The following is a 57,671-nucleotide window of genomic DNA, read 5'->3' as shown; positions in this document are numbered from 1 at the left end:
GTAATAATTATTATTGCAGTGCAGACGGAATATTATTTAATAAAGATCAAACAGCATTAATAAAATTTCCTCCTGCTAAAATTGTTCAAGAATATATAGTTCCAAATAATGTAATTAATATTGAACAATACGCTTTCCACAATTGTGAAAGTATTACTCAAATAACAATTCAAGAATATGTTTCTAAAATAGAAGATTACTGTTTTTCTGGTTGTTACAATCTAGAAAATATAATTGTAACAAATAATAATAAAAATTTCACATCATTATCAGGAGTTTTATATAATAAAGAATGTACTAAAATAATCCGATATCCAATAGCAAAAATTCAAACACATTATAAAATAAACGATAATGTTGTACATATTGAAAAAGGCGCTTTTGCAAATTGCGCTAATCTACTATATATAGTATTTCCTGAAAATTTAATTAATATAGGGGACTTTTCTTTTGCATCTTGTTGTAATTTATTAGAAATATCCATACCTGAAACTGTAACAATTATAGGTTCGTGGGCGTTTGTTAACTGTTATAATCTTAATAACTTAATTATACCCGAAAATATAACTAGTATAGGACAAAATGCATTTATTTATTGTGACGGTTTAACTAAATTAACATTAATCAACCCTAATTGTGAAATTTTTGACGCTAAGGATACAATTTCAGAAACAACCGCCATCTACGGCTATGAAAACTCAACGGCTCAGACTTATGCTGAAAAGTACAACAGAAACTTCGTTTCTTTAGGAGAATATACTGAAACACTAATCGGCGATATTTCCGGCAACGGCGAGATAGATCTCTATGACGCTATAGAGATAGCCAAAGCTATTATGGGTATGAGAACATTTACCGAAGAGGAAAAACTGATTGCCGATTTTAATAAAGACGGCACAGTCGACCTTTATGACGCGATAGAAATTGCAAGGACGCTGCTTCCAAAATAAACGCTTGACTCCCGCGCTAAAAATGCACGGGAGTTTTAATATAAATCAATTGGTTATAAGCTTAGTTCCGTCGTTATCAATATGAAATTCATGAACCTGCCACCCGCTCAGTCCGGCGTTATCAAGTGAGAATTTCATCTTACCGGAAAAGTATTTGTTATTTTCGTCCACAATAGCTACTATAGTAGGACCCGCACCGCTTATGTACGAGCCGTAAGCGCCGTGATTATAGGCAATATCAAAAACTTCCCTTGCATTAGGAATAAGCTCCATTCTATAGGGCTGATGAAGCTTGTCATGCACCGCAGTACGCAGATTTTCAAACTTTCCGGTAAGAAGAGACGCTGAAAACAGAGCCGCTCTTGAAAGATTGTATACGGCGTCCTTATGCGAAACCTCAGAAGGCAGACAAGCTCTCGCTTTCTCAGTTTTTAATTCAAAATCCGGTATTATAGCTGCAAATTTCAATTTAGTATAAACCTCTTGTTTTACCCAATGAACCTTTTTACCGTCAAAAACCGCGGTTACTATACCACCAAGTAAGGCCGGCGCTGTATTATCCGGATGGCCCTCGATCTGTGCGGCAAGATCTACAAGATCGTCGGTTGACAGAGGATTTCCGAGCAGCATATTTGCACCGACAATTCCAGCCACTATACATGCTGAACTGGAGCCTAATCCTCTTGCCATAGGGATATTATTTGTCTGACGTATTTTAAGTCCCTTTAAATTTTTACCGCATATATTAAAAAGATCCTTCGCAGATATGTAAATAAGATTATTCTCGTCTGTTGGAATATTTATATCGTCTGAAGAGGAAATTTCTATTCTGTCCGATTCCTCCATCTCAACATAATTATAATAAGTAAGAGCAAGCCCTAAAGCGTCAAAACCTGCGCCCAGATTTGCCGAAGTTGCGGGAATTTGTATTTTTATCATATATGTTCTCCATTCTGACGTTTTTGTCATTTAAAAATTTTCTTTCTTAAATTATATCATATTTTAAATGAAGATTCTATAAGGGATATTTCTTTATTTTCATTTATGATATTTTTGTTAAAATCGTATCAATTCGTATTAATATGTTGAAAAAAATGCTAAAATATACAAAAGTAGTAATTTTATAAAAAAGTTGTTGACTTTTTAATCAGAGTTTGATATAATATTAAAGTACTCAATGCGAGTGTGCTGGAATAGGCAGACAGGCACGTTTGAGGGGCGTGTGTCATTGGCGTACGGGTTCAAGTCCCGTCACTCGCACCAATTATACCTCAGCTTTATGCTGGGGTATTTTGATTATGGAAAGATGGCTGAGCTGGTCTAAGGCGCACGACTGGAACTCGTGTATACGTTGATAGCGTATCGAGGGTTCGAATCCCTCTCTTTCCGCCATATAGCGCTGACAAAATAGATGAAAGCGCCAAAAAGCCCGTAGCTACGGGCTTTTTTGATATCCAAACGGCGAAAAAAAGAAGTTAAAAACCATAGATGAAAAAAGCCGAAAAACACCGGCTGAAAGGATCCGAACTCACGACATTTATATATTTTGAAAGTTACAGGCGTGTTTAAGACTTTGTTTCTTAAATACGTCTTTTTTCATATGTAAAATAATGCACAGACTTTTAAAAGCCGTTTTGTCTAATATCATAATTAAAGTGATCAAGTAAGAAATTATCTTTCGATCAAATTAAATATTGGCTTCATAACATCCTGTCCCTGATTTCTGAAGAAAATAAATCGCTGCTTATTAAAACTTTTGTAGATGAAATTGTTTATTTTAACAACGATTAATCACAAGAGGTTCGAGTTAATGGAAGTTCTGGTCACAAGACTTTTTTATGATCTCGGAATTGGCGCTTCCGATTTTTCCGTATTATGAATTGAATAACATTTCTCACTGATTTTCTTAACGTGACTGCGGTCTTTGAGTATCTGCATAATGTTCCATGATTTAATTGTAACATAAACCGCTGTATCATTTTCAGGACAGTGGAAAGCTTTTCGGAAAAACTTTTGGCTTGGTTGCTTTTTCGGGTAGGAAGTGGTATAATGAGGAAGATACGATTAGGCGATTAATCAGAGTTTCTGCTTTTGCAGAAATAGAAAGTCAGATTACGATATATGGTGAAAAAGGCTCTTATGCTAAAGGATAACAAGCAACTATCGCTTTCGTTGAATATAAAAAAATAGATAATAATATAATGAAATTAAATTACATCTGATTGCATTGGAGAAAGAACAAATGGACAAGATTAGCATCTCACCTGAATGGGTTTTCAGCCCTCAGCCTATGTACATAATCGGAACAAAGAACGAAGATGGTACTCCGAATTTTTGCATTATTACTTGGCTCGGCTTTTCATTTGACAACTGTCCTCACCTTATGATGACAGTTGGCGGATCTAAATTAACAAAGACAAACATAATTCGGGAAAAGAAATTTTCAGCAAATCTGATTACAGAAGATAATCTTTGGCTTGCCGATTATTTTGGAAATACTAACGGCGAAGACGGATTGAAAAATTCTGTTCAGTATAGGTATCAACAAGGTAAGCTTATTGATGTTCCAATAATTGACGAGTGCCATTGGGCGTATGAGTGTAAAGTTACAAGAATAATTGAACTTTCCGGAGCACACTTATTTTTAGCAGAAATCAAGAACATACAGATAGACAAAGAATACGAAAACATGGATATGAAAAAGATTGATTTAACAAAAATCCGTCCTGCCGTTTATGCGCCATATAATTATTTCTCAATCGGAGATAAGCTTGGCGAAATGGGCGATTGGAAGCAAAAGCTATCAGCAGGAAACAAGTGATTTTTTGTTCGCGCTCCATTTCGTATAGTATAAAACTGCCGCTGTGTTTTTAATAACACGACGGCAGTTTTGCTTATTGGGCGTTTTTCATTTTCAGCAGTATTGCCGATTTTCAAAGGGTCTGGAAATATCCCCGCAAGCAAAGTTTGCGAATTAGGATAGATTCCTAATTCGTAAAACGTGCGTTTGTGACAACTCCGATTTTTTCTGAAAAATCTGGAGTGTAGCCACGAGGGCTATGATTAAGTCCCATTGTGCAGAAACCAAGCAATAGATTTATGATTTTGTGTTTTTATGGCATTTTATACAGCTACACTAAAATAACCTGTTGCAGTCTGTTTATCAAGAACAGTGCAGCAGGTTATTTTCATTTAATTGGATTTTTCCAAGCAAATCGCAATCGCCGCTTGTTTTTAAGCAAGCAATCAAGCACAGCTTGATTTTATGAGCTATGCTTATCTTGAATTCAACTTCAAATTGTGATATAATAACCCCCACATTCTATTCCATACTGAAATATCCAACAATAATCTGATTTATCCCATAGAATCGAGGTTTTCGGAGGTCAAAAATCAAAGAGTGCCTAAAATACGAGGTCTTAAAAAATGCTTGATTTTTTCTTTTTGGTAGAACTTTGGTAGAATTTTCGGTAACAATTTATACAATATATAATATAATGTGGAATAAAAATTTCTTGAAAAGTACCGTAAAATCAAGGAAAACAAAACTTGAATCAAGCGAAAAAATAACACTGAAAACATAATACTGAGAACTTACTGTTTCAACCTGTTTTGTATTGATTTTTGTAGTTCTCTATAAACAAAAAAAATTAAATATTGTGGTAAATCCTGCTGCTAACAAAAAGGTTTTACAATTATTTAGCGTTTCTGATTTTTCAATCAGAAACGCTTTTTTGTTGCCTAAAATCAAAGAGGAGGTCATACCATGCCCGAAAATAAAACTATTTATCCGAACGACAATCAACTGTCGCTTGAAGCTAACGGACTTCTGTCCACGATGCTGAACATACCCGAAAGCGACTATCACACAGCAGAAGAACTCTGCACGTTCTCGGAGTGCGATTCGCTGAAAACTATCAAGGCTGCTCTTGCTGAACTCAAAGACAGTAAATATATCATCTGTGTTGACGGCAAATACGCTGTCAACAAGCTGAGAATCCCGTCTATGAAATTTGTCTGAGGTGAAGAAAATGGCAAAGAAAATCGAAAAAACACAGCCGTCAAGCGTTTGCAGGGTAAATAAAAATTCCAATTATACTGTGATGAGCAATTTTCACCTGCGTTCAAAAACGCTGAGTTTGAAAGCTGTCGGTCTGCTGAGCAAAGTGCTTTCTCTTACAGACGAATGGGACTATTCCGTTGCAGGACTTGCCTCGATATGCAAAGAGGGCGAATCTGCGATAAAATCTGCTCTCGCTGAACTTAAAGCCCGTGGTTATCTGACTGTCACCAAACTCAAACCAAATCAAACGAAAAGCGGTCGTATCGAGTATGTTTATGATTTTTATGAATATTCGGCAAAAGATGACCCGAACTCTCCCGAATACGATGACGGCAATGGTGATAAAAATGGAGATTCAACAACCAATGTTGAAAGCTCCAAAAAAATTGATTTTCAAGCAGTAGAAAAACAAGGCATAGAAAATCTACCTCTTGAAATTCTACCTGTAGAAATTCAACCGACAGAAAATCAAGGGCAATTAAATAACAATAATAAAATACTAAAAAATCAAATACTGATGAATCAAATATCTATCAATCAATCTTCCGCTGAAACCGCTGTTGAGCCTGTTGAAAGTCCAAAAGAGATTGATGGATTGATTGACGATTACCTGCAAGAGCAGAAAGTCTATACCCAAATCGTGAAAGAAAACATCGACTACGAGAACTATGCAGAATGGATAAACGAATTTGTCACGGACGGCTCTATGTCAATTCAGGAACTTGATGAGATTGTCGCAATTATCGTTCGTGCTGTCTGCTCACGCAAAAAGAAAGATATTATCTGCGGACAGGAATTTCCTCACGAAGTCATAAAATCAGCATTGCTGAGGGCTGACAGGGATTGCATTGAGAACACTCTTGACACGATGAAGAAAACAGATGATATTCGCAATGTCGAAAAATATTTCATAAGCACGCTGTTCAATGAGGTCAACAATCATAATTTCAGAAGCAACAATGAAAGCCGCTGGGCAGAATATGCGGTCAAGCGTGATTTTGGCTATTAAACGGCGAAGGGAGGTGATTTCATGGCAAAAACAATTGTAACACTTGACAGAAAGCTGGTCAACTACGATAATATCGTCTCCATTTCGGTTGAGTATGGCACATATTCGGACGATAACGGCGAGGAAAATGATGCTTACGGGCTGATTGCATTTGATGTTGCAAATTCGATGCACGTTCTCGGTGTGTTTGGCAGCAGAGCAAGGGCTGCCGAAGCCGAAAACAAGCTGAAAAAATGGCTTGAATGCGAGACTTTTGGGGTTTATGACTTTGATACCGAGGGAGATGATTAACAATGCCGTCTGATTTTGAGCGTGGTACGAAAAAGACCATTGACATTTCCGTAAAAGCAGAGAAAATCACATCGGATGTTCTCAAATCGGCTATGCAGGAGTTTTTGAATGGCAGGACTGAGAAAAAAGGCAGAATGTCATTTTCACAGCTTGAAAATAAGTCAGGCGGCAAACTTGACAGCATTGAAGTGAGCGATAAAAATATCGGTGATTTTCTCAGTACCGCAAGGAAGTATCACATTGATTTCGCTCTTAAAAAGGACAAGTCTACAAATCCGCCTACATACCACGTTTTCTTTTCAGCAGGCAAAACTGACGACTTCAAAAAGGCTTTTTCGGAGTATGCCGATAAGGTACAGGGCAAAATTATGAGTCGTGGTGAAATAAGCCGTGAACAGCTGAAAAAGCAGGCTCGCAAAATCAAGAGCAAACCGCACAGACAGCAGAAACAGCGTGAAAAGTCAAAGGAGAATATGCGATGAAATACTTAAAAATCGAGCCAAAAGCACGTTCCGATTACACTTTTGAGAGGTGAAAAAATGCAGATTAACAGCAAAAAAATCAAGAAAATGATTCTTTCCAATCTGCCTTACGCCATTTTCGCTTATGCAGGAAATAAACTTGCGTTTGCCTACAGAATTGCAGAGGGTGAGGGATTTCATGAGAAACTCCTGCCCTTTCTGAACGAAATCGGCACATCATTTGCACAGGTTCTCCCCAGTTTCAACCCGATTGATATTTTTGTGGGAATTGCGATAGCAGCGGTGATGAAGTTGATTCTGTACATCAAGTCCAAAAACAAGAAAAAATTTCGTCAAGGCGAGGAATACGGCTCTGCGGTGTGGGGAGCTGAAAAGGATATTGAGCCGTATATGGACAATTCCGACTTTTCCAATAACGTCATTCTCACACAGACCGAAAGTCTGACAATGGGTAAACCGTCAAGTCCGAAATTTGCAAGAAACAAAAATATCTTGATTATCGGCGGTTCAGGTTCGGGTAAGACAAGATTTTTTGTAAAGCCGAATTTAATGCAGATGCATAGTTCCTACGTTGTCACTGACCCGAAAGGAACGGTGCTTGTAGAATGCGGAAAAATGCTTGCAAGAGGCAGACCGCTGAAAGATGAAAACGGGAAAGCAATTGTCAAAAGGGGCGAAAAAGGAGAGATTGTTCCCGTCTATGAACCCTACAAAATTAAGGTTTTCAACACTATTGATTTTGCAAAATCCATGCATTACAACCCGTTTGCATACATAAGTGAGAAAAACAGAGAGAAAGATATTCTGAAATTCGTAGAAGTACTGATAAAAAATACTTCGTCAAGTCAACAGCCAAGCGGTGATGACTTTTGGGTAAAGGCTGAAAAACTGCTGTATACCGCATATATCGCTATGATTTTCACTCTTTCCCCTGCGGAAGAACGAAATTTTGAAACGCTTATTGATATGATAAACTGCTCTGAATGCCGTGAGGAAGATGAGGAGTTTAAAAATGCTGTTGACATTCAGTTTGAGTGTTTGGATAACTGGCTGAACAAGGTCGAAATCCCCACAGATGACGAAGATTACGAGGATTATCTCTTTATGAACGAGTTTCCTCCATCCGACGAGCAAAGGCGTATCGGCGCTTTTGCCATAAAACAATTCAAGGCATATAAGTTGGCAGCAGGCAAGACGGCAAAATCTATTCTGATTTCCTGTTCCACACGCTTAGCGCCTTTTGCAATAGATGAGGTTTTGGAGATTACAAGTTATGATGAGCTGCACCTTGACAAACTCGGTGACGAGTTATCGGCGCTGTTCGTAATCATCTCCGATACCGATGCCACTTTTAATTTTTTGGTGGCGATTATGTATTCCCAGATGTTCAATCTGCTCTGCACCAAAGCTGACAACAGCAAGGGCGGCAGACTGAAATATCACGTCCGCTGTCTGCTCGATGAGTTCGCCAATATCGGCGAAATTCCGCAGTTTGACAAACTGATAGCGACAATCCGTTCCCGTGAAATTTCAGCAAGCATTATCCTGCAAGCAAAGTCGCAGCTAAAAGCGATTTACAAGGACAATGCCGACACCATCGAAGGAAACTGCGATACTATGCTGTTTCTCGGTGGAAAGGAAAAGACCACGCTGAAAGAAATTTCTGAAAGTTTGGGTAAGGAAACTATCGACAGCTTTAACACTTCAACCAATCGTGGACAAAGTGAAAGCTACGGTATGAACTATCAGAAACTCGGCAAGGAACTCAAATCACAGGACGAACTGGCGGTCATGGATGGCGGAAAATGTATCTTACAGCTTCGGGGAGTGCGCCCGTTCTTCTCGGATAAGTTTGATATTACACGTCACAAAAACTATCATCTTCTGCTGGACGATAATCCCAAAAACGAGTTTGACATCGAAAAATATGTTAGTGAGAAAAAGAGGATGCGTTTCAAACCGTCAAAACGGGATACTTTCACAGAATATGAAGCAGATGTGACAGAAAATTCGGCTGAATAACGCCGACAGTGAAGAATCCGAAAAAAAAGAAATAATCGGGTGAAGCTGAAACACTGATTTTATTTGATTTAAGGAGTTTTTAAAATGGAAAACACAAAGATTTCTGCTGTTTCCGCAGCAAAGACAACAAAGCACGGCTGGCTCACAAAGGGCAGCAAACTCGCAAAAAAGGCAATTATGTCCCTTACAATTTTCGGCTGTATGGCTTCCATGTGTGCAACGCAGGCGTTCGCCGCTACAGGAGATGTGGACACAAGCTCGTTTATCACAACGGCTTGCACAGTGTTGAAATCCGTTATCTGCCTTATCGGTGCAGGTGTCGGAGTTTGGGGCGTTGTCAATCTGCTTGAGGGTTACGGTAACGATAACCCCGGTGCGAAATCGCAGGGTATGAAACAGCTTATGTCTGGTCTTGGACTGATTCTCCTTGCTATCGTCCTTGTTCCCGTACTCCAGAATATGATGACAGGTGCGGTCTAATCGCATAACCTGACATATCAGGCGGATTGCTTTGGGTGGGAGGTTTGTGGGAAGTAATCTGCACTTTAATAGCAAGGGAGTGAGTACAAATGGGAGTAATCAGCGATGCAATTGACGCTTTGGAGAATTGGTGCTGTAACTTATTCAAGGACGGAATCAAGTCCCAGTTTGATGGTATTTCGGACTTACTGACGGATACGTTTGCACAGACAACTGGAAATGATGGACTTGTCGGTACATATCTAACTGCGCATCCTGCAAATTTTACCGGCAACACGGCAGGAACAGGCACGCACATCTGGAACACAATTGAAACGCTGTGCAATAACGTGGTTGTCCCCATAGGCGGCTTTATTCTGACGATAATTCTGCTGAATGACCTGATTCAGACGGTCATTCGGGGCAACAATTTTAAGGACTTTGACGATTCGATTTTCATAAAATGGATAATCAAAGCGGTATGCGGTGTAATTCTTGTGTCGAATGTGTTTTACATCGCAAGCGGACTGTTTTCATTCGGCACAAATGTATGTTCAAACGGCTTATCTACGCTGTTTGGTACAGGCGACTATTTATCAGCGGCGCTTGCCTTAAACAAATCGGCGCTGAGCGGTTTAAGCCTTGGAGAACTAATGACAGTGTGGTTTATTTCACTTATCGTTCATCTCGGAATTATGATTATGATTGTGGCTATTGTAATTACTTTGGCTTCACGAATAATTGAAATATTTATGTATTTGAGCATTGCTCCGATTCCTATGGCAACCATGATGGATGGCGGCGAATGGTCGGGTATCGGCAAGAACTGGATTAAGCAATTACTTGCACTTTCATTTCAGGGATTTTTTATCATTGTCGCGCTGGGAATTTTCAAAACGCTTTTTGCGAATATGATTGCAACTCTGAACTCAGGCGGCGATGGCGTTATCATGCAAATGGCGATGCTTTTAGGTTATACGGCGGCGCTTATTTTCACAGTTCTGAGAACGAGTGCGATAAGCAAATCGGTTTTCTCGGCGCACTAAGGAGGGAGCTATGGCGCATTATGTATCTATCCCGAAAGACTTAAACGACATCAAAGAAAAGTTCATTATGGGATTCACAAAAAGACAGGTAATCTGTTTCGGAATCGGTCTTGCCATCGGTGTGCCTGTATTTTTCGTAACACGCAGTTTTATTGGCATGACAGGAGCAATTTTCGCTATGGGTGCTTGTGCTGCTCCTGCGATACTCTGCGGACTGTACCGTAAAAATGGCGTATTCCTCGAAAAACAGGCAAAATTCATGAAAGAATATTTCACAAGACCGAGAAAACGGTATTACAAAACAACCAATATTTTCGAGTGCATTGAAAGGCACATCGAATTGGGTAAAATCAAGAAAAAGCTGAGAGATGCCGAGAAGTAACAGGCTCTCGGCTCTCCAACATAAAGATTGGAGGTTATTAGAGTGGGCTTTAGAAAGAGAAATGCCAAGTCAAGTGGTAAAAAATCAAATGCGAAAATTATCATGGGCAAGCCTGCAAAACAGCTTACAAAAGATGAAAAGAAAATTTTATCTGCTCGTATGGCAGAGATAAAGAGAGAAAACAGCGGTAAATCTACGGTACAGAATACGATTCCTTATCAGGTGATGTATCGTGACGGAGTTTGTCAGGTGTCCGGGAATTTCTTTTCTCTGACGGTGCAGTTTTTTGATGCGAATTACAGCATTGCGGAGTTTGACGAGCAGAACAATATTTTCTCGAAATACTGCGATGTTATCAATCTTTTCGATAACACAATTAAATTTCAGCTTACCTTTGAAAATCAAAATCGTTCTAAAGATAAGCTGATAAAAACGGTTCAGATTCCGCAGCAGGATGACGATTTCAACGATATTCGCTCGGAATATTCCAAAATGCTGACGGACAAACTGCTGAAAGGCTCTAACGGTCAATCGGCACGAAAATTTCTCACGTTCGGCATTGAAGCAGCGTCTTACAAAGCGGCACGAGCGAAACTAATGTCAATCAAAAACGACGTAATCAAGGGATTTAAGGCTTTCGGCGTTGAAGCGGAAGTCCTTGACGGTACGGCAAGATTGGAGGCTTTATACTATGCTTTGAATCCCTATGGCAATCAGAATTTCGTCTTTGATTGGGACAGTATGCTCCGTGCCGGAATGGATACAAAGGACTTTATCTGTCCGAAGTCATTCAAATTTAATAAACAGAATTTTGAAATCGGCAATGCTTATGGTGCGGTCTATGGATTAAATATCCTTGCAGGTGAGCTGCCCGATGAGATATTAAGAGATTTTCTTGAAATGCAGAATCTGTTCTGTGTGAATATTCACGTCGAACCTTTGGACCAGATTGATGCTTTGAAATTCGTCAAGAAAAAGCTGACAAACGTAAATCAAATGAAAGTCGATGAGCAGAAAAAGGCTTCACAGGCAGGCTATGACCCCGATATTCTTCCTCCGCAAATCAAGATGTATATTGACGATATTGAGAAATTGCTCGGTGACTTGAACAGCAAGAATGAGCGGCTTTTTCACATTTCGATTTCAATCAGAAGCTACGCAAAATCGAAAAAAGACTTGAAACTTCAAGCAGAAGCACTGAAAAGAATTTGCCAGAAAAACAACTGCACCATGTTCCCTTACGACTACCGTCAGGAACAGACTTTAGTATCGACTTTGACGCTGTGTTACAACGAAATTCCCGTATCAAGAGAAATGCACACAAGCGGTATTGCAATTTTCGTGCCGTTCACTACAAAGGAGCTTTTTCAGGACGGACAGGCTGCATATTACGGAGTAAACACGCTTTCGGGCAATATGATTCGTGCGAACAGGTCAAGGCTTAAAAATCCAAATGGCTTGATTTTAGGAACTCCGGGAAGTGGTAAAAGTTTCAGCGTTAAGCGTGAGATTTTGGACTGCTTTCTGACTACAACGGACGATATTATTATCTGTGACCCGGAGGGAGAATATTTTACGCTTGTGCAGACTCTCAAAGGACAGCTTATCCGTATCGCAAGCAACTCTGAGCAGCACATCAACCCTATGGATATTGCTATTGACGAGTATCTGTTGAAAAATCCTATGGAGGTTATCGCTGATAAATCCGACTTTCTGATTTCCCTTTGTGAAATCGTTGTGGGCGGTCGTTACGGTCTGAGTTCCGAAGAACGTTCTGTAATTGATAAATGCGTACAGCGTATTTACAAGGAATTTATTGAAAATTCCCCGACAGCAGACAAAATGCCTTTGCTTTCGAATTTGCAGAATGAACTGAAAAAAGAGGGCGATGTTGCTCTGAGAGTTTCCAATTCTCTTGAAATGTTTGTAAACGGCTCGCAGAATCTGTTCAATCATCACACAAATATTGACCTGACAAACCGCTTGATTTGCTTCGATATTAAGGAACTCGGCAATCAGCTGAAAAAAGTCGGTATGCTTATCGTTCAGGATACGGTGTGGAATCGTGTGTCCGCTAACCGTGAACAGAAAAAAATCACTCGTTACTACATTGACGAATTTCACCTGCTTCTGAAAGAGGAACAGACTGCAAAATATTCCGCTGAAATCTGGAAACGTTTCAGAAAATGGGGCGGAGTTCCTACAGGTATCACGCAGAATGTCAAGGATTTATTGCAGTCGCAGGAAGTAGAAAATATCTTCGATAATTCGGACTTTATCTATATGCTGAATCAGGCAAGCGGTGACAGAGATATTCTTGCTGAAAAACTGCACATCTCAAAAGAACAAATGGAGTACGTCACAAACAGCGGTCCGGGCGAGGGACTTATCCGTTATGATAAGGTGCTGCTGCCGTTTACCGATATATTCCCCACAAACACGGAGATGTATAAATTGATGACGACGAGGCCTACGGAAAGTGCGTAAAACGGGCGAAAAGGAGGAGTTATGAGCAAATTTATAAAAAGGCAAAACAACCTCCGAAAAGCGCAGGCACGATTTGAAAAAGTGAGCCGTCGCAGTAAGCAGTTTCAGCTGAGTTTTGAAAGACGGCAGAATGAAAACGGCAAGTTCAGAACTCACGTAAGTATCAAGCACGGCGAAAAAGAGTATCACGGCAATAATCGTGGATTATTTCATAAGGCTGTCAATTCACGGTTTCGTATCAAGGGTGATGTTCCATCGGTAACAAAAACGATAAACAGTTTTCAGCCGAAAACTTTCAAAGGCAAGACTTTCAAAAAGTCTGCACAGGCGGTAAATTTTGCAATTCATGATGTTACACAGACTGCCATTGATGTAACTCTTGCAAGTGAAACAATCGGCTTGAAATCGGCAGATGCGGCAAGGCGTGAAGTTGTAAATAATCTCAGACAAAAATATTCCCGTGAAGCTGTTGACGATTATCACAGAGGTACGCTTGAAACACTTCGCATCGGTGCTGATGCGGTTAAAGGTACAAGGAATCATTTCAAGCAGAAAAAGCAGTACAAGCTCGAAAAAGCTAAATTTAAGCTGAAAAAAGCGGAATATGCAGTTTTCAAAGAAGATACCTTTAAGCCGAAAATTCAGAAAAATAACGCTGATTTGAAATCCGCTAAAGCTGACATTAAACATCATAAGCAGAATTACAGGCAAGGCAGTAAATCTAATATTCAAAAGGCTTTCAGGATACTGCGTACTCAGAAATTTAAGCAGACAAAGCGTGAAAATAAATTTGAATGTAAAAAACTGACTGTAGAAAAGAATTTCAAAAGCAAAGAACTGAAAAATCAGCGGAAAATCAAACATGATTCCAAAACCGGATTTCTTGTTCTGAAACCTGTGAAATACACGGAAAACCGCATGAAAGCGTCTGCTTGGCAAAAGGCGGTCAATGAAGATGCGGACAACGATATGATGCACGTTGTGGATTCTGCGAAACGCAGAATTGTCGAGCCTGCGGTGCAGAAAATCTCCAAAAACGAACGTTTACAAAGGCAGCAGAAAAAGCGTGAAAGCCTTTCCGACAGACAGAAAAGGTCTAATCAGAAGCTGAATCGTCAGGAAAATCGGCTGAAAGAAAAAAGCAGCAAACCTCCGAAAAAGCGTAAAAAACCGAAACATCAGAAATCTTTTTCGAAGAAATTCAAAGATTTTGCAAAGACTGTCGGGAAGTTTATCAACAATGTTTATGAGAAAGAAGTTAAGAAATTTTTCGCCTGTATTGCTTTCCCTATCATAATTATTCTTCTTGTGTTTGTATTTATTGTCATGATTTTCAGTTCCATATTATCGGGCGGCGGATTCACGCTCGGAACTTACGCTGCACAGGATTATGACCTGAGTGAAGCCGAAAAATACTACACAAAACTCGCTTGGGACTTAAACGAAAAAGTTATCCGATGTGGCGGTGACGATTGGAAAAAGGCTCTGAAAGACTTGGGTGTAAACACATCGGGTTACAAGGACAAGCCCGACGAATACATTTGGGGAAATTCAGTGCATTTCAATTATGATGCGGTTTACGATTTTGATGTGTATAAATTATGGGCGTTTCTTTGTGCTTATTACTACGATTTCAGTGCGGAAAACGGCGATATAAAATACTGGCAATTCAAAAGCGGTACAGAAGATTTGCTTGACGAGATTTTTAATGCAGAGTACCAATTTGAGCATTTCTATGACAATACGTCAAGGTGGGAGGAATTGCCGGACTACGTTTATTTCGGAGGCGTAAGTGCCGAAACAGGTACATATTACCGCTGTGAAACGGCGGCTTACATCTATGACGGGCAGCCTTACAGATACCGATTCAAACCAACGGCATATACTGCTGAATTATCGCAGTATTTCGACAGCGAAGGATATGTTTGTATTGACTCAGATTACAGGGTTCTGAATCCGAATGATAACTACGAGCTGACGGGATACATGGTCATGGACCATCGCTATTTTTCGGGAACAAAAGAGCCGTTTTACTACATCGACGAATCCTCAAACACCTTCTTTTTCATGCACAGCGGCGAACGTTATGACAGAAGTTTTTGGGGCTGGAACGGCATAGATGCATGGTTTTTGGTTTCTCCAACTGATACGGCAATTTGGAATTACAACATTACCGACGCTTGTATGTACGGATATTATCAGAAATATAAGTGGAAAAACGACTGCCGACTTTATTACAACGTCAAGCAGAAAAAGACATTTGATGAAGTAATAACCGAAAAGCTGAGTTCTATGTCATATTCCGATGAGCGTGTACAATATTACAATCTTCTTGTCGGTACGGACAGTGGAACGATGTACGGCAATCATCAGACTTTGCAGAGCCTGACGGGAACAAGTATTCACGAAAGTATCGTTACAAACGGCTTCGGTTGGGATATGCAGGAGTGGAATATTCGGCATTGCAGCATTGACGATTTGCATGAAGCGGTAGATATTGCGGTTACAAGCGGAGGTAATATTTTTGCTCCTTTCGACTGTAAAATTGATTCTTATGACAGCGATACAAAGACCGTTATTCTGTGGAAAAACGATGTGCAGTATTGGTACGACGGCACAGGCGGAACAAAGCGTGATACCGAAGTCACAATCAAAAATGTCACGCTGAAAGGCTGTGAAAAGGGCGATACCATAAGCGAGGGAGAAGTTTTTGCAGCGGCTTCATCAACATATATTCACATCAAAATTGAAATTGATACTGACGGTATGGGTTGGGACTTCATTGACCCAAGACTTGTGCTTTATTAATGAGGGAAAATTATGGCTGTAAACGATAAGAAAATTGCAAAGCTGCTTGAACGTGCGGAATCACTTGACAAGCGTATCAGGGAAGATACTGCGGAACGCAAGCAATTTTAGCGGAGATTGACCGTCTGAGTTACGCAAATCTCAAGACGGAACTCGCCAAGAACGATATGACAACGGACGATTATGTGCAGTTTATTAAGATGAAAAAGAAGATGAATGACATGAATCTTACTGCCCAAGACATCGAAAAAATGCTTGACGGCATAATCGAAAATACGGAGGGAACTGACGATGAAAAGAAAATTTTTTAGCGCTGTGCTTTCAGCTGCCGTGTTTGCAATTGCAAGCGTTGGAATTACCGCTTCTGCGGAAGAAGTTATGACAGATAAAAGTGTGCAGGTGCAGGAAGTTGTAACTGAAATTCCTGCTTCGGAAAGCGCTGCTGAACTGGTGAATGATACACTGGAAGAACAGGCTTCATCAGAGTCTACAGAAGAAACTACAATCGACTTCTTTGCCGATGATTACTACGATACGAACGGTAATGCTACTTTGATTCAGGAGGAAAATATTATCTATAATTCGGAGGAAATGCAGTTTATTGCTGTCACCACAAAGGACGGTCATGTCTTTTACGTGCTGATAAATTATTCTGCTGAAAACGGCGAGAATAATGTGTATTTTCTCAACAAAGTTGACGATTACGACTTGTATGCGCTGCTCTATGCAGGTGAAGAAGATGAGGACGGAAACACTGCGATTACTCCTGAACAGGCGGCGCAGGCTGCGGAAAATGCCAACAGCAGAATAAAGCCGCAGAATGATTCTGAAAAGGCAAATGAAGCGGCAGAATTTACTGACAGCGAGGAGCAATCTGCCGAGGAAACTCCTGCAAAAAGCAGTTCCATGAACATGACTTCCATTTATCTTGTAATCGTTGTGATTGCTCTCGCTGCGGTCGGATTTGTAGGATTCAAATTCCTCAAAAAGCCAAAGAAAAATGTTGTGCCGGAGACTGATGAGGAAGAAGAAATCAATTTTTATGACGATGATGAAATCAATGAAGATGAAGAATAACGGAGGTAATTTTTATGAACAGGGTTGCAAAAATCAGTATTATTTCAGGTGCGGTTGCAGGAACTATCGGCTCGGCGGCTTTGGCAGTTAAGCACATCAAACGCAAGGCTCACAGGGACGGTTTCAACACTGCTGTTGAGATTCAGCTCGATGCAGCTGACCGCTTTATCAATGTTGTAAATGCGGAGGTTGACAAAATTATCAGCCGATACAACAATCTTGTGGACGAGTATAACCGACTTGCAGAAGATTACTGTAATCTGCTTGATGATTATAACGAGTAAGATTAACTGAAAGGATAACGGACAATGAGAAAAAGAGAATTTGTCGGTGTCACAATTATCGGGGCTATGATTTGTTTTATTTGCTTTATTTTTGGCAGGAAAAAGGGATTTTTGAAAGGATACATAGATGCTGACAACATGATGTTTAATGAAGGTTTTAAGCCTCTTTGACGGCATTTCCTGCGGAAGATTGGCGCTTGAACGTGCTAATCTTCCGGTAGAAAAATATGATGCCTTTGAAATCGACAGGTACGCTATTGCCGTGTCACAGAACAATTACCCCGATATTGTTCAGCACGGTGATGTATTTAATGGCATTTTAAACAGTTCAAAGGTTATGATTTATTGCTCGGAGGTTCTCCGTGTACCTACTGGAGCGTGGCGAAAAAAGAACGTGAAACTACTGCTGACGGCGAGGGATTCCGTTTGTTTATGGAATATGTGAGAGCGTTGGAGGCGTCGGAGTGCCGATACTTCCTTTACGAGAATAACTTTTCCATACATCAGAATATCAAGGATGAAATCTCCGAAAAGCTCGGTGTACAGCCGATTATGATTAACTCGGCTTTGCTATCGGCACAGAATCGAAAACGCTGTTACTGGACGAATATTCCGAATGTTTCACAACCGCAAGATAAGGGAATTTTGCTTGCGGATATTCTTGAAAGCGGCGTTGCTTGGCAGGATAAAAGCTACTGTATGACGGCAAGCTATGACGGTGCGATTTTCTCCAATACCCTTAAACGAAAACAGCGTACTATGATAGCCGAGCCTGTTCGTATCGGTCACTATGGCAAAGGCGGTCAGGGACAGCGTATCTACTCGGTTTACGGCAAGTCGGTAACGCTGTCGGCAAATGGCGGCGGTCAGGGTGCGAAAACAGGTCTGTATAAAATTGACTTGCCCAATGGGGATTACATAATCCGCAAGCTGACACCTGTTGAAGCTGAAAGATTGCAGACTTTGCCCGACAATTATACGGCAGGGATTTCAAACACTCAGCGTTATAAATGTATCGGCAATGGTTGGACGGTTGATGTAATTGCTCATATTTTAGGAGGTTTGTCGAATGAATATTGAAGCCTATCATAAGTCCTTTGATACTGAAAATTACACAATTGTTGACAGCTATGCAAAGGCTCTAAGGCACATAAATGGCAGTTCTACAGCGCTTTCAGTATCAGCGGCGGAAGTGACAGCGATATTGTACTTGACATTATCCACAACGTTGATGATTCGGAAAAAGTCGTTTATTACTGGATTGATACGGGACTTGAATATCAGGCAGCAAAAGAACATCTTTCTTTTTTGGAAGATAAATACGGTATCGAAATTCAGCGTATCAAGCCGATAAAGCCTATCCCGACCTGTGTCCGTGAGTATGGTGTACCGTTTTTGTCAAAGTACGTTTCGGAGCAGATGATGCGTTTACAGTCGCACAATTTTCAGTGGGAAGATGAGCCGTTAGAGGTACTTTTGAAGAAATATCCTAACTGTAAAGTCGCTTTGCAATGGTGGTGTAATGCCTATTATACGGCAGAAAACGGTGTTCAGCAGATGAGCCGATTTTCCATAAACCGCAACAAATGGCTGAAAGAGTTTATCACGCAGAATCCGCCTGACTTCCCCATATCTAACAAATGCTGTGAGTATGCAAAAAAGAAGCCTGCAAGGCAGTTCGTCAAGGAAACGGGCGCGGATTTGGAGATTACAGGTATCAGAAAATCTGAAGGAGGAATCCGTTCAGCAAATTACAAGACCTGTTTTTCTGAAAGCAAGTCCAAAGGCTGTGTTACATACCGCCCGATATTTTGGTATACGGACAGTGACAAGCGTGATTACGAGGATTTTTACGGAGTAACGCATTCTCGCTGCTATGCGGAATATGGCTTAAAACGTACCGGCTGTGTCGGTTGTCCGTTCAACCCTCATATCAACGAAGAACTTTCAATCATCGAAAAATATGAGCCGAAACTGTACACGGCAGCTGTCAATATTTTCGGGAAATCTTATGAATATACCCGAAAATATCGGGAGTTTGTGAAAATGATGAATGCATTGGATAAAGGGGGAAAATATCATGATTGATATACGAAGTTTACTTGAACATTACCCGATTATGCTTATAGTTCTGGGAGTTATCAGTGTGATTTGCATTGTTTCATGTCTAATCGAAAAAAAGAAAATAACATTAAACTAAAACAGAGGTTTATCATGAAAATTTTAAAAATAATTAAGAGTATTATCGGTATTGGCTCTGTTTCGGGAATTGCCATACTTGCTTACAAATTCGGTGAGTATAACGGCAGAGAAAATGAAAAGAAACGCAATCAAGAAAACGACGAGTATGATTTCTACGGCTGTGACTATGATGAGGAAGATGACGAGTGTATTGCTCCTCATCGGAACAACTCCGAGGTGCAGAGAGAATAAAATAAGCACAGCTTTTTACGGCTGTGCTTTAATAGAATTTTAATTGAATAATTCCTTTTCAAAAATATCGGTTAAAGCCTTTATAGCTTGCTCATAAGTCACGTCCTCAAATAAAAGTGGTATTGTTATAGCGTTATAATCATCTTTGTAAACATCTTTTAAAATAATCTCTTTAAGAATTTCTGTTACGTTTATGCCGTCTTGAACAGAAAGGCACATTTTATGAGGTTTCCTCTCCTGTGCAACGGAAAGAGCCAAATCCCTTAAAGTATCATCAATCAGTACGATTCCCGATAATTTATAAATATCATAAATATGCCTTGAATGTTCACTTATACTTCCAAGCATATAGTAATCTGCAAGTGCAAAAATTTTATCTATCATAGTTCTTTCAGCGGTCTGAACATTAAGTTCAAAGGGCTGTAAATCGTTTTGTAAGATAAAATCGTCGTATCCATTATCAGAAAGAAATTGATAAATAAGGCTGTCCGCTTTCATTATTTTTGTTGGATAGGCTCTTTGATAAACAGCTGTTTCAACTATCAGCTGCTCTTTCAGATAATCTGCTGACATTACAGACGGATAATCTATTACATAGCGGTTATAGTCACGTCTGCTGCGAATACTTTCAGGATTTGTAAGCGTAAACTCAAGATTACTTATTACATCTAAAATAGAAGATTTCATCTTCTTTCTTTTGCTTTCAGACGGCTTGTTTTCCGATTGGATATTCAAATCTATATCCTCCGAAAAACGTTTTATAACGTGATAGCATTTTGAAAGTGAAGTGCCGCCCTTGAAAATAATATCGGGCATTGCCGTAACAAGTTCTTTCAGAAAAAGAGTTACATAATAATCTTTTTCAACGATTTCGACTTTTACTCCCAGATATTCAGAGGTTTTCAAAATTGTTTCTTCAAAAACTGCTTTGTCATTATGCAACATAATATATCACTCCGCTTTCTACAAGATTACGCATTGACTTGTCGGGAAAAACAGGTGCAAACTGCATAACTTGTTCTCTTGTAATTCCATTTTCGTCAATCCATTTTTTGAGTATTCCTTTTTTTACTGTATCCAAGAAGTTTGCAGAAGCAATGCTCATAATATCCAGAAATCTCAGAACGGCAATATTCTCATTGTTAATCCGTACCCTTGCTTTACGCAAAATAACCTCTTGATTTCCGACTTTGACTCTGCGTAATTTAGAGCTTTCGTTATTTGTTTGAATTTCGGGAATATTCGGCATTTGTGTAGAAAGACCGATTTGCTGAAGTGCAGTTGTACCTGTAAAAAAACCAATGCTGTTGCCATTATCAGATAAATATTTTCGCTTGATAACTTTGTTTGGATTAAGAGAACTTTTCCCGAAAATCGTATCTTGTGGAATATAATAAATTCCTTTTTCGTAACGGACAATTTGATTTGATTCACAAAGACGTGCAAGTTCCTTTGAAATCCAAATTTTTGAATAGTTATTAAAGTCAATATCAGTAATAAAAATCGGCTCATTAAACCCGAAAGTTTCAATTAGATAGTCATAAAGCATAACTTTCACCTCCGTTGTTCTATCATAATTATACTACAAGTGACCGTGAAAGTCAAGCGTAATATATTTTTGCTTTAAAAAATTTTAATATAGAAAGGAAGTTTTCCTATGTCAATCTTAATCATAGCCGAAAAGCCGTCCGTAGCCCGTGGAATATGTTCTGTTGTCAAGGCTGACAGTAAGAAAAAGGGGTATATTGAAGGAAACAATCACCTTATTTCTTGGTGCTTGGGTCACTTGGTTGGTCTGAAATACCCTAACGACTACGGTAACGGCTGGCAGGACAAGTGGAGTTTTTCACAGCTGCCCATGATTCCTGAAAAATGGCTTTTCAAGATAACTGAAAGCACTAAAGAGCAGTTTGAAGTTCTGAAAGACCTTATGAGCCGTGGCGATGTTACAGAAATCATCTGTGCTACCGATGCTGATAGAGAGGGAGAGTGTATATTCCGCTATGTGTACAATATGGTCGGCTGTCGCAAGCCTGTGAAACGTCTGTGGGTATCTTCCCTTGAAGAATCGGCTATCTGTAAGGCACTGCAAAATATGAAGCCAATGAGTGATTACGATAACCTCTTTTCCGCAGGATTTTCAAGGGCAAAGGCAGACTGGCTTGTAGGAATGAACGGTTCTCGCCTGTTTTCCTGCCGTTATCATGACAGGCTTAACCTTGGCAGAGTGCAAACACCTACACTTGCAATGATTGTTCATCGTGACAATGATGTGCGAAATTTCGTCAAGCAGAAGTATTTTACCGCCGATATTGAATACAACGGCTGTATCTTTTCTTCTGCAAGAATTGATGATGAGAACACCGCTGATTCTCTTGTTTCAGCTTGCAACGGCAGCACGGCTGTCATTTCTGCTGTCAAGCATGAAGTCAAGACGGTAAATCCGCCTAAACTTTATGATTTGACTTCTTTACAGCGTGATGCCAACAAGGTCTACGGCTACACGGCATAGCAGACTCTTGATTGCGTTCAGTCGCTGTATGAAGCCAAAATCGTGACTTATCCCCGTACCGATTCACAATATCTCAGCGATGATATGGAGCAGTCAACACTTGATATTGTACGGATTATCGGCAATGTTTTTCAGTTTGGAAGTGTCGCAAATCCCGATATTTCAAGGTGTATCAACAATAAAAAAGTGACTGGACATCACGCTATTATCCCTACGGCAAATATCGGAACTGCTGACTTAGATAATCTGCCTGCAACTGAGAAGAACATACTTAGTTTAATTGCAAACAAACTGCTTTGTACGTCTGCACTTCCCCACAAATATGAATCAATAAAAATCACTGCAATGTGCAGCGGTACAGAATTTACCGCAAACGGCAGAACAATTCTTGAAAACGGTTGGAAAAATTACACCTTGAAATCCGCTGAAAATGACGAAATAAAGCAGATTCCAACGGTTACAGAGGGACAGCAGTTCACGATTTCAGCAAGCAAAAGCGAGCATTTTACAAGTCCGCCTAAAGCTTTCACAGAAGATACTTTGCTTTCCGCAATGGAACACGCCGGACAGGAGAACTATGACGAAAATTCTGAAAAGAAAGGTCTTGGAACTCCTGCAACCCGTGCAGGAACGATTGAGGGACTTGTGAAAAAAGGCTATGCCGAACGTAAGGGCAAGCAGATTGTTGCTACTGAAAAAGGTGTGAATCTGATAAACGTTGTTCCCGATGAAGTAAAATCGGCACAGCTGACTTCCGATTGGGAAATGAAATTACAGCAGATTGAAAATGGAGAATATTCTGCTGATAGATTTATGGCTGAAATTGAGGATTTTATCCGCACTCTTTGCGAAAAATACGGCTCTGCCGATTCGTCTGTATCGTTCGGCAATAATGCTCCAATCGGAAAATGTCCGAAATGCGAAGGTGAAATTGTTAAGGGAAAATTCGGATATTACTGCAAAAACAAGTGCGGTATGAATGTTTCAAAGGTCTACGGCAAAGAATTGTCTGAAAAGCAGATAATCGGCTTGCTTTCGGGAAAATCCACAAGCTACACGGCTAACGGCAAGAAAAATATCATTCTGCCGGAAGTTTTTGAAAACAATTACAATGGCAAAACCTACTACCAGTGGAAAACGGAAAGGAGCAAATGATGATTACAAAAATTGCTGAAATTCTCGGTGTGTCTGAGGAAAGCATTAAGACAATGCCGAAAGATATTTTCGGTTCTATGCAGGCTGTGCTTGCAAATATTGAGGTTAAGAATGAAGATGATGCAAAAATGCTCTATGCTGAACTTGACGGCTACTGGACTAAGGGAAATGTGCTTCTCGGTCTGAATGAGGTTGCAAGAAATGCGGGAATTTCCCTTGATACCCTCAATAATCTTAATTATGATACTCAGCAGGAACTTGTCTTTGAATATATGGCTGACAGTTCCGATACTGCCCGACTCTATGAGATTACAAACAAGGCTCTTTCGATTGCGGAACTTGACCGTGTTGCAAAGTTAATCAACATTCCTGTTGACACGCTGAAAGAATATCCATTTGAAACTCAGGTACAGCTTTGCGGCATCTACGCCATGGAAAGCGATAACGTTACAGAGTTTGAGCTTGCCAATCGTCTTAGAGGTGCTGTTGGCTTATGAGTGTGATTAAAACAACAGGTGCGGATTTGCAGAAAATCGCCAATAAAGCCTATGCAAAGTATGCCACGGATAAGGGTGAAAAAATCGCTCTTGCCCTTGAAAAAAGCCGTATTCCGTACTTTGCAAGGTTTAACGGTGCGGAAATTTCCCTTACATACGATGCCGACTATAAGGAAAATGTTGAGGAAATCATCAGAAAAATTATGTCGGGTGCTTATGAGGAGATTGTAGCTGAATTGAAGCGTATGACGAACAAGAATAGCTATAAGTCGCTTCTGCCCGAAATTGCAGAAATGCTTGGTGCTTCGGTAAGTTTCTTGAAATCTCGTCCAGATGAGGTGCAGGAAATTGTCTGCAAAAGATATGTTGATTTGTGGTACTGCGATACACCGACTATCAAACGTAAACTTGCGGAAATTCTCAATCTTGACAATTCTGCAGAGCATTATGTATCGGCAGAAGTTCAGCGTAAATATGCCGAAAAGATACGAGATTCACATATACAAAGAGAAATCAGAGAACACTCCGAGCGTGAAAGGAGATTTTGATTATGCCTGTACAGGATAATGAACAGCCGAAAATGGCAGATGATATTTTCGGCAATGATGAGGAAAAGCGTAGACAGGATATGCAGAACTCTCAGGAGAACAGCACTAAGAAGTCACAGAAACTTCTTCCTTTTTTGAACGCAAAGGCAGAGATTCATCAGAGCCGCATTGATACTATCAACGAAAAAATCGCTGTTCGTGAGGACAAAATCGCTCGAAATGAAGCTAAAATTGAAAAGCTGTACGCAAAGGCTGACAGGCTGGAGGACAGAAATACAATTCTGAAAAATATGCTCGGCAGTGTTCCTGTTGTCCGGAAACTGATTGAAAAAAATGAGCAGAGAATTGCGAATATCAGGGAAAATAAAATCCCAAAAAGACAGGATAAAATCAGGAATCACAAGCTGAAAATCAATCGGCTTACTGCAAAACGTGACAGGGTTGAACACAAACTGAATCGTGTTCTCGCCCTCAATGATACTATCCGAAGCTTTTCTATCGGTCACAATAAAGAACGTCGGGAAGTCTTTACCAACGCTATGGACAGGCTGAATTGCGCTAATTCTGACTGCCTGACCGATAAGTTAAACACACTGAAAGAACAGAAAAATCAGCTTTTCGTGGAATACAATGACCCGAATACTTCCGCTGTTGACAAGTATGATTTACAGAATAAAATCGACAGCGTGACAGGCAAAATCGGAACTCTTGAAGATAAGATACATAAGCTGGCACGTCCCGAAAATCATTTTGCAGAGCAGACGAATGATATTGTTGATGCGGCTATGCAGGTCACTTCCGAGAAAATTTCAGAAGCTGCGGACAATGCTGATTTCGGTATGACGGAACTTGCCGAAACCATCTTTCTTTCTGCCGAACAGGTAGAAAAACTTGATAAGGCAGAAATCACTCGTATTGCGGATAAGTTCAATCCTCTTGAAAATGTTGAAGTGCAGCTTGAAGATGATGCGAATATGATTGACGGAATCATCAACAACGGCTCTAAGACTGAACTTGAAGCATTGAAAAAAGACTTGTCGGAAACACTTGATGCTATGAAAGAAATTAAAGGAAACAAGTACATGATGCAAAGCGTTCGTGAGGATGTTGCAGAGGATATTCCTAAAATGGAAGTGCAGCTTGAAGCAGTCAATAAAGCTCTCGAAAAATTTACTTCTGCGGTTGAAAATAGGGGCATCATCAATTCTGATTATTACAATTCCCTGCCGAAAGAACAGCGACATATTGAGAGTATGAGCAGCAGACAGGCTGAAAAAGTTATCGCTTCACTCACGGCTGTTGGAGTGCCGTTTTCCGCTGTAAATCGCACAAACGAAAAAACTGCAATAACCGTCGCAAATAAGGATATTCCTGTTTTGAAAGATATGATGCTGAATGCTCAGAGAGCTATGGAAGAAGAATCCCGACAGGCTTGGCACGAACTCGGTGATGCTTATGTTGAAGCCTATGAGGAAACGCACATTCCTGAAAATGTTGAGGTGAAAAAGCCGGAATACCAGACGGTAAACCCGGATTTTTATAAATCATTGACTAAGGATAACCGTTCTATCAGCGTTGAAAATAAAGAAAATGCTGATAAGGTTATGGAACGGCTTGCAGGCAAAAATATTCAGTTTTCGGCTGTAATTCGCAAAAATGATACGGTTGAGATTACCGTTGCAAAGACTGACGAAAACACATACAAAAGCATTTCGGACAACGTTAAAAATGAACGTGCAGTGCAGTTTGTAAATCCTGATTTCTTCAAGGCTCTGCCAAAAGAAGAACGTGCAACACAAAGAATGTCACAGGAAAATGCTGAGCAGAAAATTGCTGAATTATCTGAGAAAAATATTCCTCATTCTGCCATACTCAATGGAAATAAATCGGCGATTACGGTTGAGAAAAAGAATGTCGGAGCTGCATTTTTCAGCAGAGATAAGCTGAAACGCTCCGCACAGCGTATCAGCCACAAAAGCAAACAGCAGGACAAACCAAAAACACCAAACCAAAATCAAGGATTGGAATAATGAAAATTGCGGAAGAACAGATAGAAAGAGCAAATTCCGTCAATTTGCCATCATTTCTAATGGCGCACGGCTTTGATTTGAAAAAGGTCGGCAGAGAATATCTGTGGAAAGAACAAGATAGTCTGCATATCAAGGACAATACGGTCGGTGAACGTGGCTCTTGGTTTCGATTTTCTGAGGATAAAGGCGGTGACAATATCGCCTTTGTCCGTGAATATATGGGAAAATCGTTTGTTGAAGCCATTGAGCTTCTGAACGGCGAAAATTATTTGAGGGATTTTGTTTCCTCGCACAGCTATGAACGCAGACGTAAAAATGCTGAAAAATCCGATATATCAATCAGTGAAAATGCCGATTGCAAGCGTGTTTTAGCATATCTCTGCAAAACTCGCAGACTTGACTCTGATATGATTTTCGAACTTGTAAAAAGCGGAAAAATCGTGCAGGAACAGAAAACAGGAAATGTCATTTTTAAGTTTTTTGATGAGAATAACAGGCTTGTAGGCGCTGAAAAAGTTGGTACTCCACACATCATATATTTAAGGGTGTTGCTGAAAATTCGGCTAATGATTACGGCTTTGAAATCAAAAAAGGCAATTGCGAAAATGCGTATTTTTTTGAATCCGCAATTGATTTATTCTCGTTTCTGCAAATGAAAAATCCCAATAATTGCAGGCTGATTTCGATGATGGGAGTCAAGCCGAACGTCGTTATCGAAACTATGAAACGCTGTGAAATATCGCCCGAAAATGTCTTTATTTGTTCTGACAATGACAAGGCAGGAAATGAATTTTATCAGCGATTAACAAAGGAATATCCGCAAATAAAATGTGTTTTTCCCGACAGCAGATACAAGGACTGGAATGATATGCTCTGTGGGATTCCGAAAGAAAAAGAGGAGGTCGGAAAAGTGACAACTTACGGCAACAAAACGTGGAACGATGCGACAGATAACAGAGATAAAACACTCGTTTCAATGAACGAAGATACTTTTTTAAAACTAAAAAATCAGCTCGATAATTCGGGTATCAACTACTTTGCTTACGCCAAAGACAGCAGTGTTGTTATGGCGGTGAATGACAAAAATATTGCTTGGCTGAAACAGCTTTCGGGCAATAAAAATCTTCCCACTCGCAAATCCAATGTTGTGTACATACCGCCGCAGAAAAATATTATCGGAAACGCTGAATACCGATATATTCCCGATAAGCAGTATATCTCCGCTGACAGCGATACCGCTTTAAAAATGGCTGAGATTATGCTCTCCCGAAACGTGCAGTTTTCGGGCAGAATCTATCCTAACGGCAAGGCTACGCTGACAGTTAGCGGTGCGGATTTGGCAAACGTTCAGTCCATTCATCAAGCAGTGATTGATATGCGTAAACAGTTTTCAAAGGCGGAAAAGGCGGACGAAATTATCGGAAACAAGGCATATCGTGACATCAGGCAAAGACAGTTTTTTTATTCAAAACTTACACCTGAACAGTACAAAACTGCACAGCCGTTTCTTGATACCAATGCGGAATACAGCGGTCTGATTCGTGATAACAAGGTCATTTTTACTGTTGAAAAGGAAGATTCTGCAAATTTCCACAGGGCATTGGAGAACGCACAGCGTGAGGTCGGAATTATCAATTCTCTGAAAAATAACGGTATTGATGATTACCATATGGACAAACTGTTTGAGGTAATTCACAGATTTGCCGCCCCGGATATTCATGAAAGTCTTGACAGCTTTTTTACTCCGCAGCTTGATGAGAAGCAATTTGATAAAATGCTTTCCCTCGTAAATGACTACCTTGCACAATCGGTTTCGGAGCGATATGGCGAATATTCAGGACTTAATGCAATTCTCGACTTTAAGAATGAAATTGACAGAACTGCTGAACTTGCGGAATTTTTCTCGGAGCATAATTTCAGCGATGAGCAGAAAATTGTTATTTCTGAAATGTTCTCAAGAGATTCATCTAAAAATAACATTGAGGTTATTGATGAATCTTTTACTTCCGATGAAATTCGTGAGTATTACGATATTCTGCACAATCAGTTTGATTTAGGTGATGCTACGGATTTTCTTGCAAACAGAATTAAACCTGAACTTACTGAGAAGGAAAAAGCCTTTATGAATGGCGATATTGTGTCGTTTATGGCAAAAGCAGTACTTGCTTGGGACGAAATTGAGGATATTGGCTATTATTTCTATGAGGATGGATATATCAATAAATTTGCTCCTCACGATAATGCAAGTTATGGCAACGGACTGAGCGAAACTGCACTTTATGACCTTGCTCATCGTATGCAGGACGGAGAGGATATTCGCAAGGAAATTGCACAGGCTCTGCTCGGAAATCAGCACAATTTCATCACTTCTCAAAATAACAAATTTACCGTTGAATACGGTGACGATTTTGCTGTTGCAAGATATTGTAATACCGAAAGACAGATAAGTTATGAGGAGTTGGGCGATGCCTTTTTCAAGTTGTTTAAAAACGAATATGACGATATTGTTCATGACAGAACTGTTGAGGATTTGAGAGATATTTTTCCCGACATTTCGGTGGAAACAGCTGATAAGCTTATCAATGCTTTTGACAGTGCAGCAATGCACGGCTGGAAGAATAATCAGGTTGTGACTAATCGCATTAAGAAGGTGCTCTATGATATTCTTGGTGATGAAGAAAATACCGAAAAGGCTTTTGCTTCAATCGCTGATATGAAGTACAATTTCAAGGTTGAGCCGAAAACAGAGAAAAGTTCCATACATTTCGGTTTGCTTGGAAACGGAATTACCGTCTACGATACTTCCCGTACCGATAATGAAACCCGTGACTATGTGACTGTTGCCCATATCTCGCCGGAGGGCGTTGTTAAGGTGTATGACGATTCAATTTCTGCTGACGATTTGGCACTTATTCAAAGTCAAGCTGATTCTGCCAGAGAGAAATTTATGGCAGATTGGAATACACTTGATTCAGCATCACAATTACAGAAACTCTATGATAAAGCCGATACGGAAACTATGCTGAATATTGGAAAAGAAGCTCTTTCTACAGAAGAAAAAATAGTAAAATATATGCCTTTTGTTTTCTTTGGTGAGGGCGAACGTCCGCAGCCCGAAAACAAGGACTTAGGTCCGGTGACTATGCGTAAGGTTGGAGCATTTTATGAGATGTATGGCAAAAATGCTCAGATAGCAGTTGACGTTCTCAAACTTCATCTCACTTCTAAAAATGGTGAAGATATGGTCGGTTTTCCTGATACAGTAAAGAGCGAATATGCCGATAAACTGCGTTATGCAGGATATACCGTTTTAATCGAAGAATCCTTTGAAATCAATCCTCCGAAACAGCAGGAAAAACTTATGAGCGATATTTCAGAGGTTGCTGAAACTACTCCCGAAGAAACCATAAATCCGCTTACTATCACATTCAGCGGTGACAGTGACAGCCTTGATGAAATCAGGGATAAGGCTCTTTCACTCAGTGCAGCTTGTACACTTATCACAAGCGGACTTGTAGTCGATACATACGAAAATCATAGGGATGAATTGCTTTCAGCTGCCCATGAACTCGGTTTACTTGCTGAAATAAGAGGTGCAAAAAACCCTGATATTTCAGAAGATGATGTACCGCTTTTGGCTGATGCAGACGTTATTGAGAAAATCGAAAAGAGCGAAAATGCAAGCGACAACAAACCATTTTACGAAACGCCCGATGTTCAGGGCGAACAGCTTTCACTTTTCGGTGACTCCGTTCCGATTGCTCCCCAACAGCAGAAAAAGGAAAAGGAAACATACGCCACAGGTCTTTTTGTAGGCAATGTAAACCGCTTTTCAGCACTCCACGATGAAATTATACGTGGAACTGGTTTTGAGAACGGCAAATTCCGTGTACAGCAATTCTATCACGAAAAAAAGCCCACAAATAAGGAGTTTGCAGACTTCCTCAAAAATGAGTATGGCACAGGCGGTCACACGGGAGATGACGAAATTAAATTTGTTGACCATGATTCAAAAGGAATATTTTTCACACTTGAAAACAATGAAAAATTCAAATTCACTTGGTCGGAAGTCGCTGATTTTACGGCTGAAATTATTGAAAAAGGCGAGTATATTGAGCCAAAAATTGAAGCCGAAAAATCGGTTATAGAAATGACAGTCTACGACGATATTTCTGACGATAAAACAGCACAGATGCTTTCTGAAATTCGTCAAGGGAAAATTGCTGAAATTAGTGAAAAAACTGACGATAAAGAAATTGTATATGATGCACGAAAGAAGAATTTTTCCAATGTAAAGCTTGCTTACAATGAGGATTCCGGATTTCATCTGACAGTGGATACTGACAAGATTAAAGATGCAGTGATTACAGTGTTCGGTCAAAATGAAGAAGCGGTCAGGGATTATCTTGATAAGTACGCTGATGAAATCAATCTTGTGGATATTATCGAGCAGCCTAAAAATATCACTCTTCACAAGGTACAGGGTGGATTTTATGAGATTCATGGCAAACAGACGGAGCTTGAAAAATTAGCTGAAGTTCTTGATATGCATATCGTTCAGCGTAACAGAGAGTCTCTTATCGGATTTACCGATAATGCTCTTGAAAATGTGAAATCTGCTCTTGAAAATGCCGGATATTCCGTAGATATTGAGGACAGCGGTGATAAAATTGTCTTCGAAATGCTAGGCGGCGGTAGGCTTGAATTCAAGGATAATACATTCACCAAGCTTGCTGAAATTGATACGGCAAGCGGAGAAATCAGCTATTTTGTTGATAATTTGAGCGATAAGGACAAGCAGCATATTTCTGAAAAAGCGAGAGAATTTAAACCGAAAGAAGTTGAAAAATTCGATGAAAAATCAGTTGGAGATACGCAGAAAAAATCCAATAATTTCACAATTACGGACAATTCTCTTGGCAGCGGCGGTGCAAAATCGAAATTCAGGGCAAACATTGAAGCAATAAAAACGCTGAAAAATCTTGAAAAAGAAGACCGTTCTGCAACAGATGAGGAAAAGGAAGTTCTTTCAAAATACGTTGGTTGGGGCGGAATCGCACAGGCTTTTGACGAACACAACAAAAGTTGGGAAAGCGAATACACTCAGCTGAAAGAGCTGCTGACCGATAAGGAATACAGTTCTGCAAGAGCCTCCACTTTGGACGCATTTTATACCTCTCCGACTGTCATTGACGGTATTTATGAAGCACTCGCAAACTTTGGCTTTGAGGGCGGAAATGTCCTTGAACCAGCAATGGGTGTTGGTAATTTTTTCGGAAAAATGCCTGATGAAATGCGTGAAAATTCTAAGCTTTATGGCGTTGAAATCGACGATATATCAGGCAGAATTGCAAAGCAGGTTTATCCCGATGCTGATATTTCAATTCAGGGATTTGAGAAAAATAACTTTCAAAATGGCTGCTTTGATGTGGCGTTCGGCAATGTTCCATTCGGCGATTTATCGTTTACGGATAATGTCCATTCAACAACAAAACTGCATGATTATTTCTTTGCAGAGACTTTGGATAAGGTGAAAAATGGCGGAATACTGGCATTTGTGACATCTTCCGGAACTCTTGACAAGCAGAATGAATCGACAAGAAAAATGCTTGCCGAAAAATCTGATTTTATCGGTGCAATTCGCCTGCCGAACACGGCATTCAAGAAAAATGCCAATACGGAAGTCACTACGGATATAATTTTTCTGCAAAAAAATGAGAATAAAAATTCCGCTGAAATTCCCGATTGGGTGCATATCGGACAAACTGCTGACGGTCTGCCAATCAACAAATATTTTGAGCAGAATCCTGATATGGTTCTTGGAAAAATCGTTGAGGGAAATAAGTTATACAGCGGCAGAAGCGATGGTACTATGTGTATTCCGCTTGAAAATTCCGACTTGAAAGAACAGTTAAAAATCGCTGTTTCAAAGCTGTCGGCAACAATTTCAGATGAAAAAGCGAAAGACGTTTACGCTAAATCCACTGACGGAAAAGGCATCAAAATCCCCTCTAATCTGCGGAATTACAGCTTTTTTGAACACGATAATAAAATCTATTTTAAAACCAATAATGTGGCTTGCCACTGTCGTTTTGATACGAAAAACTCACAGTTTAAGAGGGCAAAGGCATTTATTCAGCTTCGTGACCTTACAAGAGAATTGATTGAAGCACAGGAACTCAACAAATCCGATGATGTTATCAAGAACTTGCAGACAAAGCTGAACACAGCTTATGATGATTTTTACAAAAAATACGGTCTTATTCACAGCCAAAGCAACAAACGGTATTTTTCGGACGATGTATCCTACAACCTTGTTGCCGGACTGGAGAAAAAATATGAGAAAAATAAACTCATTGAAAAGTCCGATATTTTCACGAAAAGGACGATTCAGCCGCCGAAAGCCGTTGACCAAGTTGAAACGGCTATGGAGGCTTTGACACTTTCTGTTGCGGAAAAAGCCAAAGTTGATTTTGACTACATGAGCTGCTTGACAGGCATGACGGAAGATGAATTAAAGCACGATTTACAGGGTGAAATCTACAAGGTGCCGCACACGGAAAATACTTATCAAACGGCAAGTGAATACTTGTCGGGCGATATTCGTGCAAAGCTGAAAATTGCAGAGGAAATTGCGGAATATGACGGTGATTTTGCAGTCAATGTGAACGCTTTGAAACAAGCAGTGCCTACTCCACTAAAAGCAGGAGATATTGACGTAAAACTCGGTGCAACTTGGATTGACCCGAAATATTATGAGCAGTTTATGTACGAAACTTTCCAAACTCCGAGGGATAACAGAGCTGACGTGAAGCACTTCGCATGGCAGCGTCCGAAGCTGATTACTGCGGAATATTCGGAACATTCAGGTAATTGGCACATTGACAACAAAAGTCAAGACCGTTCTGTTATTACTACGCAGCAGTTTGGCTCAAGAGAGATGAACGCTTATGACATCATGGAGCATTTGCTGAATCTCAAAGAGCCGAAAATCTACAAGACAATTGAAGTGCCTGACGGTATGGGCGATGTCAAGGAAAAGCGTGTAGTCGATATTGATGCGACAAGGGTTGTGCAGAAAAAAGCGGATAAAATCAAGGCTGAATTTAAAAAATGGATTTTCAAAGACCCTGCCAGACGTGAGGAAATTGTGGACAAGTACAACGAACTTTTCAACTCTATTCGCCCTCGTGAATTTGACGGCAGTGCATTAAAATTCCCGATGATGAATGCGGATATTACTCTGCATGAACATCAGAAAAATGCTATTGCACACGCTATGTTCGGCGGTAATACGCTTTTTGCTCACTGCGTTGGTGCAGGAAAAACTTTTGAAATGATAGCAACTGCAATGGAAAGCAAACGTTTAGGACTTTGCACGAAGTCGCTGTTTGCCGTACCAAATCACCTTACGGAGCAGATTGGCGATGATTTTCAGAAGCTCTATCCCGGTGCGAATATTCTTGTTGCAACGAAAAAAGATTTTCAGAAAGAAAACCGACAGCAGTTGTTTGCAAAAATCGCTACTGGTAATTTTGATGCTGTAATTATCGGTCATTCACAGCTTGGCATGATTCCGATTTCAAAGGAACGGCAGGAAATGGAACTGCAATCCCAAATTAGCGATATTATCGAGGGCATTGCGGAACTCAAAGCGCAGGAGGGCAGTAAGTTTCAGGTCAAGGCAATGGAGAGAACTAAAAAATCTCTTGAAAAACAGCTTGACAAACTTGAAAAAAATCATGATGATACCATTACTTTTGAACAGCTTGGTGTTGATAAGTTGTTCGTTGACGAGGCGCATGAATTCAAGAATTTGTTCTGTCCAACAAAGTTGACTAATGTTTCAGGTATATCAAACAGTGCTTCACAAAAAGCGCTTGATTTGTACCTAAAGTGTCGATATTTAGATGAAAAAACAGATGGTAAAGGGGTGGTTATGGCTACTGGCACGCCCTTAAGTAACTCCGTGACGGAACTTCACACTATGATGAGATACCTTGAATATGACTTTTTGAAGTCCAAAAACTTGCAGCATTTCGATAATTGGGTAACGGTTTTTGGTGAGCAGAAAACAGATTGGGAGTTAGCGCCTGCTGGCAACAAATTCAAAGAACGCACGAGAATTGCAAATTACACGGGAATGCCCGAACTGATGTCAATGTTCAAACAGATTGCGGATATTCGCACTGCCGATACATTGAAACTTGATGTACCTGAATGCGAATACAAGATAATCAACGTTGAGGCTACGGATTTCCAAAAACAACTTGTTGATGAACTCGCTGACAGAGCCGATGCTATCAATGCAGGAAATGTTGAGCCGACTATCGACAATATGCTGAAAATCACTTCGGACGGGCGTAAACTTGGTCTTGACCCACGTCTGATTGACCCGTCATTTGAGGATAATCCCAATACAAAGCTGAATCAGTGCGTTGAAAATGTTGTCCGTATTCACTTAGAAACTGAGGAGGACAAGCTTACTCAGATTATTTTCTGCGATTTAGGTGTGCCTCATAAAAATTCCAATGATTCCGAAAAGGCTGACGGTGAAACTGTTAATGACGAAAAATCCGCTGCTGAAAAAGATTCTCTTGAAGAAGAATTCGTGTTTTGCTTGGAAGTACCGCAAAAATGGGGACAGGTACGAACGTGCAGAAAAAGCTGATTGCCGTTCATGATTTGGATATTCCTTGGCGTCCGGCAGATTTGGAACAGCGTGCAGGAAGAATTATCAGACAGGGCAATGAAAACAAGAATGTGGCTATATATCGTTATGTTACGAAAGGAACGTTTGACGCTTACAGTTATCAGACTTTGGAGAATAAACAGAAGTTTATTTCACAGATTATGACTTCCAAAGAACCTGCAAGACGTTGTGAGGATGTTGACCAACAGGCGTTGACCTACTCCGAAATCAAGGCACTTTGCACAGGTGACGAACGTATCAAGGAAAAACTCATGCTCGATAACGATGTTAAGGAACTCAAAGCACTCGAAGCAGAATATCAGAACACTGTTTACGAAATGGAAGATACCATAAAGGCATTTCCCGAACGTGAAAGTCGTCTGAATACTGCTCTTGAAAATCTTCGTTCAGACAGAGAACATCTGCGTAAACTGTCGATTGATGCAGAAACTAAATTGCCCGAATTTAAGATTACAATCGGTGATGTTGAATATACTGACAAAAAAGAAGCTGCAAAGGCTTTTGAAGATGCCGTTCTTTCCATAAAGCAAGCCGATGTGCCTGTGAAAATCGGTGAATTTCAGGGATTTCCGCTGTCGGTCACTATGAATAGTCCGGCAATGGGCGGTGGTGTGCTGGCTACAATGCAGGGTGCTTATCCTCACACAACAAAACTCATCGAGAGTTTTACCCATAATCTCAAACGTCTTAAAGGCTCGCTTTACAACATTGACCGCAAAATCAACGATGTGAATACAGAACTTTCAAAGCTGAAAGTAGACTATGCTGAAGCACAAAAAATTGTTGCAGAGCCGTTCCCACAGGCACAGGAATTATCCGACAAGGAATCACGTTTGAAAACGCTTACTGCTGAACTCAATAAGGCAGCTATGGAAGCCAAAAAGAATGCCAAACCTAAAGAAAAAACCTGTTACTTTGAACGTGCAAAGCTGAAAAAAGAAGCGATGCGGATTTCTAAGAAAAATTCTGATAAGGGTAAGAATAAGTCCAAAAATCAGAATATCGAATAAATATGTAAACAGCTACCTGATTAAATCGAGTAGCTGTTTTTGTAACTTTACTTATATTTTATTATCGGTACTTGCTTGACTTTCTTTCCAATTTTCTGTTTTTCTAAACAGAAAACCATATCGGAAGTACGTTCAAAATAGCCTATATCCTTTTTCCAACTGATACCGCACTTGCAATGTTTCAAGCCGATAAACTGTTGCACCATTTTTCTGTTACACTCAGGACAACGTATTTCACTCATATCTACTACCTCATCGCTATTACTGAATTTTATCTGTCAATTACATTATACAACAAAACAAACAGATCTTCAATAACCAAAGCTCATTCATTGTCACATTCTGTATTCGTTTCAATAGACAGCCGACAACGGAACAGCAGATAATGGGTTACGCACTCACTACAACAGAAACCATTATCGTCAAAGTTCAAGTAATTCTCACCAACAGGTATTTCCTTATCGCACATCTCACAATTCATAACGATACTTCTTATACATAGACCAATGCAGCATAAACGCTGTCTCTTGCCTGTTCACGATACATATTTGCTATTCTGCATACTTCAAGCAGATTTCCCGATTCATTGGCAATCTGAAAAGACTTGTCCTCATTGCACCATATTTCAGCCTGTTCACTAAGTTTATCCTTGACAGCAACAACCAAATCCTCAAGGTATTGCTGAATAATACCCTCATCAACAGCTTTCTGCAAGAGTTCAGGAGAATGCTCATCACGGTAGTGCAGATGATAGCGTACATATTCCTCGTGAAATGCGGATAATTCACCGCTTTCAAGGTTTGTTACAGTAATTTTTTGTGTGTCAAGTTCCCATTTTTCGCTTTTGAAAATCACAATAAAACCTCACTTTCTTTTCTTGTAGAGAATAATGCCGACTACACCGATTCCGACAACAGCAAGACATCCTACAGCAATCGGTATTGCACTGTTCTCAGAACGTTCAGAAACGCTCTCTACAGCTTTTTCTGTACTGTTGGCAGTAACTTTATCGTTCTCACTGTCAAGGGCAACAGTGGGCGTTTCTGCTTTGCTTTCCACACTGCCGATTACCCTGTTACCGCTTGAACCGCTATCATCCAAAGGCTGATAATCGGGATTTTCCTCCAACGTACTGAATATCGGAAATGAATCAACGGTATCGCCGTTCTTGTCAATCATATTCCACTGACCTCCTACAAGCTGAAAACGATAGGAATTATCCTCGGTGTCGATAGTCCAATTGCCATTTCTGTCATCGTTGAAGTCCCATTCAGCAATAAGGCGGTTGTAATAGTCCTTGTACTCATATTTCAGTTCGCCTAACTCCGTCCAATCGTACTCATCAGAACCGTAGTTTTCATCAATCCACTCATCAAGAAGATGATGCTTATACGATGCTTCGGGATATTCTGTCCCATCATCGCCCTTGCCGAGCCAAATTTCCGTCCAAATCTCAGATTCTATGTAGTCTTTGTCGAGTATTTCGGCAGCATGAGCCGTGATGCCCAAGCTTGATGCGATGCAAAGGGTTGCGAGTGTGGTGATAATTTTTTTCATAGAGAAAACTCCTTTGTTTAGTTTTTCTGTCTTTCGACAATTTTATTATACTATGCTATACCGTTATTGTCGAGAATAATTTTAAGAAGTTTTTTAAGTTTGTAAGAAGCGCAGCAATTTCAACCGTTTGCCCGGTGCAATCTGACTATGAAATTATAGTTGACATAACGGTATTTTTATGAAACAATATTCATAATGTCATAACAGGAGGGATAGCCGTGTTTACACACGTTTGCGAGATATGCGGTACGGAGTTTCAATCTCCGTCAAACAGGGCAAAATACTGCGTTTACTGCCGTGACAAAGCACAAGTTCTGCGTAACAAGGCATACAAGGAAAAGAAAGCGGCAGGACTGTCTGTAAAGGTCGGCAGTGAGCAGATTTGCCCGATATGTAACAAGCCTTATACCGTGGTTACGGGCTCTCAGAAGTGCTGTAAGGAGTGCCAGAAGAAACAGGAAAACAAGCGTAAAACAAGCAGTAACAAGCGATACACCAAAGAGAACTACGACAAAATCAGTTTTTACGTTCCAAAGGGTGAACTTGAAACTATCAAGGTTTATGCCACTTCGCTTGATATGAGCGTGAATAAGCTGATTTTAACGGCTTTGGAAGAGTATAAGAGAAATCATAGCTGAAATTTGATTTTTATAGGAGAATATTATGAATATACAGTACAGACAATTAACTAAACAGGATTTAAATACTTTTGTTGATATGCGTATTTCTCAACTAAAAGAGGAAGGAGCTAAAGAGGAAATAAACATAAAACCAAATCTATTGGATTATTATCATCGCCATTTGTCTGATGGGACATTCATTTCGTGGATTGCTATTGATGATGAAAAAATAATAGGAACGAGTGGCATATCATTTGTAGAAAAACCGCCATATTTCAGTTGTCCATCAGGAAAAATCGGCTTGTTATCAAGTATGTTTACTCACCCTGATTATCGGCGTAAAGGGATAGCCAAAATATTATTAGGTAAAGTTGTGAATGAAGCGAGAAATTATGGGTGCAGTGTTATTCAGATCACTGCTTCCGATATGGGTGTATTGTTATATACTGATTTTGGATTTGTAAAAAATGAAAACTTCATGTATTATAATTTATAGACTTTTTGCTACTCCAAATCATTTTTCTTACGTTTTTTCTGCATATTTCTTTGACTTCTGAGGTAGTCTTCAACGGTTTTTCGGGACTTTTCAAGTTCGGAAACTTTAGCTTTCAGCGACAAATATTCTTCGTGCTTCACGGAACGCTCATCGGCAAGAGCGTTCCTTTTTTTCTCCATACTTTCGGGAGTAGGAACATTACCGTTCGGGAACAGTTCCAAAAGCTGTTTTGCCGATTTATGATAATCAGAAATTTCCGCCTGATGTTCGGTTTCAAAACGCTTTTTCTCACGTCCCGACAGCGTTTTAAGTTTGTCCATAACAGGCTTGTACTTCTGTACTTTTCGAGCAATTTTAATCTTCACATTAAGGTCATCAATCTGCGTTTTCAGGCTGTTCAGCTTGTCTACCCAAAAGCCAATTTGCGTGTGAGCTGCAAACAGCTTTTTTTCAATGCTCTCACGGTCTTTTTCAGTGTATTCCGTAAGCTGATTCAGAGCCTTTGCGGTACGCTTCATATTCTCGATTTCTGCCCAATGCTGTAAAGCAGGAGATTCCTCCATTTTCTGCGTGAGCGTATCAATATAATTCGACTTTTCAGGAGTGCGAATAATTCCCTTATATAGTTCTATCCGCTTTATGATTTGCTTTGTTTCATAGTACCAACCGAGCGTTCGGGAACGTGTAAATTTCTGCTGTCCTGCAAGTCTGAATTTGAGGTCAATAACGTGTTCGGGATTATAGACTGCTTCGATATTATGATCCTTGCATTTACGCAAAAAATCTTCAAAATCCTCGCTCTCTTTCACCACTTGGTCTATGGCAAATTTCAGCTTCGCTTTCCACGAAAGTCCCTGCCTGCTCATATCCCATTCATAATAGGTCTTGCCCTTATTATTTTCGGGATTTTCTATGACCGAAAGACAATGTTTTCTGCAAATTTCATCGGACATATTTCTGAGGTTTACCCACTTGCGATGCCGTTTGTCTCCTTGGTCTGCGTGAGTTTCAAAAGTCCGTCCGTCAACCATATTCACATTATTAAAGATACAATGCAGATGAATATGGTCTTTGTCGTTATGAACGGCAAGGTAATATTGATACTCATCACCTAAAAATTTTCGGCATAACTCGATACCGACTTGCAGAGCACTTTCGGGAGTAATTTCCCCGTGAGCAAAACTCTGAATAAAGTGGTGCGAAAGTATCTGATTCCTTCCCGTTCCCATTGCTCGAACCTGTTCAAAATCTTTGCTTGCTTCATAGGGATTCTTTCGGCAGCCAAACGTGTGAATCAGCCGTCCGTTGCCGGTCTTATCAGGGTTGGCGATATAGGCTATTGCATTAGCTTCTGTACTTCGGATTGAAATAATCTTAGTTGTTGCCAAAGTTCACTCACATCTCTCTGAATTTCAGACACATCATCGGCATAGATACTTCCCGTAGAATTTATCCTCACGGCTATCTGATTGATGTTTGCTGCAATGCCCGAAATGTTCCTTGTTATGCTCTGCATTTTCTTACTGTCAAACTTGACTACCGCACCCTCTAAAACCATTGTTCTGATGAACTGGCTCTTAGAGGAAAACTCGCTTGACTTGAACTTGTTTTCAAGTATCTTCTTTTCTTCATCATTTAAGCGTATCTGAACATAGTGTTTACGCTTATCTCTGTCCATTTTTACACCTCCGTGTATCAAAAAAATTCGGGTCTTAGGGTGTCCCTAACAAGCGTTGTATTATCGGATTACATTCGGAGAATTGTAATGCGGTAATACCTTGCTTGCTAAGATTGAATCACGTCCTTACGGACGTGGTTTCATTTGAGTCTGTCGGCTCGTGTTTTTCTGCCGATTAGGCGGAAATTGTGAGCTATGCAAAATGCTATTTTTACTCTCTGAAATATCCCTCTATAATACACCCGTAATTTTCGAGAAAAGTCAACCTCAAATTGAAAAAATAAAGTAAGAATGCTTTCTGATTATTGTCTGAAATATTGAAAAAGATTAGCATATGTGTTATAATATAAGAAAGGTGGTGATACCATGTATAATCCACAGCTTGAAACATTTATTCAGGCAGCAGACAGCGGAAGTTTCTCAAAGGCAGCAGAAAAGCTGTTTATTTCTCAGACCGCTGTTACAAAGCAAATCAATCTTTTAGAGGATAATCTCGGAATAAAACTTTTCAATCGTACACACAGAGGACTTACTTTGACAGATGCAGGAAAATCACTCTATTCAGATGCAAAATATATGATTCAATATGCAAAGGATTCTCTAAAAAGAGCAGAAGATGCTCAAAGGAAAGAAGCGAATATCATTAGAATCGGTACATCTCCTATGACTCCAAGCACAATGCTTGTAGAGATTCAAAAGAAAATAAAACACATATGTCCTGACTTAAAATTTCGTCTTGTACCTTTTGAAAATAACCCTCAGAATGCAAGAGAAATTCTTTCAAATTTAGGGGAAAATATTGATGCCGTATTTGGTATCTTTGACGATGAATTTCTGAAAAGCAGAGGATGTGCGGGAATTAAAGTTTCTGATGAACCTGTCTGCTACGGAATGTCCCTGAATCACACTCTTGCTGACAAAGAGTTCCTTGAAGTAGATGACCTATATAGTCAAACTCTCATGCTTATAAAACGTGAGTACTTTTATACAATGGATAATTTAAGAAATCATTTGGAACAAAATCATCCGAATATAATGATAAACGACTTTAATTTCTATGATACGGAGGCATTCAATAAATGCGAACGTTCCGATCATATTATTACCGTAATAAAAGCATGGGACAGCGTACATCCTCTTATGAAAATCATTCCGGTCAATTGGGAATTTACTGCTCCATATGGCATTCTATATTCTCCTCAACCATCACCGCAGGTACAAAAATTTATCAATGCAGTACAGCAGGTATATAATACTTAAACTTAATTTAGTTCCAACCTAAAGGTTTGAACGTTCAAACTTATTTATTCTTCTCAAGCCGACTTTTTTCTGATATAATGAATTCAGAGAAAGGTCGGTGTTTTTTATGGCAAAAATTCTGATTGCCTATTTTTCGCATTCCGGAAAAACCAAAAATATTGCTGAGAAAATTGCTGATGTAAGCGGCGGAATACTATATGAAATCAAAACCGTAAAACCGTATCCTGTCGATTACAATACAGTAGTGCAGACGGCAAAAGAGGAACTGAACGGCAATTTTAGACCGAAACTTATTGGAACACTTACTGAGATGTGTTGTTTTGACACTCTGATAATCGGCTTTCCGAACTGGTGGAATACTTGTCCAATGGCGGTTTTATCTTTTCTTAAAAGTTATCCGCTGAAAGACAAAAAAATTTGCCGTTCATCACTCATGGCGGCGGCGGTATCGGCAGATCCAATGAAGATATTGCAAAGGCAACTAACGGTGCTGATGTAAGACCATGTATTGATGCAAATCATACTATTGAGAGTGATATTAAAAAATGGCTTTCTGACAACGAGGTGTGTGAGTAATTATGAGAAAAATATTATCATTTTTGCTTTCGTTTTTTCTTATCATTCTTTCCTGTTCCTGCGGAAGTATAGATAAAAGCGATGTGTCTGCAAATATGGATGAAACAAAATATAAAGCCACACCAAATCAGTATGTGGGCGAAAATACAACAGTTGAAGAGGTGATAACTAATCCTGCATTCGGCGATTTTGGCAGACTACTTTTTCCCGTCGACAGAACTGTCAGCGAAGATATGACTCTCTCCGAAGTCAGCACAAGCAGCGTATACGTTTGGTATAACTATATTCAGGTTGACAAGACTGTTGAGATTATAAACTCTCTTATTGATGATGCAAACAGCGGAAATCAGATTTTTTACAACATTTACAGTGAAGAAGAAATGCAGACAGATTCTTCTAAACGTGATACAGGACTGTTCTTTTTCAAAGGCGAAGAAAATGCACCATTTGCGATTATGAATGCAGGCGGCGGATTTATGTATGTTGGTGCTATGCATGACAGTTTTCCTCATGCGTTGGAAGCAAGCAAAATGGGTTACAATGCTTTTGCCTTGATTTATCGTCCCGATGATCCTTATGCAGATTTAGCTAAAGCGATTGAATTTATTTATGACAATGCGGACGAATTACAGATAAATTCAAATGAATATTCTCTCTGGGGCGGATCGGCAGGTGCAAGAATGGCTGCAACTCTCGGAAATTCTGATAATCTTGCACAGTTTACAGGCAGAACGGATATACCACAGGCATCGGCTGTTATTATGCAGTATACAGGGTATACTTCTGCTTCGGCAAGCGATGCACCCACATATTCTTGTGTTGGAACTTCCGACGGTATTGCAAGCTGGCAGACGATGGAAAACCGTTTGAATCAAATTTCAGATTATGGTATTCCCACAGAGTTTCACAAATATGAAAATCTGCCTCATGGTTTTGGAATTGGTACGGGAACGATTGCGGAAGGCTGGATAAATGATGCCGTAACGTTCTGGGAAAATCAGATGGGAAACATTGAACTCCCGGAGTTAAGACAGATTCGCAACTTGCAGGATTATCTTCTCGGCAGGGATGTTTCCACCCACGGTGCGGATTACGATGTCTGCAAAGACGGAGTTTGGGATGTATTTGACCTTTGCATTATGAAAAGAAATTATGTAAATAAATATCAAAATTCAGAAAAATCAGGAGATATGGAAAATGTACAATCCACAACTTGAAACGTTTATCAAAGTTGCTGACTGCGGAAGCTTCAATAAAGCGGCGGAACAGCTGTATATATCGCCGCCTGCTGTAGTAAAACAGATAAATCTGCTTGAATCATCGCTTGATGTGCAGCTTTTTTCCCGGACACATCGTGGGATAGCTTTGACAGACGCAGGAAAATCGTTATATCAAGATGCTAAATACATTATTCAGTATTGTCAGGATTCCGTCAGACGTGCGAAAAATGCAATGCAGAATGAAAAAATCATTATCCGTATCGGCACATCTCCCATGACTCCGGAAAACATGATTATGGATATGTGGTATGAAGTGCGAAAGATTTGTCCTGATATGAAATTTCAGTTGATTCCATTTGAGAACACACCGCAAAATGCCCGTGAAATTCTGTGCAATCTCGGACAGAATATCGACATTGTAGCCGGAATGTATGATTCGGATTCTTTGAAAAAGTGGAAATGCAGTGCATTTCACCTGAAAGATATGCCGATTCGATGTGCAGTTTCCGTTTATAATGAACTTGCAGATAAGTCAGTACTGAATATCAGCGACTTGTATGACAGAAACTTTATGCTGATCCGGCGCAACTGGAATAGCTGCCTTGATAGAATGCGTGATGATCTTTATGAAAATTATCCGCAGATACATATTATCGATTTTGATTTTTTCAGTATGAATGTTTTCAACCAGTGTGAAAACAGCAATGATTTAATGATGTGCATTGACAACTGGACGAATGTACATCCAATGCTGAAAGTAATTCCTGTTGACTGGAATTATACGATTCCATTCGGAATACTGCATTCGCCGAAACCGTCATCGTCCGTCAGAAAATTTCTAAATACAGTAAAGCGGATTGTTGAAAATCCAGAGTATAAACTCTAAGGTTTACAGCTATGAACAAATCGAAACTTCTCAAACGGTTTCGATTTTGTTATAATATGAGTAATGAAGTTTTTAGGAGGTCATTTCTATGAACAAGAATGTTTTAATTTTATCGGGAAGTCCCAGAAATGGAGGCAATTCCGACTTACTATGTGATGAGTTTATGCGTGGAGCATTGGAATCAGGCAATCAGGTTGAAAAAATACGTGTTGCCGAAAAGAAAATCGGTTACTGCAAAGCCTGTTACTATTGCAGACAGTCCGGCGGTGTCTGTGCCATAAAAGACGATATGGCGGAAGTTCTGCAAAAGATGATAGACGCAGACGTAATTGTACTTGCAAGTCCTGTGTACTTCTATTCTATTGACGCACAGCTCAAAGCGCTGATTGACCGTACTGTTGCAAGGTGGCTGGAAGTAAAGAAAAAGGAGTTTTATTACATAGCCACTTGTGCAGATACCGAATCAGAATCATGTGAAACGACTCTTGCTTGCTTCAGAGGGTATGCGGACTGCGTTGAAGGAGCAAAGGAAATTGGTGCGATTTACGGCACAGGCGTTTATGAAAAGGGCAAAATCAAGGGAACAAAAGCTTTTGCAGACGCTTACGAAATGGGCAAAAGCGTTTAAGGAGGCAGCATTATGAAAAAGCGAATGTTAGGCAATACATTAGAGGTTTCCGCTGTCGGATTTGGCTGTATGGGACTTTCTCACGCCTATGGAAAGCCAACAGACAAGAAAACTGGAATTGAAATTATCCGTCAGTCTGTGGAAAGCGGTTACACATTTTTTGATACCGCTGAAATATACGGAACGCAGGACAATCCCAACGACAATGAAATTATTGTGGGAGAGGCTCTGAAACCATACCGTGACGAGGTTGTAATCGCAACAAAATTTGGTATTCGATTTGACAAGGACAGCGGAAAAGTTCCGTATCTAATCGTACCGGATTCACGTCCTGAACAAATCCGAAAGGCTGTGGAGGGCTCGCTAAAAAGATTGCAGACCGACTACATTGACCTTTACTATCAGCACAGAATCGACCCGAACATTCCGCCTGAAGAAGTTGCAGGAGTAATGTCGGATTTAATCAAAGAAGGCAAAATCAGAGCGTGGGGTATTTCGGAAGTTACAGAAGATTATCTCCGCAAAGCACACGTCGTATGTCCCGTAACGGCAATCCAGAACAGATACTCTATGATGGCAAGACATTATGAAACACTGTTTCCTGTTCTTGAGGAATTGGGTATAGGATTTGTTGCATTTTCTCCCCTTGCAAATGGATTTTTAAGTGGAAAATATGGTAAAGGTCAGCACTTTGATAAAAAGTATGACTATCGCAGCAGTATGCCGCAGTTTACCGATGAGGCAGTTGACGAAAACAGAGAACTGTTAGAACTTCTGGTTTCGACAGCCGAAAGCAAGAATGCGACTCCTGCACAAATCTCAATGGCATGGATGATGTGCAAAAAGCCTTATATCGTCCCGATTCCCGGTTCAAGAAAACTTGAACGAATCAAAGAAAATGCTAAAGCTGCGGATGTAATGCTGACAGAGCAGGAAGTCAGCAGACTTGATAAGGCTTTGGATAATGTAAAGATGTCTGATGTCTTTGGCGGAACAAAATAAATGCAGAAACAGCAGTGTGAAAATAGTTTATCCTAGTGTAATCAGAAATCCCTGGTCAAAAATGATATAATAATGATTTTCTAATTTCATTTGAGAAGTTTTAATTAGTTTCTATGTATAAACCCAAAGGTTAATGCCTGATAACTAATTGGAACTTCTCAAAAAAAGCAATATGGGGTATAATAAAATCATCAAAGAAAACAGGAGGTACATTTTATGGAATATGTAACTTTAAACAACGGCATTAAAATGCCGGTACTGGGATATGGCGTGTATCAGGTAACAAAAGATGAATGTAAACGCTGCGTTCTGGATGCTCTTGAAACGGGATACCGTCTTATCGATACGGCTCAAAGCTATTTCAATGAGGAGGATGTCGGCGAAGCAATCGCAGAATCTGGAGTTGCGAGAAATGACATCTTCCTTACCACAAAAGTCTGGGTTGAACATTACGGTTACGAGGAAACAAAGAAATCCGTTTATACTTCTTTGAAAAAGCTGAAAACGGAATATCTTGACCTCATGCTGCTGCATCAGCCTTTTGCTGATTACTATGGTGCATACCGTGCATTGGAGGATTTGTATACAGAGGGAGTAATTCGTGCAATAGGCGTTTCAAATTTCTATCCTGACCGTCTTGTGGATATTGCAAACTTTGCACGTATTGTACCAATGATCAATCAAGTAGAAACTCACCCGCTCAATCAGCAGACAGAAGCTATGAAGTGGATGAAAAAATATGATGTGCAGATTGAGGCATGGGCACCATTCGGAGAGGGCAGAGGCGGTCTGTTTGAAAATCCTGTTCTTGCTGAAATCGGTAAACAGTATAATAAGACACCTGCACAGGTAATGCTTCGCTGGAATATTCAGCGTGGAGTAATCGTTCTGCCAAAATCCACTCATAAGGAACGTATAGAGCAGAATTTTGATGTATTTGACTTTATATTGTCCGAAAGCGATATGCAGAAAATCGCCGAATTGGACACTCAGACAAGTTCCTTCTTCTCACATTATGATCCTGCTATGGTAGAATGGTTTGCTCAAATGGTGGAAGAGCGCAAAACAAAGCATGACAGTTCAAAAGAGAAGAAAAGCTGGTAAAGCCAGATTTCCTAAAATCAGAGGTATGCATCGGAGGTATGCATATGAAAAAGAAATTTATGCTTTTTCTAATGTGTTCCGCTTTGGCTATATCACAAAAAATCATCTGCTGTTGCCTATACAGGACGACAATAATGCCAAAAGGAGCGTGAATGTCATGAAAAAGATTAAGTTTATTCCTTTTGCAGCAGTATTCGCTGTTACTTCCATATCAGCTACCCGATTCAGCCGAAAACATTGCAGCATGGCTTGAGGAATTAGGTTATTGAATATGATAAAGAGAATATGTAAAATTACCGCCGATATCTTTATGGCTGCACTTCTGCCAGTTCTGATGTCCTATATGCTTGCAGGTGTAAAATTACATGAATGGTTTGGAACTGCCATGTTTCTGCTGTTTATTCTGCATCATGTTCTGAATTATAAATGGCTGAAAAATATATTTCATGGAAAATATACAGCGGTACGTCTTGCAGGAACTATAGTAAATATTTCTGTTTTACTTGCTATGTTAGGACTTATGTACAGCGGAATCGTTTTATCACGTTATGTATTTACATTCATACCGATAGACAGTGGTTATGCCAATGCACGTAAACTGCACATGATTTGTTCCTACTGGGGATTTATATTGATGAGTCTGCACCTTGGTTTTCACTGGAATATGTTTATCTCTATGGGACAAAAGCTTCTGAAGGGCAGGAAAAGAATGTTACCGAATATTCTTCCAAAAGCGATTGGTGCAACTATGGCAGGATATGGTTTGTATGCATTTCAAAAGCGTGAAATCTGGTCATATATGTCGCTGAAAATACAGTTTGTATTTTTCAATATGGAAGAATCCCTGTCGGCATCTATAACTGATTATCTTGCAGTGATGGCACTCTTTGTGTGGATTGGACATTATACTGTTAAAATACTGAAAATCCTGAATAAAGGAAACGGAGTGAACTAAATGAGTAAAAAACGTAAAATCATATTGATTATTGTACTCGTTGTCGTTATTATTGCTGCGGCAGCAGTCGTTTTATATCACAGTACTTATCGTTTTCCTGCTAAATTCCGTATTCTCTCGGATAATTCTCTTGGCGCAGCTGAAACCGAAGAACTCAAAGAGGATATTCTTGCCCAAAGTGAGCTAAAAATACTTGTTGCATATTTTTCATATTCAGGAACAACAAAAGAAATCGCAGAAGAAATTGCCTACAGAACCGATGCTGACCTTTTTGAAATCGTAACTAAAGAAAGTTATAATGATGTGTACAAGGAAGCCAACAGCGAAATCAGATTCAATAAACGTCCTGAACTGAGCAATGTTGTTTCCGATATGGAACAATATGATGTGATATTCATCGGCTATCCCGTATGGTGGCACGCTACTCCTGCTCCGGTCAATACATTTATTGAAAGTTATGATTTGAATGGCAAGCTGATTATTCCGTTTTGTACCAGCGGAGGAAGCGATATTGAAGAAACAATGCCTACTTTCCTTGATTCCTGTGACGGTCTTGCAGTGTATAACGGTAAAACAATAAGTGGTACAAGTGAGCTTGATGATTGGTTTGCTGAATTGAAATTGCCACATAAATTATCCGAAAATCAAATTGGAAAGGAATGATTTTTTAATATGAAAAACATACTTGCATTAGCAGTCACTGCTGTATTGGGTTTCACTTTTACAGGAGCAGGAACGATAAAAGCTGATACTAACAGTGAAAAGGAAACATATCAATATACCATAGAAGATGTGAAGAATTTACAGGATTTTTTGCTCGGCAAAGATACTCCCGATTTATCGGGGAAAAATTACGATTTATACAAAGATGGTAGATGGGACGCTTTTGATTTGTGCCTTATGAAGCGTGAAATTCTGAATACAATGAATGACACAAACGGAAAAACGCTCGTTGTCTACTATTCACTTGTTCTGCCGGACGGTACAGATGCATCTGCAAGTGCAAGCCGTGTAATCGTAGATAATGAAGCTTATGGAACAACGGAATACATGGCAAGAGTAATTCAGGAAAATACAGGTGCTGATTTGTTCCAGATTGAAACGGTACAGAAATATCCAGACGAATACAGAGCTGTTACTGAACAGGCATCCAATGAAAAAGAAAGCGGATTCCGTCCTGAACTTGCAACGCATATTGATAACATTGATGATTATGACACGATTTTTGTAGGTTACCCGAACTGGTGGGGCGATATGCCTATGGCACTTTACTCATTCTTTGATGAATACGATTTATCGGGAAAAACAATAATTCCTTTCAATTCGCACGGCGGAAGCGGATTTTCACAAACAGTAAAATCCATATCGGAACTTGAACCGAATGCCGATGTCAGCACAGAGGGCTTATCAGTCAGCAGAAATTCTGTTGCACAATCTGAAAGTCAGATTATAGAATGGCTTGAAAAGCTGGGAATGGCTAAGCAGGAGTCAAAAGAGCTGATATTGTATTTCACACATCCCGAAACTGACGGAACAGATACTGTTGCAGGCGCAAGCCGTGTTGTTGTGAATGATAAACTATACGGTAATGTGGAGTACATTGCAAATGTGATTCATGAAAATACAAATACGGACATGGTACGGATTCAGACAGCACAGGAATATCCCGGTACACATGCTGAACTTGTAAATTATGCCGCTGACGAACAGGATTCTAATGCACGTCCGAAAATCATAACGGAAATAAATCTCTCAGATTATGATACTATTTATGTCGGATATCCGATATGGTGGTTCGATCTGCCGATGGTGATGTATTCTCTGTTTGAACAGTATGATTTTTCCGATAAAACAATTATTCCGTTTTCAGTACATGGCGGAAGCGGATTTGCAGGTACAATTGATAAAATTGCTGAAATGCAGCCCGACGCCAACGTGATAACGAACGGCTTTACTGTTTCAAGAAATACAGTGGGAAATGCAGAAAACAGCGTTATTGAATGGCTGAACAATCTTGAAAAGTAATGAAAAGGGGCGGTTACAATGAAAAAATTATTATATGGAATGCTAATATGTGTGATAAGTTTTTCTATGACCGCCTGCAATTCCGATGAATCAGAAAGCAAAACAGAGATTTTTGCTATGGATACTTATGTGACAATCGAGGCTTTCGGTGAGAACTCCGAAAAGGCTGTTTCAGACGCAGAACAGGAAATAAAGCGTCTTGAAAACTTGTGGTCTGTCACAGATGAAAACAGTGAGATTTATGCAGTCAATCACAGCGGCGGGCAGCCTGTTTTCATCAGTGATGAAACGGCTGAATTGATAGAATATGCGCTTGAAATCAGCGATTTAACGGACGGAGCATTGGATATTTCACTGTATCCTGTACTTTTGGAATGGGGATTTACAACAGGCGAGTATAAAATTCCCGATGAAGAAACTTTGCAGAATTTATTAATTCGAACCGGATATGAAAAAGTAAAGCTTGACGGCAATTACATTAATTTGGAAGATGAAATGCAAATTGATTTAGGCGCAGTGGGCAAAGGTTTTACAGGTGATTTGCTTGCTGAAAAAATTAAAGAAAACAGTGTGAAATCGGCACTAATCAACTTAGGCGGAAACGTTCAGACTATCGGTACAAAGCCGGACGGTTCTGACTGGAAGGTTGGTATCACCAGTCCATACGGTGAGGGGAATTTTGCTGTACTTGAAATATCTGATAAAGCAATTGTAACATCTGGTGGATACGAACGATATTTTATCGGCGAGGACGGAAGACAATATCATCATATTCTGAATCCCGAAACGGGCAAACCAGCCGAAAGCGGTCTGATAAGCGTTTCGGTAATTGCCAGTGAGGGCAGATTGTGTGACGCACTTTCCACTTCGCTTTTTGTTATGGGACTTGAAAAAGCCGAAAATCTATGGAAATCAAAGAATGATTTTGATATGATTCTCGTAACCGAAAACGGTGAAATCTACATTACCGAGGGTATTGAAGATAATTTTTCATTGAATACGATGTACAGCAATCTGGAAGTGAGCGTGATTCACAGATGAAAAATATAAAACTTTGGATTGCAATATGTATTATTATATTTGTTAGCGGAATTATCGGCAGTATTTTTATTCTGAACAAGCCACATGGTACGGTTGTCAATATTATTCAGGACGGAAAAATTATTCGGACAATTGATCTTGATTCCGCTGAAAATCAAACTTTTACCGTTGAATTTGATGGCAAAGAAAATACAATTGAAATCTCAGAACATCAAATCAGAATGCTTGATGCAGACTGCCCCGACCATGTTTGCGTAAACACAGGCTGGCTGAAATCAAATGCGATGCCCATAGTATGCCTGCCGAATAAACTGACCATTCAGTTTGCGGATAATGACAGCGGACTTGATGCAGTAGTGTAAGGCGGTGCGGTATGAATACAAAGAAATTATGCTTGCTGTCACTGCTCACGGCAATCGCCCTGATTATTTTTATTGTGGAGCTGCGGATTCCGAATTTAGTACCGATACCCGGCGTGAAGCTTGGACTTGCCAATATTATTACAGTTTATGCTGTTTATCACCTGAAAGCAAGCGAAACAGCAATAATTTTATTTGTCAGAATTTTTCTCGGCTCTGTTTTCGGGGGCAATCTTTCGGCAATTGCTTTCAGTCTGTGCGGTGGACTTTTATGCCTTGCAGGGATGCTTCTGATGCGAAAGGTAATTGACGAGAATCATATATGGGTATGCAGTATTATCGGTGCAGTTCTGCATAATATTGGTCAGACCGCAGCGGCTGTTGCTGTTATGAGAACCACTGCGGTTATTGCCTATCTGCCGTTTCTGCTCGTATCAGGCTGTATTGCGGGATTGTTTACAGGTCTGTGCGCTCAGGTACTTGTGAAAAGAATAAAAAATTTTTGATTAGGAGAGATAATATGAAAAAAGTTTATGCCTTTGTTGCTGCTTTAACAACCGCATTTTCATTGACAGCTTGCGGAAATACCAATGAAGAAAGCATATCTTCAAGCGTTGCGAATAGCATTACAGAGATAAGTGAAACAGAAACAGTTGAATATGAATCAAATTCAGATTTAAGCAGGACTGACGTGGAAATATCCAAAGAAAATATATCTGATGCCGAAACTTCTGTATCTTATGAAGAAAGCAGCGAATCGGCAGGAAATGAGGAAAATTCAAAAGTCCTTATTGCATATTTTACTTTGCCGGAGGACGTTGATCCGGATGGGGCGGATGCTATTGCAGGTGCAAGCATTGTAGTGAATAATGGTAAAATAGTTGGAAATACAGAATACATTGCAAATATCATTCAGCAGACAATTGGCGGAGATTTATTTGAAATCACTACCGAAAAGGACTACCCGCTTGATCATGAACCGCTGGTAGATGAAGCAAAGCAAGAACAGCAGAATTCCGACAGACCTGCACTTATTTCTCACATAGGAAATCTTGATGAATATGATACCATTATTATTGGCTATCCGAATTGGTGGGGAGATATGCCGATGCCTGTATTTACTTTCCTTGAAGAATATGATTTTTCAGGTAAAACAATCATTCCTTACTGTCCCCATGGCGGCAGCAGGTTTTCCAATACCGTTGCAGAAATTGCAGAACTCCAGCCAAATGCTGTTGTAAGCGATAACGGTTTCTTGGTTGAAAGAAATGATGTCATTAATTGTGCCGATGATGTGATTGATTGGATAAACAGCATTTTTTAAGTTTTAGATTATTAGCTCTCTGTCTGCACATTATGAGAGTTCAATAAATAATGGGTTTTATTTAAAAAGGGACAAATCAAAAAACCTCCGCAGGGCAGTTTTTCAGCCTATGCGGAGGTTTTTATTCAGTGACCGCACAGTTTCAGATTGAAATATCTTTTGCAGAAAGAAATGATGTAATAAATTGCATATGCAATGTCAGAAAAAGCCTTAGATACGTTTCAAATCTTTCGGGCACGTTCTCCTCCTAACCAACTTGAATTATCGAAAAAATTCAAGTCGGAGGAAAAAGAATGTACAGAAAAAACAATATGACTAAGGTGCATAATGGCGCTGAAAATCTTAAAAATGCTCTGCTTTCAAAGGAAGAGTGGCAGGCATTTGTGGAGGCTGACTATGCTGTTTTCAAGCAGGGTGAAAGCTTTGCCGAAATACTCAGCCGTTACATAAAAGAGATGCAGGAACTTCACGATATTAAGCAGAAAGACATTTCCGATGCAACGGGAATAGAATCATCACTAATAACAAAGTACAAGCACAATAAGCAGAAGCCAACGCTTTATGCTGTTATTCTGTTAAGCCTTGCAATGAAACTGACTCCTGAGAGAAGCAAACACTTGCTGAGAGCTGCCGGATTCGCCTTGAATGACAGCAAGGAACATCGCATATACAAGCTGTTTTTGCAGGGCTGTGCGTTCAGCAAAGCGTACTCCATTGAGAACTGTAACGAAATGCTTATCAGAAACGGCTTTATGAAACTTTCAGTATAAATTTCTCTGTAAACTAAAAAATGGATAGAATCATCTGTGAAAATGCAGTAAAAATCAAAGTCTGTCATAATTAAATCCCCGATTTTACAGGGGTTTATATGGCGGACTTAGCATTTTCTGCGGATAAATTTATCCTTTTACTTTTGTGGATTAAGTCGATATAATTAAAGCATACTGATTCACAAGCCTTTCGGCTCTCTCAGGGTGAAGCGGTAACTACAATTCAATCTTGCTGAGAGAGATTGATTGTCAAACAGAATGGCATATATCTGTGCGATAATCGGTTCTCGCTGTATGCCTTTCTGTAATTCAAAAGAAAGGCTGCACGACAATGAGCAGAAAACATTTTTATATCACGTTCGGAGATGAAATTCCCGAAGAAATCGAAAAAATTTATAACAGGATTGTTCGCAAAGAAGAATACAGTCTTGAAAAAGATGCCCTCGGTAAATCTGTACTGTTCGGAAGTGAGGACGAACTTTATCGCTACAATATCTCTGAATACATCGCACAACAGAATGCGGAGAAGTCCCAAAACAAAGAACATCAAGAAATGCTTGCTTTGCTTAATAAAGCACTGGATAGACTAAAAGAAGAATATCCTATCGAGTACGAAATCATTCAGCTTTACTATTTCTCAGAAAATCAGATTACATTGCAGGAAATTGGAAAATCAAAGGGTATTACGAAACAGGCAGTCCACAAGCGAATCAAAAAAGCTTGTTTGTATTTGAAAGAATACATAACTGCATATAAAAAATAGCGCTTGAACTTGTGAAAGATGACGAATTATCTGATTTCCCTCAAAACATTTTGAAAATCGGTTGACATTCGGCTTATTTTACGTGTGTATTATAGAGGAATTATGGGCAGACAATTCCTCATGTTCTCCTTGTTTTTTCTTTTCTGATGCCGAGATTTCCTCATAAACGCAAACTTATTGCTCTCGGTATCGGACAAAGAAAAATGATGTACTGTCAATGGGTATCATCTCTGTGACGCTCATCGAGAATACATCATCGTATTCTGTCGGTATCTTGAAAATTGAATATCAGAAACGTTAATTTAAATGCTCTTTTGCTCGCCGATAAATCGGCAACCGCAAAAGATGGCAAATATTCAACGACAAAAAATTGTCGTTGAATATAAGCAAAACAGAGGTGTTAAACTATGGCGGTTAAATTTCAAAGCGTAAACGCCTGCAAATCAATGTTTACCGAATATCCTGATGTAGTGGGCATCAAAGAAGTTTGTAAGATGCTCGGAATCGGCAGGGATAAGGCATATCAACTTGTAAACACAGGTGAGCTGATGAAAATTCCTTGTTCCCGTTCGATAAAAGTACCAAAGCTTTCCGTTATTGAGTATATCCTCCGGTGCATATAAACGAACTTCATTATATTTGATAATAAATGTGGTAGAACTACTTGAAAAACTCTACTGTCTGCGCTACAATAGTATTGTTAGCAGCAGACATCTGCCACAGCTACTTTAGGAGGTAGTTACAATGATAGCAGGTCTGCCCTTTAATTACAAGGTGTACGCAAAGAAAAACAAACTTTATGTAGTCGTTGACTACAAGGATGCTGATGGAAATCGCAAGAAAAAGTGGCTTCCTACTGGTCTTGATGTTGATACAAAGAAGAAAGAAATAACCGTGGTGGCGGATAAAATTGTTTCCGAATACTACGACAAGAATTTCGGACTTTTTAATCTAACAGAAAAGAACATAGGTGAGATTGATGTTCCTTCGGTATCAAAAACAATAACAGAAATTTCATCGGAAAAGTTTGAGTTATTTGACTTTATGGACAAGTGGCTCAAATACAAGAAGCCGAGAGTTTCCAAGTTGACATATGATGAGTATCGCAGTGGCATAAAGAGGGCGAAACAGTTCTTCAAGAAGGATACGTTTTACATAGACACCATAAGACCAATTGACATTCAGGACTACTACAATTCAATCCTTAGTAGCGGAGCGAAAACAAGTACTCTGAAAAATCGTCATCTTTGTATGCACAATCTTTTTGAGTATGCTGTGAAACTGGACTTGATTCCGTTCAATCCGACTTCGAGAGTGGAAATGCCGAAACTCGAAAAGCACGATGCAACATTTTACAGCAAAGAGGAACTTGACAGCCTGTTCAGCGTTTTCGTTGATGACCGTATGGAAATTGTGGTGCATATTGCCGCATATTACGGTCTGAGAAGATGTGAGATACTTGGCTTGCAGTGGGATTCGATAGACTTTGAAAACAAGACTATCACCATTCGCAGAAAAGTTATTACGGTTATGGGTGACGGCGGAGAGTACGAAACGATATGCGAAAACAAGCTGAAAACCAATGCCACAAGAAGAACTCTGCCTTTAGTTCCGCACATCGAAAGACTTCTGAGTGCAAAGAAAAAGCAGCAGGAATATTACAGAAAAATGCTCCGTGGAGGGTACAACAATGACTATCTGAACTTTGTATGTACCGACGATTTCGGTAATCTTATAAAGCCTGAATATGTCACTTCACATTTCAGATATGTCGTTGACAAAAACGGATTAAGGCATTTACGCTTTCATGATTTACGTCATACCTGTGCAAGCCTGCTCATTGCGAATCATATTCCGCTTAAGGCGATACAGGACTGGCTCGGACACGCAAATTTCCAGACGACGGCAAATATTTATTCCCATCTCGATTTCAGTTCAAGAGTGGAATCGGCAGAAACAATTTCAAGTATTCTTGGCGATGCGGAAACGGGAATTAACAGCAAACGTACAGAGCCGAAACAGGAAACAAGAGGAAGAAAAAAGAAAAAATCCGACTGTTCAAGCGATAACGTTCAGCCTTAATTCAGCTGGTAGAACTTTGGTAGAACTCTGAAAAAAGAAATCAAGCCTTTCTAAAGTTGTAGAACTTTTGGTAGAACTCAAAAGTTATTCCGCATTATTTGTTCTACCAAAAGTGAAACGAAAATGTTCTCAAACATTGAATTTACTATGATTTCTGAAAGTTTTAAAACCGAATTTTTTGAAAACAGGTTGAAAAATTCGCTATTATGTGATATAATAACGATAACATAAAACAATGGGAGGAACATTTATGGACAACAACTTTAACAGCATCCTGAAACGTATCCGCAAAGAAAAAGGCATAACACAGGAACAGCTTGCAGATAAGGTAGGGGTATCTCCGCAGGCAGTGTCAAAGTAGGAGATTTCAAGCTATCCCGACCCTCAGCTTATGCCTGTGATTGCAGATTTTCTCGGCGTAACTATAGATGAGCTTTTCGGACTTGCTCCCGAAAAGGTAATGAGCGTTCACGAACGTGCGATGATAGAAATTTATGATATGTCGAAAGATAACAAAACTCAAAGAAAACGTTTGGAATATGCGTATGAACTGGTACGAGCCTCTGTTATGGGATGCTGTGGCTGTAATCTATTCGGCAACATTCCTGATAATGTAAGAGCCTCGGAATATGGCAATTACTCATTATATCTTCGTGATTCAGGTTTCATTTTCGGCAGGCTTAACGCAAATCTGCCGTTTATGCTTGTAATGCACGAACCTGAAAAAGGTTATGATGATGTACTGGCTTATGATAAGCGTGCGATGGATTTTTTTCGAATTCCTCAGCATACCTAACGCCTTGCGTGTTATGTATTTTCTTGCAGGAAGAAGTACAACTATTTTCTTTAAGATTGAAACGCTTATGCACGAGCTTTCTATTTCCCGTGATAATACCAAGGAAATTATAAAGGAAATGCTCAAATTCAATTTATACGGAAGGCAACTCTGAAAGGCGGAGAAAAGGAAGATGAAAAAATTTATCAATACCTTGTAGATTATACACTGATACCCTTCCTTACATTTACAATGACTATCTTAACCCGTCCCAACAACTTTAATTATCAGA

General features: G+C 39.7%; 59 protein-coding genes, 2 tRNA genes and 1 pseudogene (1 of these 62 cut by a window edge). 53 read left to right on the top strand and 9 right to left on the bottom strand.

Annotated elements, in window-relative coordinates; translation table 11 throughout:
* Positions 1–950: the 3' portion of a leucine-rich repeat protein gene (locus ACYQ0N_RS05950; protein WP_460162113.1), read on the top strand. Its footprint begins 298 nt before the window's first position; only the last 950 of its 1,248 coding nucleotides appear in the window; its start codon lies off the left edge, out of view; it ends in the stop codon at positions 948–950.
* Between the two features lie 45 nt (positions 951–995).
* Here the strand turns inward: ACYQ0N_RS05950 and thrB are convergent, their stop codons facing one another.
* Positions 996–1,889 carry a homoserine kinase gene (gene thrB / locus ACYQ0N_RS05945; RefSeq protein ID WP_177531486.1) on the bottom strand — a complete coding sequence of 298 codons (894 nt, stop codon included), beginning with the start codon at positions 1,887–1,889 and terminating at the stop codon, positions 996–998.
* A gap of 240 nt (positions 1,890–2,129) precedes the next feature.
* Here thrB and ACYQ0N_RS05940 point away from each other — a divergent pair.
* The 22 genes from ACYQ0N_RS05940 to ACYQ0N_RS05835 all read left to right on the top strand — a co-directional run bounded on the left by ACYQ0N_RS05940 (position 2,130) and on the right by ACYQ0N_RS05835 (position 19,793).
* Positions 2,130–2,213, top strand: a tRNA-Leu gene (locus ACYQ0N_RS05940).
* Positions 2,214–2,250: 37 nt separating this feature from the next.
* Positions 2,251–2,342, top strand: a tRNA-Ser gene (locus ACYQ0N_RS05935).
* Between the two features lie 850 nt (positions 2,343–3,192).
* On the top strand, positions 3,193–3,771 hold the full coding sequence (locus ACYQ0N_RS05930) for a flavin reductase family protein (protein ID WP_177531485.1): 579 nt from the start codon (positions 3,193–3,195) through the stop codon (positions 3,769–3,771).
* Between the two features lie 945 nt (positions 3,772–4,716).
* The gene (locus tag ACYQ0N_RS05925) at positions 4,717–4,971 is read left to right on the top strand and encodes a hypothetical protein (RefSeq protein WP_460162112.1); all 255 of its coding nucleotides are present in this window, start codon (positions 4,717–4,719) and stop codon (positions 4,969–4,971) included.
* A gap of 10 nt (positions 4,972–4,981) precedes the next feature.
* Positions 4,982–6,022: a DUF6017 domain-containing protein gene (locus tag ACYQ0N_RS05920; RefSeq protein WP_460162111.1), complete on the top strand. Its 1,041-nt coding sequence runs from the start codon at positions 4,982–4,984 to the stop codon at positions 6,020–6,022.
* A 21-nt stretch (positions 6,023–6,043) separates the two neighbouring features.
* Positions 6,044–6,313 (top strand): hypothetical protein, encoded by a 270-nt coding sequence (locus ACYQ0N_RS05915; RefSeq protein ID WP_460162110.1) that lies wholly within the window; start codon positions 6,044–6,046, stop codon positions 6,311–6,313.
* Between the two features lie 2 nt (positions 6,314–6,315).
* Positions 6,316–6,795: a PcfB family protein gene (locus ACYQ0N_RS05910; RefSeq protein ID WP_460162109.1), complete on the top strand. Its 480-nt coding sequence runs from the start codon at positions 6,316–6,318 to the stop codon at positions 6,793–6,795.
* 57 nt (positions 6,796–6,852) lie between these two features.
* Positions 6,853–8,817, top strand: a complete 1,965-nt coding sequence (locus ACYQ0N_RS05905) for a VirD4-like conjugal transfer protein, CD1115 family (protein ID WP_460162108.1) — start codon at positions 6,853–6,855, stop codon at positions 8,815–8,817.
* A 210-nt stretch (positions 8,818–9,027) separates the two neighbouring features.
* Positions 9,028–9,297, top strand: a complete 270-nt coding sequence (locus ACYQ0N_RS05900; RefSeq protein ID WP_460162185.1) for a Maff2 family mobile element protein — start codon at positions 9,028–9,030, stop codon at positions 9,295–9,297.
* An 89-nt stretch (positions 9,298–9,386) separates the two neighbouring features.
* Positions 9,387–10,322 (top strand): VirB6/TrbL-like conjugal transfer protein, CD1112 family, encoded by a 936-nt coding sequence (locus tag ACYQ0N_RS05895; protein WP_460162107.1) that lies wholly within the window; start codon positions 9,387–9,389, stop codon positions 10,320–10,322.
* 10 nt (positions 10,323–10,332) lie between these two features.
* Positions 10,333–10,704, top strand: coding sequence for a PrgI family protein (locus tag ACYQ0N_RS05890; protein ID WP_332018198.1), 372 nt, complete (start codon positions 10,333–10,335; stop codon positions 10,702–10,704).
* A gap of 42 nt (positions 10,705–10,746) precedes the next feature.
* A complete protein-coding gene (locus ACYQ0N_RS05885) occupies positions 10,747–13,191 on the top strand; it encodes a VirB4-like conjugal transfer ATPase, CD1110 family (protein ID WP_460162106.1) in 2,445 nt (814 codons plus the stop codon).
* A gap of 21 nt (positions 13,192–13,212) precedes the next feature.
* A complete protein-coding gene (locus tag ACYQ0N_RS05880; RefSeq protein WP_460162105.1) occupies positions 13,213–15,999 on the top strand; it encodes a hypothetical protein in 2,787 nt (928 codons plus the stop codon).
* Between the two features lie 185 nt (positions 16,000–16,184).
* Positions 16,185–16,310, top strand: a complete 126-nt coding sequence (locus tag ACYQ0N_RS05875) for a hypothetical protein (RefSeq protein ID WP_460162104.1) — start codon at positions 16,185–16,187, stop codon at positions 16,308–16,310.
* The gene (locus ACYQ0N_RS05870; RefSeq protein WP_460162103.1) at positions 16,291–17,076 is read left to right on the top strand and encodes a CD1107 family mobile element protein; all 786 of its coding nucleotides are present in this window, start codon (positions 16,291–16,293) and stop codon (positions 17,074–17,076) included. The genes ACYQ0N_RS05875 and ACYQ0N_RS05870 overlap by 20 nt, the downstream gene beginning before the upstream one ends.
* Positions 17,077–17,090: 14 nt before the next feature.
* Positions 17,091–17,360: a hypothetical protein gene (locus ACYQ0N_RS05865; protein ID WP_332018192.1), complete on the top strand. Its 270-nt coding sequence runs from the start codon at positions 17,091–17,093 to the stop codon at positions 17,358–17,360.
* A 24-nt stretch (positions 17,361–17,384) separates the two neighbouring features.
* Positions 17,385–17,531, top strand: a complete 147-nt coding sequence (locus ACYQ0N_RS05860; RefSeq protein WP_332018191.1) for a hypothetical protein — start codon at positions 17,385–17,387, stop codon at positions 17,529–17,531.
* Complete coding sequence (locus ACYQ0N_RS05855) at positions 17,509–17,805, top strand: DNA cytosine methyltransferase (RefSeq protein ID WP_460162102.1); 297 nt, start codon at positions 17,509–17,511, stop codon at positions 17,803–17,805. The genes ACYQ0N_RS05860 and ACYQ0N_RS05855 overlap by 23 nt, the downstream gene beginning before the upstream one ends.
* Entirely contained in the window at positions 17,739–18,440 is a 702-nt protein-coding gene (locus ACYQ0N_RS05850) for a DNA cytosine methyltransferase (protein ID WP_460162101.1), read from the top strand. The genes ACYQ0N_RS05855 and ACYQ0N_RS05850 overlap by 67 nt, the downstream gene beginning before the upstream one ends.
* Complete coding sequence (locus ACYQ0N_RS05845) at positions 18,430–18,714, top strand: hypothetical protein (RefSeq protein ID WP_460162100.1); 285 nt, start codon at positions 18,430–18,432, stop codon at positions 18,712–18,714. The genes ACYQ0N_RS05850 and ACYQ0N_RS05845 overlap by 11 nt, the downstream gene beginning before the upstream one ends.
* Positions 18,669–19,448, top strand: a complete 780-nt coding sequence (locus tag ACYQ0N_RS05840) for a phosphoadenosine phosphosulfate reductase domain-containing protein (protein ID WP_460162099.1) — start codon at positions 18,669–18,671, stop codon at positions 19,446–19,448. The genes ACYQ0N_RS05845 and ACYQ0N_RS05840 overlap by 46 nt, the downstream gene beginning before the upstream one ends.
* Positions 19,449–19,574: 126 nt before the next feature.
* Complete coding sequence (locus ACYQ0N_RS05835) at positions 19,575–19,793, top strand: hypothetical protein (RefSeq protein WP_332018188.1); 219 nt, start codon at positions 19,575–19,577, stop codon at positions 19,791–19,793.
* Between the two features lie 39 nt (positions 19,794–19,832).
* Here the strand turns inward: ACYQ0N_RS05835 and ACYQ0N_RS05830 are convergent, their stop codons facing one another.
* Both ACYQ0N_RS05830 and ACYQ0N_RS05825 read right to left on the bottom strand, forming a co-directional pair.
* On the bottom strand, positions 19,833–20,738 hold the full coding sequence (locus tag ACYQ0N_RS05830; RefSeq protein ID WP_460162098.1) for a nucleotidyl transferase AbiEii/AbiGii toxin family protein: 906 nt from the start codon (positions 20,736–20,738) through the stop codon (positions 19,833–19,835).
* A complete protein-coding gene (locus ACYQ0N_RS05825) occupies positions 20,728–21,342 on the bottom strand; it encodes a DUF6088 family protein (protein WP_332018186.1) in 615 nt (204 codons plus the stop codon). The genes ACYQ0N_RS05830 and ACYQ0N_RS05825 overlap by 11 nt, the downstream gene beginning before the upstream one ends.
* Before the next feature lie 108 nt (positions 21,343–21,450).
* On the opposite strand from ACYQ0N_RS05825, the pseudogene ACYQ0N_RS05820 reads away from it, so the two are divergent.
* The 7 genes and pseudogenes from ACYQ0N_RS05820 to ACYQ0N_RS05790 all read left to right on the top strand — a co-directional run bounded on the left by ACYQ0N_RS05820 (position 21,451) and on the right by ACYQ0N_RS05790 (position 36,258).
* Positions 21,451–23,460, top strand: a pseudogene (locus tag ACYQ0N_RS05820) (DNA topoisomerase 3).
* Positions 23,457–23,957, top strand: a complete 501-nt coding sequence (locus tag ACYQ0N_RS05815; RefSeq protein WP_460162097.1) for a hypothetical protein — start codon at positions 23,457–23,459, stop codon at positions 23,955–23,957. The pseudogene ACYQ0N_RS05820 and the gene ACYQ0N_RS05815 overlap by 4 nt, the downstream one beginning before the upstream one ends.
* Positions 23,954–24,505, top strand: a complete 552-nt coding sequence (locus ACYQ0N_RS05810) for a hypothetical protein (RefSeq protein ID WP_460162096.1) — start codon at positions 23,954–23,956, stop codon at positions 24,503–24,505. The genes ACYQ0N_RS05815 and ACYQ0N_RS05810 overlap by 4 nt, the downstream gene beginning before the upstream one ends.
* 2 nt (positions 24,506–24,507) lie before the next feature.
* Positions 24,508–26,535: a DUF4316 domain-containing protein gene (locus tag ACYQ0N_RS05805; protein ID WP_460162095.1), complete on the top strand. Its 2,028-nt coding sequence runs from the start codon at positions 24,508–24,510 to the stop codon at positions 26,533–26,535.
* Positions 26,535–27,191 carry a DUF3991 domain-containing protein gene (locus ACYQ0N_RS05800; protein ID WP_460162094.1) on the top strand — a complete coding sequence of 219 codons (657 nt, stop codon included), beginning with the start codon at positions 26,535–26,537 and terminating at the stop codon, positions 27,189–27,191. Before ACYQ0N_RS05805 ends, ACYQ0N_RS05800 begins: the two co-directional genes overlap by 1 nt.
* Positions 27,188–35,206: a MutS N-terminal domain-containing protein gene (locus tag ACYQ0N_RS05795; RefSeq protein ID WP_460162093.1), complete on the top strand. Its 8,019-nt coding sequence runs from the start codon at positions 27,188–27,190 to the stop codon at positions 35,204–35,206. Before ACYQ0N_RS05800 ends, ACYQ0N_RS05795 begins: the two co-directional genes overlap by 4 nt.
* Entirely contained in the window at positions 35,173–36,258 is a 1,086-nt protein-coding gene (locus ACYQ0N_RS05790; protein WP_460162092.1) for a hypothetical protein, read from the top strand. The genes ACYQ0N_RS05795 and ACYQ0N_RS05790 overlap by 34 nt, the downstream gene beginning before the upstream one ends.
* 47 nt (positions 36,259–36,305) lie before the next feature.
* On the opposite strand, the gene ACYQ0N_RS05785 is transcribed toward ACYQ0N_RS05790, so the two are convergent.
* The 4 genes from ACYQ0N_RS05785 to ACYQ0N_RS05770 form a co-directional block, all read right to left on the bottom strand.
* Positions 36,306–36,500, bottom strand: a complete 195-nt coding sequence (locus ACYQ0N_RS05785) for a hypothetical protein (protein WP_460162091.1) — start codon at positions 36,498–36,500, stop codon at positions 36,306–36,308.
* 83 nt (positions 36,501–36,583) lie between these two features.
* Positions 36,584–36,739, bottom strand: coding sequence for a hypothetical protein (locus ACYQ0N_RS05780; protein ID WP_460162090.1), 156 nt, complete (start codon positions 36,737–36,739; stop codon positions 36,584–36,586).
* Between the two features lie 11 nt (positions 36,740–36,750).
* Complete coding sequence (locus ACYQ0N_RS05775) at positions 36,751–37,113, bottom strand: hypothetical protein (protein ID WP_460162089.1); 363 nt, start codon at positions 37,111–37,113, stop codon at positions 36,751–36,753.
* Between the two features lie 9 nt (positions 37,114–37,122).
* A complete protein-coding gene (locus ACYQ0N_RS05770) occupies positions 37,123–37,815 on the bottom strand; it encodes a DOMON domain-containing protein (protein ID WP_460162088.1) in 693 nt (230 codons plus the stop codon).
* A gap of 218 nt (positions 37,816–38,033) precedes the next feature.
* Between ACYQ0N_RS05770 and ACYQ0N_RS05765 the strand changes: the two genes are divergently transcribed.
* Together ACYQ0N_RS05765 and ACYQ0N_RS05760 are read left to right on the top strand one after the other, a co-directional pair.
* Positions 38,034–38,453: a hypothetical protein gene (locus tag ACYQ0N_RS05765; protein ID WP_460162087.1), complete on the top strand. Its 420-nt coding sequence runs from the start codon at positions 38,034–38,036 to the stop codon at positions 38,451–38,453.
* 25 nt (positions 38,454–38,478) lie between these two features.
* Positions 38,479–38,931, top strand: coding sequence for a GNAT family N-acetyltransferase (locus ACYQ0N_RS05760; RefSeq protein ID WP_460162086.1), 453 nt, complete (start codon positions 38,479–38,481; stop codon positions 38,929–38,931).
* An 8-nt stretch (positions 38,932–38,939) separates the two neighbouring features.
* On the opposite strand, the gene ACYQ0N_RS05755 is transcribed toward ACYQ0N_RS05760, so the two are convergent.
* Together ACYQ0N_RS05755 and ACYQ0N_RS05750 are read right to left on the bottom strand one after the other, a co-directional pair.
* Positions 38,940–40,319, bottom strand: a complete 1,380-nt coding sequence (locus ACYQ0N_RS05755; RefSeq protein WP_460162085.1) for a relaxase/mobilization nuclease domain-containing protein — start codon at positions 40,317–40,319, stop codon at positions 38,940–38,942.
* Positions 40,268–40,630, bottom strand: coding sequence for a MobC family plasmid mobilization relaxosome protein (locus ACYQ0N_RS05750; protein WP_460162084.1), 363 nt, complete (start codon positions 40,628–40,630; stop codon positions 40,268–40,270). Before ACYQ0N_RS05750 ends, ACYQ0N_RS05755 begins: the two co-directional genes overlap by 52 nt.
* A 345-nt stretch (positions 40,631–40,975) precedes the next feature.
* Between ACYQ0N_RS05750 and ACYQ0N_RS05745 the strand changes: the two genes are divergently transcribed.
* The 21 genes from ACYQ0N_RS05745 to ACYQ0N_RS05645 all read left to right on the top strand — a co-directional run bounded on the left by ACYQ0N_RS05745 (position 40,976) and on the right by ACYQ0N_RS05645 (position 57,400).
* A complete protein-coding gene (locus ACYQ0N_RS05745) occupies positions 40,976–41,869 on the top strand; it encodes a LysR family transcriptional regulator (RefSeq protein ID WP_460162083.1) in 894 nt (297 codons plus the stop codon).
* A gap of 106 nt (positions 41,870–41,975) precedes the next feature.
* Complete coding sequence (locus ACYQ0N_RS05740; protein ID WP_460162082.1) at positions 41,976–42,368, top strand: flavodoxin; 393 nt, start codon at positions 41,976–41,978, stop codon at positions 42,366–42,368.
* A gap of 79 nt (positions 42,369–42,447) precedes the next feature.
* On the top strand, positions 42,448–43,662 hold the full coding sequence (locus ACYQ0N_RS05735) for an alpha/beta hydrolase (protein WP_460162081.1): 1,215 nt from the start codon (positions 42,448–42,450) through the stop codon (positions 43,660–43,662).
* Positions 43,643–44,551, top strand: coding sequence for a LysR family transcriptional regulator (locus ACYQ0N_RS05730; RefSeq protein WP_460162080.1), 909 nt, complete (start codon positions 43,643–43,645; stop codon positions 44,549–44,551). Before ACYQ0N_RS05735 ends, ACYQ0N_RS05730 begins: the two co-directional genes overlap by 20 nt.
* 88 nt (positions 44,552–44,639) lie before the next feature.
* Complete coding sequence (locus ACYQ0N_RS05725) at positions 44,640–45,179, top strand: flavodoxin family protein (protein WP_460162079.1); 540 nt, start codon at positions 44,640–44,642, stop codon at positions 45,177–45,179.
* A 12-nt stretch (positions 45,180–45,191) separates the two neighbouring features.
* Positions 45,192–46,181, top strand: a complete 990-nt coding sequence (locus tag ACYQ0N_RS05720) for an aldo/keto reductase (protein WP_460162078.1) — start codon at positions 45,192–45,194, stop codon at positions 46,179–46,181.
* A gap of 216 nt (positions 46,182–46,397) precedes the next feature.
* Positions 46,398–47,285, top strand: a complete 888-nt coding sequence (locus tag ACYQ0N_RS05715) for an aldo/keto reductase (RefSeq protein WP_460162077.1) — start codon at positions 46,398–46,400, stop codon at positions 47,283–47,285.
* Positions 47,286–47,556: 271 nt separating this feature from the next.
* Complete coding sequence (locus ACYQ0N_RS05710; protein ID WP_460162184.1) at positions 47,557–48,240, top strand: DUF4405 domain-containing protein; 684 nt, start codon at positions 47,557–47,559, stop codon at positions 48,238–48,240.
* Entirely contained in the window at positions 48,241–48,903 is a 663-nt protein-coding gene (locus tag ACYQ0N_RS05705) for a flavodoxin (RefSeq protein WP_460162076.1), read from the top strand.
* A 9-nt stretch (positions 48,904–48,912) separates the two neighbouring features.
* Complete coding sequence (locus ACYQ0N_RS05700) at positions 48,913–50,265, top strand: flavodoxin (protein ID WP_460162075.1); 1,353 nt, start codon at positions 48,913–48,915, stop codon at positions 50,263–50,265.
* Positions 50,266–50,283: 18 nt separating this feature from the next.
* Complete coding sequence (locus ACYQ0N_RS05695) at positions 50,284–51,306, top strand: FAD:protein FMN transferase (protein ID WP_460162074.1); 1,023 nt, start codon at positions 50,284–50,286, stop codon at positions 51,304–51,306.
* A complete protein-coding gene (locus ACYQ0N_RS05690) occupies positions 51,303–51,668 on the top strand; it encodes a NusG domain II-containing protein (RefSeq protein ID WP_460162073.1) in 366 nt (121 codons plus the stop codon). Before ACYQ0N_RS05695 ends, ACYQ0N_RS05690 begins: the two co-directional genes overlap by 4 nt.
* Before the next feature lie 11 nt (positions 51,669–51,679).
* A complete protein-coding gene (locus ACYQ0N_RS05685; RefSeq protein ID WP_460162072.1) occupies positions 51,680–52,171 on the top strand; it encodes a Gx transporter family protein in 492 nt (163 codons plus the stop codon).
* A gap of 14 nt (positions 52,172–52,185) precedes the next feature.
* Positions 52,186–52,989 (top strand): flavodoxin, encoded by an 804-nt coding sequence (locus tag ACYQ0N_RS05680; protein ID WP_460162071.1) that lies wholly within the window; start codon positions 52,186–52,188, stop codon positions 52,987–52,989.
* A 128-nt stretch (positions 52,990–53,117) separates the two neighbouring features.
* Positions 53,118–53,240: a hypothetical protein gene (locus ACYQ0N_RS05675; RefSeq protein ID WP_460162070.1), complete on the top strand. Its 123-nt coding sequence runs from the start codon at positions 53,118–53,120 to the stop codon at positions 53,238–53,240.
* A 42-nt stretch (positions 53,241–53,282) separates the two neighbouring features.
* Positions 53,283–53,759 carry a hypothetical protein gene (locus ACYQ0N_RS05670; protein ID WP_460162069.1) on the top strand — a complete coding sequence of 159 codons (477 nt, stop codon included), beginning with the start codon at positions 53,283–53,285 and terminating at the stop codon, positions 53,757–53,759.
* A 331-nt stretch (positions 53,760–54,090) separates the two neighbouring features.
* On the top strand, positions 54,091–54,522 hold the full coding sequence (locus ACYQ0N_RS05665; protein WP_460162068.1) for a sigma factor-like helix-turn-helix DNA-binding protein: 432 nt from the start codon (positions 54,091–54,093) through the stop codon (positions 54,520–54,522).
* A 407-nt stretch (positions 54,523–54,929) separates the two neighbouring features.
* Positions 54,930–55,145 (top strand): helix-turn-helix domain-containing protein, encoded by a 216-nt coding sequence (locus ACYQ0N_RS05660; protein ID WP_460162067.1) that lies wholly within the window; start codon positions 54,930–54,932, stop codon positions 55,143–55,145.
* 121 nt (positions 55,146–55,266) lie between these two features.
* On the top strand, positions 55,267–56,604 hold the full coding sequence (locus tag ACYQ0N_RS05655) for a site-specific integrase (protein WP_460162066.1): 1,338 nt from the start codon (positions 55,267–55,269) through the stop codon (positions 56,602–56,604).
* Positions 56,605–56,854: 250 nt separating this feature from the next.
* The gene (locus tag ACYQ0N_RS05650) at positions 56,855–56,965 is read left to right on the top strand and encodes a helix-turn-helix domain-containing protein (RefSeq protein WP_177531484.1); all 111 of its coding nucleotides are present in this window, start codon (positions 56,855–56,857) and stop codon (positions 56,963–56,965) included.
* 30 nt (positions 56,966–56,995) lie between these two features.
* Positions 56,996–57,400 (top strand): hypothetical protein, encoded by a 405-nt coding sequence (locus ACYQ0N_RS05645; RefSeq protein WP_177531483.1) that lies wholly within the window; start codon positions 56,996–56,998, stop codon positions 57,398–57,400.
* Positions 57,401–57,671 lie beyond the last annotated feature (271 nt).

The sequence above is a fragment of the Ruminococcus sporogenes genome, from assembly GCF_054655175.1.
Note: the sequence above shows the minus strand (reverse complement) of the source record. Positions and strands in the feature narration are given on the sequence as shown.

Coding starts and splice junctions, on each gene's coding strand:
- thrB (WP_177531486.1), bottom strand. CDS start 1,889: ATGATAAAAATACAAATTCCCGCAACTTCGGCAAATCTGGGCGCAGGT.
- ACYQ0N_RS05930 (WP_177531485.1), top strand. CDS start 3,193: ATGGACAAGATTAGCATCTCACCTGAATGGGTTTTCAGCCCTCAGCCT.
- ACYQ0N_RS05925 (WP_460162112.1), top strand. CDS start 4,717: ATGCCCGAAAATAAAACTATTTATCCGAACGACAATCAACTGTCGCTT.
- ACYQ0N_RS05920 (WP_460162111.1), top strand. CDS start 4,982: ATGGCAAAGAAAATCGAAAAAACACAGCCGTCAAGCGTTTGCAGGGTA.
- ACYQ0N_RS05915 (WP_460162110.1), top strand. CDS start 6,044: ATGGCAAAAACAATTGTAACACTTGACAGAAAGCTGGTCAACTACGAT.
- ACYQ0N_RS05910 (WP_460162109.1), top strand. CDS start 6,316: ATGCCGTCTGATTTTGAGCGTGGTACGAAAAAGACCATTGACATTTCC.
- ACYQ0N_RS05905 (WP_460162108.1), top strand. CDS start 6,853: ATGCAGATTAACAGCAAAAAAATCAAGAAAATGATTCTTTCCAATCTG.
- ACYQ0N_RS05900 (WP_460162185.1), top strand. CDS start 9,028: ATGTGTGCAACGCAGGCGTTCGCCGCTACAGGAGATGTGGACACAAGC.
- ACYQ0N_RS05895 (WP_460162107.1), top strand. CDS start 9,387: ATGGGAGTAATCAGCGATGCAATTGACGCTTTGGAGAATTGGTGCTGT.
- ACYQ0N_RS05890 (WP_332018198.1), top strand. CDS start 10,333: ATGGCGCATTATGTATCTATCCCGAAAGACTTAAACGACATCAAAGAA.
- ACYQ0N_RS05880 (WP_460162105.1), top strand. CDS start 13,213: ATGAGCAAATTTATAAAAAGGCAAAACAACCTCCGAAAAGCGCAGGCA.
- ACYQ0N_RS05870 (WP_460162103.1), top strand. CDS start 16,291: ATGAAAAGAAAATTTTTTAGCGCTGTGCTTTCAGCTGCCGTGTTTGCA.
- ACYQ0N_RS05865 (WP_332018192.1), top strand. CDS start 17,091: ATGAACAGGGTTGCAAAAATCAGTATTATTTCAGGTGCGGTTGCAGGA.
- ACYQ0N_RS05860 (WP_332018191.1), top strand. CDS start 17,385: ATGAGAAAAAGAGAATTTGTCGGTGTCACAATTATCGGGGCTATGATT.
- ACYQ0N_RS05855 (WP_460162102.1), top strand. CDS start 17,509: ATGAAGGTTTTAAGCCTCTTTGACGGCATTTCCTGCGGAAGATTGGCG.
- ACYQ0N_RS05845 (WP_460162100.1), top strand. CDS start 18,430: ATGAATATTGAAGCCTATCATAAGTCCTTTGATACTGAAAATTACACA.
- ACYQ0N_RS05835 (WP_332018188.1), top strand. CDS start 19,575: ATGAAAATTTTAAAAATAATTAAGAGTATTATCGGTATTGGCTCTGTT.
- ACYQ0N_RS05830 (WP_460162098.1), bottom strand. CDS start 20,738: ATGTTGCATAATGACAAAGCAGTTTTTGAAGAAACAATTTTGAAAACC.
- ACYQ0N_RS05825 (WP_332018186.1), bottom strand. CDS start 21,342: ATGCTTTATGACTATCTAATTGAAACTTTCGGGTTTAATGAGCCGATT.
- ACYQ0N_RS05815 (WP_460162097.1), top strand. CDS start 23,457: ATGATGATTACAAAAATTGCTGAAATTCTCGGTGTGTCTGAGGAAAGC.
- ACYQ0N_RS05810 (WP_460162096.1), top strand. CDS start 23,954: ATGAGTGTGATTAAAACAACAGGTGCGGATTTGCAGAAAATCGCCAAT.
- ACYQ0N_RS05805 (WP_460162095.1), top strand. CDS start 24,508: ATGCCTGTACAGGATAATGAACAGCCGAAAATGGCAGATGATATTTTC.
- ACYQ0N_RS05800 (WP_460162094.1), top strand. CDS start 26,535: ATGAAAATTGCGGAAGAACAGATAGAAAGAGCAAATTCCGTCAATTTG.
- ACYQ0N_RS05795 (WP_460162093.1), top strand. CDS start 27,188: ATGAAAAATCCCAATAATTGCAGGCTGATTTCGATGATGGGAGTCAAG.
- ACYQ0N_RS05790 (WP_460162092.1), top strand. CDS start 35,173: ATGGGGACAGGTACGAACGTGCAGAAAAAGCTGATTGCCGTTCATGAT.
- ACYQ0N_RS05785 (WP_460162091.1), bottom strand. CDS start 36,500: ATGAGTGAAATACGTTGTCCTGAGTGTAACAGAAAAATGGTGCAACAG.
- ACYQ0N_RS05780 (WP_460162090.1), bottom strand. CDS start 36,739: ATGAATTGTGAGATGTGCGATAAGGAAATACCTGTTGGTGAGAATTAC.
- ACYQ0N_RS05770 (WP_460162088.1), bottom strand. CDS start 37,815: ATGAAAAAAATTATCACCACACTCGCAACCCTTTGCATCGCATCAAGC.
- ACYQ0N_RS05760 (WP_460162086.1), top strand. CDS start 38,479: ATGAATATACAGTACAGACAATTAACTAAACAGGATTTAAATACTTTT.
- ACYQ0N_RS05745 (WP_460162083.1), top strand. CDS start 40,976: ATGTATAATCCACAGCTTGAAACATTTATTCAGGCAGCAGACAGCGGA.
- ACYQ0N_RS05740 (WP_460162082.1), top strand. CDS start 41,976: ATGGCAAAAATTCTGATTGCCTATTTTTCGCATTCCGGAAAAACCAAA.
- ACYQ0N_RS05735 (WP_460162081.1), top strand. CDS start 42,448: ATGAGAAAAATATTATCATTTTTGCTTTCGTTTTTTCTTATCATTCTT.
- ACYQ0N_RS05730 (WP_460162080.1), top strand. CDS start 43,643: ATGTACAATCCACAACTTGAAACGTTTATCAAAGTTGCTGACTGCGGA.
- ACYQ0N_RS05725 (WP_460162079.1), top strand. CDS start 44,640: ATGAACAAGAATGTTTTAATTTTATCGGGAAGTCCCAGAAATGGAGGC.
- ACYQ0N_RS05720 (WP_460162078.1), top strand. CDS start 45,192: ATGAAAAAGCGAATGTTAGGCAATACATTAGAGGTTTCCGCTGTCGGA.
- ACYQ0N_RS05715 (WP_460162077.1), top strand. CDS start 46,398: ATGGAATATGTAACTTTAAACAACGGCATTAAAATGCCGGTACTGGGA.
- ACYQ0N_RS05710 (WP_460162184.1), top strand. CDS start 47,557: ATGATAAAGAGAATATGTAAAATTACCGCCGATATCTTTATGGCTGCA.
- ACYQ0N_RS05705 (WP_460162076.1), top strand. CDS start 48,241: ATGAGTAAAAAACGTAAAATCATATTGATTATTGTACTCGTTGTCGTT.
- ACYQ0N_RS05700 (WP_460162075.1), top strand. CDS start 48,913: ATGAAAAACATACTTGCATTAGCAGTCACTGCTGTATTGGGTTTCACT.
- ACYQ0N_RS05695 (WP_460162074.1), top strand. CDS start 50,284: ATGAAAAAATTATTATATGGAATGCTAATATGTGTGATAAGTTTTTCT.
- ACYQ0N_RS05690 (WP_460162073.1), top strand. CDS start 51,303: ATGAAAAATATAAAACTTTGGATTGCAATATGTATTATTATATTTGTT.
- ACYQ0N_RS05685 (WP_460162072.1), top strand. CDS start 51,680: ATGAATACAAAGAAATTATGCTTGCTGTCACTGCTCACGGCAATCGCC.
- ACYQ0N_RS05680 (WP_460162071.1), top strand. CDS start 52,186: ATGAAAAAAGTTTATGCCTTTGTTGCTGCTTTAACAACCGCATTTTCA.
- ACYQ0N_RS05670 (WP_460162069.1), top strand. CDS start 53,283: ATGTACAGAAAAAACAATATGACTAAGGTGCATAATGGCGCTGAAAAT.
- ACYQ0N_RS05665 (WP_460162068.1), top strand. CDS start 54,091: ATGAGCAGAAAACATTTTTATATCACGTTCGGAGATGAAATTCCCGAA.
- ACYQ0N_RS05660 (WP_460162067.1), top strand. CDS start 54,930: ATGGCGGTTAAATTTCAAAGCGTAAACGCCTGCAAATCAATGTTTACC.
- ACYQ0N_RS05655 (WP_460162066.1), top strand. CDS start 55,267: ATGATAGCAGGTCTGCCCTTTAATTACAAGGTGTACGCAAAGAAAAAC.
- ACYQ0N_RS05650 (WP_177531484.1), top strand. CDS start 56,855: ATGGACAACAACTTTAACAGCATCCTGAAACGTATCCGCAAAGAAAAA.
- ACYQ0N_RS05645 (WP_177531483.1), top strand. CDS start 56,996: ATGCCTGTGATTGCAGATTTTCTCGGCGTAACTATAGATGAGCTTTTC.